Annotated in this window: 49 protein-coding genes and 1 pseudogene; 34 read left to right on the plus strand and 16 right to left on the minus strand. The window is 35.6% G+C overall.

All coding sequences use genetic code 11. The features are described 5' to 3' along the window. Positions 1-461 precede the first annotated feature (461 nt). Positions 462-696: pseudogene (locus EA412_09355) on the minus strand (putative addiction module antidote protein). Positions 697-1,096: 400 nt separating this feature from the next. Here EA412_09355 and EA412_09360 point away from each other — a divergent pair. Further along, positions 1,097-1,972: an SDR family oxidoreductase gene (locus tag EA412_09360; protein ID TVR78010.1), complete on the plus strand. Its 876-nt coding sequence runs from the start codon at positions 1,097-1,099 to the stop codon at positions 1,970-1,972. On the opposite strand, the gene EA412_09365 is transcribed toward EA412_09360, so the two are convergent. After that, complete coding sequence (locus EA412_09365; GenBank protein ID TVR78011.1) at positions 1,969-2,190, minus strand: kazal domain protein; 222 nt, start codon at positions 2,188-2,190, stop codon at positions 1,969-1,971. The genes EA412_09360 and EA412_09365 overlap by 4 nt on opposite strands. A 130-nt stretch (positions 2,191-2,320) precedes the next feature. Here EA412_09365 and EA412_09370 point away from each other — a divergent pair, with 130 nt between their 5' ends. The 11 genes from EA412_09370 (at position 2,321) to EA412_09420 (ending at position 13,879) form a co-directional block, all read left to right on the plus strand. Next, positions 2,321-4,741 carry a phenylalanine--tRNA ligase subunit beta gene (locus tag EA412_09370; GenBank protein TVR78012.1) on the plus strand — a complete coding sequence of 807 codons (2,421 nt, stop codon included), beginning with the start codon at positions 2,321-2,323 and terminating at the stop codon, positions 4,739-4,741. Between the two features lie 96 nt (positions 4,742-4,837). After that, positions 4,838-5,137 carry a hypothetical protein gene (locus EA412_09375; protein ID TVR78013.1) on the plus strand — a complete coding sequence of 100 codons (300 nt, stop codon included), beginning with the start codon at positions 4,838-4,840 and terminating at the stop codon, positions 5,135-5,137. A 6-nt stretch (positions 5,138-5,143) separates the two neighbouring features. After that, complete coding sequence (locus EA412_09380) at positions 5,144-5,437, plus strand: cell division protein ZapA (GenBank protein TVR78014.1); 294 nt, start codon at positions 5,144-5,146, stop codon at positions 5,435-5,437. Between the two features lie 77 nt (positions 5,438-5,514). Next, a complete protein-coding gene (locus EA412_09385; GenBank protein TVR78015.1) occupies positions 5,515-6,318 on the plus strand; it encodes an alpha/beta hydrolase in 804 nt (267 codons plus the stop codon). 131 nt (positions 6,319-6,449) lie between these two features. After that, positions 6,450-7,028 carry a sigma-70 family RNA polymerase sigma factor gene (locus EA412_09390; GenBank protein ID TVR78016.1) on the plus strand — a complete coding sequence of 193 codons (579 nt, stop codon included), beginning with the start codon at positions 6,450-6,452 and terminating at the stop codon, positions 7,026-7,028. Between the two features lie 281 nt (positions 7,029-7,309). Further along, positions 7,310-7,555, plus strand: coding sequence for a hypothetical protein (locus tag EA412_09395; GenBank protein ID TVR78017.1), 246 nt, complete (start codon positions 7,310-7,312; stop codon positions 7,553-7,555). 352 nt (positions 7,556-7,907) lie between these two features. After that, the gene (nth, locus tag EA412_09400; GenBank protein TVR78018.1) at positions 7,908-8,570 is read left to right on the plus strand and encodes an endonuclease III; all 663 of its coding nucleotides are present in this window, start codon (positions 7,908-7,910) and stop codon (positions 8,568-8,570) included. 68 nt (positions 8,571-8,638) lie between these two features. After that, positions 8,639-9,700, plus strand: coding sequence for a recombinase RecA (gene recA / locus EA412_09405; protein ID TVR78019.1), 1,062 nt, complete (start codon positions 8,639-8,641; stop codon positions 9,698-9,700). Between the two features lie 376 nt (positions 9,701-10,076). Next, positions 10,077-10,880, plus strand: coding sequence for a helix-turn-helix domain-containing protein (locus EA412_09410; GenBank protein TVR78020.1), 804 nt, complete (start codon positions 10,077-10,079; stop codon positions 10,878-10,880). Beyond that, positions 10,880-11,125 (plus strand): membrane protein insertion efficiency factor YidD, encoded by a 246-nt coding sequence (gene yidD / locus EA412_09415; protein ID TVR78021.1) that lies wholly within the window; start codon positions 10,880-10,882, stop codon positions 11,123-11,125. Before EA412_09410 ends, yidD begins: the two co-directional genes overlap by 1 nt. A 135-nt stretch (positions 11,126-11,260) precedes the next feature. Continuing rightward, positions 11,261-13,879, plus strand: a complete 2,619-nt coding sequence (locus EA412_09420) for a hypothetical protein (GenBank protein ID TVR78022.1) — start codon at positions 11,261-11,263, stop codon at positions 13,877-13,879. A 6-nt stretch (positions 13,880-13,885) separates the two neighbouring features. Here the strand turns inward: EA412_09420 and EA412_09425 are convergent, their stop codons facing one another. The 4 genes from EA412_09425 to EA412_09440 all read right to left on the minus strand — a co-directional run bounded on the left by EA412_09425 (position 13,886) and on the right by EA412_09440 (position 16,699). Then, the gene (locus EA412_09425) at positions 13,886-14,551 is read right to left on the minus strand and encodes a phosphatidylserine decarboxylase family protein (protein ID TVR78057.1); all 666 of its coding nucleotides are present in this window, start codon (positions 14,549-14,551) and stop codon (positions 13,886-13,888) included. 81 nt (positions 14,552-14,632) lie between these two features. Beyond that, a complete protein-coding gene (locus EA412_09430) occupies positions 14,633-15,466 on the minus strand; it encodes a phosphatidate cytidylyltransferase (protein TVR78023.1) in 834 nt (277 codons plus the stop codon). A gap of 38 nt (positions 15,467-15,504) precedes the next feature. Further along, complete coding sequence (locus EA412_09435; protein ID TVR78024.1) at positions 15,505-15,711, minus strand: hypothetical protein; 207 nt, start codon at positions 15,709-15,711, stop codon at positions 15,505-15,507. A gap of 43 nt (positions 15,712-15,754) precedes the next feature. Next, complete coding sequence (locus EA412_09440; protein TVR78025.1) at positions 15,755-16,699, minus strand: CPBP family intramembrane metalloprotease; 945 nt, start codon at positions 16,697-16,699, stop codon at positions 15,755-15,757. A 36-nt stretch (positions 16,700-16,735) separates the two neighbouring features. On the opposite strand from EA412_09440, the gene dusB reads away from it, so the two are divergent. The 9 genes from dusB to EA412_09485 all read left to right on the plus strand — a co-directional run bounded on the left by dusB (position 16,736) and on the right by EA412_09485 (position 23,337). Continuing rightward, complete coding sequence (gene dusB, locus EA412_09445) at positions 16,736-17,752, plus strand: tRNA dihydrouridine synthase DusB (GenBank protein TVR78026.1); 1,017 nt, start codon at positions 16,736-16,738, stop codon at positions 17,750-17,752. Next, the gene (locus EA412_09450; protein TVR78027.1) at positions 17,749-18,366 is read left to right on the plus strand and encodes a hypothetical protein; all 618 of its coding nucleotides are present in this window, start codon (positions 17,749-17,751) and stop codon (positions 18,364-18,366) included. The genes dusB and EA412_09450 overlap by 4 nt, the downstream gene beginning before the upstream one ends. A gap of 129 nt (positions 18,367-18,495) precedes the next feature. Next, complete coding sequence (locus tag EA412_09455; protein TVR78028.1) at positions 18,496-19,170, plus strand: zinc metallopeptidase; 675 nt, start codon at positions 18,496-18,498, stop codon at positions 19,168-19,170. 186 nt (positions 19,171-19,356) lie between these two features. Further along, positions 19,357-19,800 (plus strand): 50S ribosomal protein L13, encoded by a 444-nt coding sequence (locus EA412_09460; protein TVR78029.1) that lies wholly within the window; start codon positions 19,357-19,359, stop codon positions 19,798-19,800. A gap of 4 nt (positions 19,801-19,804) precedes the next feature. Then, complete coding sequence (locus EA412_09465) at positions 19,805-20,191, plus strand: 30S ribosomal protein S9 (GenBank protein TVR78030.1); 387 nt, start codon at positions 19,805-19,807, stop codon at positions 20,189-20,191. Positions 20,192-20,204: 13 nt separating this feature from the next. Then, on the plus strand, positions 20,205-21,068 hold the full coding sequence (gene rpsB / locus EA412_09470; protein TVR78031.1) for a 30S ribosomal protein S2: 864 nt from the start codon (positions 20,205-20,207) through the stop codon (positions 21,066-21,068). A gap of 28 nt (positions 21,069-21,096) precedes the next feature. Next, the gene (locus EA412_09475) at positions 21,097-21,921 is read left to right on the plus strand and encodes an elongation factor Ts (protein TVR78032.1); all 825 of its coding nucleotides are present in this window, start codon (positions 21,097-21,099) and stop codon (positions 21,919-21,921) included. Positions 21,922-22,033: 112 nt separating this feature from the next. Then, complete coding sequence (locus EA412_09480) at positions 22,034-22,741, plus strand: UMP kinase (protein TVR78033.1); 708 nt, start codon at positions 22,034-22,036, stop codon at positions 22,739-22,741. A 35-nt stretch (positions 22,742-22,776) separates the two neighbouring features. Next, positions 22,777-23,337, plus strand: a complete 561-nt coding sequence (locus EA412_09485) for a ribosome recycling factor (GenBank protein TVR78034.1) — start codon at positions 22,777-22,779, stop codon at positions 23,335-23,337. 11 nt (positions 23,338-23,348) lie between these two features. On the opposite strand, the gene EA412_09490 is transcribed toward EA412_09485, so the two are convergent. The 3 genes from EA412_09490 to EA412_09500 form a co-directional block, all read right to left on the minus strand. Further along, positions 23,349-23,663, minus strand: coding sequence for a DUF4286 family protein (locus EA412_09490; GenBank protein TVR78035.1), 315 nt, complete (start codon positions 23,661-23,663; stop codon positions 23,349-23,351). 11 nt (positions 23,664-23,674) lie between these two features. Next, positions 23,675-25,492 carry a hypothetical protein gene (locus EA412_09495; protein ID TVR78036.1) on the minus strand — a complete coding sequence of 606 codons (1,818 nt, stop codon included), beginning with the start codon at positions 25,490-25,492 and terminating at the stop codon, positions 23,675-23,677. Between the two features lie 121 nt (positions 25,493-25,613). After that, a complete protein-coding gene (locus EA412_09500) occupies positions 25,614-26,240 on the minus strand; it encodes a YdcF family protein (protein ID TVR78037.1) in 627 nt (208 codons plus the stop codon). Positions 26,241-26,279: 39 nt separating this feature from the next. On the opposite strand from EA412_09500, the gene EA412_09505 reads away from it, so the two are divergent. After that, positions 26,280-27,005 carry an oxidoreductase gene (locus EA412_09505; protein ID TVR78038.1) on the plus strand — a complete coding sequence of 242 codons (726 nt, stop codon included), beginning with the start codon at positions 26,280-26,282 and terminating at the stop codon, positions 27,003-27,005. On the opposite strand, the gene EA412_09510 is transcribed toward EA412_09505, so the two are convergent. Then, positions 27,002-27,781, minus strand: a complete 780-nt coding sequence (locus tag EA412_09510; GenBank protein ID TVR78039.1) for a biotin--[acetyl-CoA-carboxylase] ligase — start codon at positions 27,779-27,781, stop codon at positions 27,002-27,004. The two genes, EA412_09505 and EA412_09510, sit on opposite strands and share 4 nt — an antisense overlap. A gap of 36 nt (positions 27,782-27,817) precedes the next feature. Here EA412_09510 and rsfS point away from each other — a divergent pair, with 36 nt between their 5' ends. The 8 genes from rsfS (at position 27,818) to EA412_09550 (ending at position 35,419) form a co-directional block, all read left to right on the plus strand. Continuing rightward, entirely contained in the window at positions 27,818-28,192 is a 375-nt protein-coding gene (gene rsfS / locus EA412_09515) for a ribosome silencing factor (GenBank protein TVR78058.1), read from the plus strand. Positions 28,193-28,279: 87 nt separating this feature from the next. After that, the gene (locus EA412_09520; protein TVR78040.1) at positions 28,280-30,376 is read left to right on the plus strand and encodes an ATP-dependent metallopeptidase FtsH/Yme1/Tma family protein; all 2,097 of its coding nucleotides are present in this window, start codon (positions 28,280-28,282) and stop codon (positions 30,374-30,376) included. Positions 30,377-30,394: 18 nt separating this feature from the next. Beyond that, the gene (locus EA412_09525) at positions 30,395-31,027 is read left to right on the plus strand and encodes a hypothetical protein (GenBank protein TVR78041.1); all 633 of its coding nucleotides are present in this window, start codon (positions 30,395-30,397) and stop codon (positions 31,025-31,027) included. After that, positions 31,018-31,824 carry a UDP-2,3-diacylglucosamine diphosphatase gene (locus tag EA412_09530; protein TVR78042.1) on the plus strand — a complete coding sequence of 269 codons (807 nt, stop codon included), beginning with the start codon at positions 31,018-31,020 and terminating at the stop codon, positions 31,822-31,824. The genes EA412_09525 and EA412_09530 overlap by 10 nt, the downstream gene beginning before the upstream one ends. Then, a complete protein-coding gene (locus EA412_09535) occupies positions 31,796-32,560 on the plus strand; it encodes a hypothetical protein (protein TVR78043.1) in 765 nt (254 codons plus the stop codon). Before EA412_09530 ends, EA412_09535 begins: the two co-directional genes overlap by 29 nt. A 5-nt stretch (positions 32,561-32,565) precedes the next feature. Further along, on the plus strand, positions 32,566-33,633 hold the full coding sequence (prfA, locus tag EA412_09540; GenBank protein TVR78044.1) for a peptide chain release factor 1: 1,068 nt from the start codon (positions 32,566-32,568) through the stop codon (positions 33,631-33,633). A gap of 56 nt (positions 33,634-33,689) precedes the next feature. Beyond that, positions 33,690-34,613: a T9SS C-terminal target domain-containing protein gene (locus EA412_09545; protein TVR78045.1), complete on the plus strand. Its 924-nt coding sequence runs from the start codon at positions 33,690-33,692 to the stop codon at positions 34,611-34,613. Between the two features lie 83 nt (positions 34,614-34,696). Beyond that, positions 34,697-35,419, plus strand: a complete 723-nt coding sequence (locus EA412_09550; GenBank protein ID TVR78046.1) for a hypothetical protein — start codon at positions 34,697-34,699, stop codon at positions 35,417-35,419. Here EA412_09550 and pyk read toward each other — a convergent pair. Together pyk and EA412_09560 are read right to left on the minus strand one after the other, a co-directional pair. Next, positions 35,416-36,843, minus strand: coding sequence for a pyruvate kinase (gene pyk / locus EA412_09555; GenBank protein ID TVR78047.1), 1,428 nt, complete (start codon positions 36,841-36,843; stop codon positions 35,416-35,418). The two genes, EA412_09550 and pyk, sit on opposite strands and share 4 nt — an antisense overlap. Next, a complete protein-coding gene (locus tag EA412_09560) occupies positions 36,827-37,267 on the minus strand; it encodes an IPExxxVDY family protein (GenBank protein ID TVR78048.1) in 441 nt (146 codons plus the stop codon). Before EA412_09560 ends, pyk begins: the two co-directional genes overlap by 17 nt. A gap of 436 nt (positions 37,268-37,703) precedes the next feature. On the opposite strand from EA412_09560, the gene EA412_09565 reads away from it, so the two are divergent. From EA412_09565 to rnc, 3 genes are read left to right on the plus strand one after another with little or no spacing between them, the layout of a single operon-like run. Continuing rightward, on the plus strand, positions 37,704-37,940 hold the full coding sequence (locus EA412_09565; GenBank protein ID TVR78049.1) for an acyl carrier protein: 237 nt from the start codon (positions 37,704-37,706) through the stop codon (positions 37,938-37,940). A gap of 7 nt (positions 37,941-37,947) precedes the next feature. Continuing rightward, complete coding sequence (gene fabF / locus EA412_09570) at positions 37,948-39,207, plus strand: beta-ketoacyl-[acyl-carrier-protein] synthase II (GenBank protein TVR78050.1); 1,260 nt, start codon at positions 37,948-37,950, stop codon at positions 39,205-39,207. Continuing rightward, positions 39,198-39,920 (plus strand): ribonuclease III, encoded by a 723-nt coding sequence (gene rnc / locus EA412_09575; GenBank protein TVR78051.1) that lies wholly within the window; start codon positions 39,198-39,200, stop codon positions 39,918-39,920. Before fabF ends, rnc begins: the two co-directional genes overlap by 10 nt. Before the next feature lie 66 nt (positions 39,921-39,986). Here rnc and EA412_09580 read toward each other — a convergent pair whose 3' ends face one another. From EA412_09580 to EA412_09595, 4 genes are all read right to left on the minus strand, one after another. Further along, positions 39,987-42,308 carry a hypothetical protein gene (locus EA412_09580; protein ID TVR78052.1) on the minus strand — a complete coding sequence of 774 codons (2,322 nt, stop codon included), beginning with the start codon at positions 42,306-42,308 and terminating at the stop codon, positions 39,987-39,989. A gap of 207 nt (positions 42,309-42,515) precedes the next feature. Next, a complete protein-coding gene (locus EA412_09585) occupies positions 42,516-43,352 on the minus strand; it encodes a tetratricopeptide repeat protein (protein ID TVR78053.1) in 837 nt (278 codons plus the stop codon). Next, positions 43,345-44,562 (minus strand): FtsX-like permease family protein, encoded by a 1,218-nt coding sequence (locus tag EA412_09590; GenBank protein ID TVR78054.1) that lies wholly within the window; start codon positions 44,560-44,562, stop codon positions 43,345-43,347. The genes EA412_09585 and EA412_09590 overlap by 8 nt, the downstream gene beginning before the upstream one ends. A 14-nt stretch (positions 44,563-44,576) precedes the next feature. Continuing rightward, on the minus strand, positions 44,577-45,020 hold the full coding sequence (locus EA412_09595) for an Rrf2 family transcriptional regulator (GenBank protein ID TVR78055.1): 444 nt from the start codon (positions 45,018-45,020) through the stop codon (positions 44,577-44,579). A 167-nt stretch (positions 45,021-45,187) separates the two neighbouring features. On the opposite strand from EA412_09595, the gene EA412_09600 reads away from it, so the two are divergent. After that, positions 45,188-46,102 (plus strand): hypothetical protein, encoded by a 915-nt coding sequence (locus EA412_09600; protein ID TVR78056.1) that lies wholly within the window; start codon positions 45,188-45,190, stop codon positions 46,100-46,102. The last annotated feature ends 166 nt before the right edge of the window (positions 46,103-46,268 follow it).

Raw genomic sequence — 46,268 nt, forward strand, 5'->3', positions numbered from 1 at the left:
ATAATTTTTGTATTTAATAATTCAGTTGATTTTAGGCTTTGATAAATACTTTGCTTTTAGTAAATAAAGATTATTTTTTTCGACAACAAATATATCACAAAAATTCACATAATCAATGTTATTCAATATATGTATTTTGTTTTTTTGGTGGTTTTTATGTTGGAGGGGGAGTGAGTATACTTGAAAGCACATTAGTGCCTCTAAAGACAAGTTGTTGAAAAGCTTAAGTAAGACAGTTTTTATGAACAATTAACTAACCTTTTAAAAGAGGTATAAAAAACCCATTGGTGATGGCTCAAGGTAATTTAAATGATGGAGTGATTAATTTTTATGGATATAATGCGCCTAAAGGAACTTTTCGGCAATTTAAATAGACTTATAGTAATCAAATAAGTAATTTGCCAAAATAAGATAAAGACGCGATTAATCGCGTCTCTACCGTCTTTTGATGATGTTATCTTTTACGTAGATTTTGGGTTCACTTGAATCTTACCGCCAATTTTTTTAAATCTTCATTATTGTGGCAAATTATGGTTTTGACACGTCAGATAAGGCTTTGTATAAAATTGGCCTGCCTAAACCGGCTTCTTCTGAAATTTTTGTCATTCCGATAGCTTTTGCAATTTTTCCAATTGCATTAATAACATAGGAACTATCTCATTCTTCTAACACAGTATTAAGATTCTCGGCAATCATTTCTTGCTTTTCTAAATAATCTGCTATTTAGGAACCTGACCACTGCTTAGTAGAAAAAGCAATGAAAAATCAGTGAGTACCGGGTTGTAAATTCACGAAGGATGCCCTTAAAATCCGGCAGCCCCCGCGTGAGTGATAGAAGCGGAAAGCCCACAACGACGGAGGCGTGAGGACTTGGAGCGAATAGCACGACCCGCAGGGGCACGCCCAAAAACCTATACTTTAAGCATGCAAAATCAGCTACACTAATCCCGGCATTTTTTGTAAATAGCACCAAAAAGAACTATTTTTAAGCCCGATAAAAAAAATTGGTTTGCATAAAAACCGGAATTCAAAATTCATGTTGTTGTTTATGTAAATACTTTAGGGATGCTTCCCGCTCACTTTTAAAAAATAAACTATGTACACAAAACCCATGTTACGCGATGATGCAATGAGAGGCGAAACAATAATTGTTACAGGCGGAGGAACAGGCCTGGGAAAATCTATGAGTAAATATTTTTTGGAGTTAGGTGCCAATGTTGTGATTACAAGCCGCAAAAAAGAGGTTTTAGATAAAAGTGCAGAGGAACTTTCAAAAGCTACCGGAGGCGAAGTATTGCCCGTAGTTTGTGACGTGAGAGATTATGCACAGGTAGAAAATGTATTGGAAAAAACGGTTGAAAAATTTGGCTCTGTGCAGGGGCTTGTGAATAATGCTGCCGGGAATTTTATCAGTCCAACGGAAAGGCTTTCACCTAAAGCGTTCGATGTGATAGTGGATATTGTTTTGAAAGGCTCTTATAATTGCGCTTTGGCTATCGGAAAATACTGGATAAAAAATAAAATCAGAGGTAAAGTGCTGAGTATAGTTACGACTTACGCCTGGACAGGCTCTGCATATGTGGTACCTTCCGCTTGCGGCAAAGCCGGTGTTTTAGCCATGACTCGCTCGCTGGCTGTGGAATGGGCTAAGTATGGTATCCGCTTAAATGCCATAGCTCCCGGTCCTTTCCCGACAGAGGGTGCGTGGTCGCGACTTTTCCCGAAGGAGTTAGAAAAGCTTTTTGATGCAAATACTAAAATCCCTTTAAAAAGATATGGAAACCATCAGGAGCTGGCAAATTTGTCTGCTTATCTTATGTCTGATTTTTCATCTTATATTACCGGCGAGGTCATTACAATTGATGGTGGTGAATGGCTCAAAGGTGCCGGAGAGTTTAATGTTTTGGAGGAAGTTCCCGAAGAAATGTGGGATGAACTGGAAAAAATAGTTAGAAAGGGCAAAAGTAGTTAACAGGGGCCCTGAATCCATAATTGCACACCGTTTCTCTCAGCTTCACAGGCATTTCGGTACTGTATGTCATCGCATCCGCAAACCGGGTCAACGAAGTTTGAACAGGCGCGATGAGGGTCGTATGAGGCCGGGTCTATGCATGGCTTTGATTTTCCACAGGAGCTCAAGGCTAAGAACGCCAGGCTAATAACTAAAAAATACAGTAATTTTATTTTCATACCTATCCCAAACGATTTATAAGCCTCTTTATTGAAATTATCAGAAAATAGCTTTTATTTTTACTTTTGCAGATTATTAGCACACAATCAAGGCAAAACACTATCTGTTTTCTAATTTAAAACGAAACTAATGAAATTATCGCTCTTTCTGCTTAAAAATTATATTCAAACCCCTTTAGATGAAAATGAGATTGCCGAAATTCTTACTGATATTGGTCTTGAGGTAGAGGGAGTTGAACGATTCAGCAGTGTAAAAGGAGGATATAAAGGTTTGGTTGTGGGTGAAGTAACGCATACAGAAAAACATCCTAATGCCGATCGCCTGAAAATCACAAAAGTTCAGGTCGGAAATAATGAAGAGCTGCAGATTGTTTGTGGAGCACCTAATGTAGAGAGCGGACAAAAGGTAGTAGTAGCAAAAGTAGGGACAACAATTTATCCTGTAGAAGGAGATTCGTTTGAAATTAAAAAAACAAAAATCAGAGGGGTAGAGTCCTTCGGAATGATTTGTGCCGAAGACGAAATCGGAGCCGGCAGCAGCCATGACGGCATAATGGTTTTGCCCGTACACAGCAATCCCGGAGATGAGATAAAAGATATACTTCCTGTTTTTGAAGATGTGATATTTGAAATAGGACTTACACCCAACAGAACGGATGCCATGTCTCACCACGGAGTAGCCATCGATTTACATGCCGCTCTAAAAGCCAGAAAAAAAGAGTCCAGATTAATTTTAACGGATAGTACTAAACTGACGGATATTTCTGCTGAAAGTCCGGTGAAAATAAAAATTGAAGATGAGCAGGCTTGTCCTGTTTACAGTGGCATTTGCTTTCATAATCTAAAGGTTAAGCCTTCCCCTTCATGGCTTCAGAATCAACTGCTTTCGATTGGTGTGAAACCCATAAACAATGTCGTTGACATAACAAATCTGGTTTTAAAAGAACTGGGACAGCCCCTGCATGCTTTTGATTTAAAAAAAGTAAGTGGAGATTCCATCATAATCCGCAAGGCTAAAAAAGATGAATCCATCATTACGCTTGACAAAAAAGAAAGAAAGCTTCAAACAACGGATTTGGTGATTTGTGATAAAGAAAAACCCCTTTGTATAGCCGGTGTGATGGGAGGCTTAAATTCGGGTATTACTGAAGAAAGCAGCACTCTTTTTTTAGAAAGCGCCTATTTTTCACCGGAAGGTATCCGAAAAACTTCAATACACCACCAATTACGTTCTGACGCAGCAATGAGGTATGAAAAAGGAGCCGATCCATTCATTACCTTAAAAGCTCTTGAAAGAGCTGCTTTTCTGCTGAAAGATTTGGCAAATGCTGAGATTTCCGGTCAAGCCCTGACTGTAAAGCCCGCTCAACCTCCATTTTTCAAAGTTGAACTGAGAATGAAGCAGTTGAATAAAATAGCCGGAATGAATTTCGATAAGGCGGAGGTTAACCGTATTCTTACAGATTTACAAATACTTATAAAAGAAGAACATGCAGATACATTTAAGCTTGAAATCCCACCTGCAAAAACAGATGTGATTCGGGAAATAGATGTGATAGAAGAGATAATCAGAATTTACGGTATAAATGAAATCCCGGTTAATGATGATTTACAAATGAAATTACCCGGAAAACTAACGGATGCTGCCGACGAATTTTATGAAAAAACAGCTCAATACCTATCATCTCATGGTTTTTTTGAAATGAATAATAACTCCATCAGCCGGGGCGAGTATTATCCGGAAGATGACACTTCTGTTGTGCGAATTATTAAAAGTGCCAATGCAGAGTTGAATGTCTTACGAAAAGATCTTTATCACTGTGGCCTGGAAGCTATCCGCTTTAATAAAAATCGAAACTATCCAAACCTAAGACTCTTTGAGGCCGGAAAAATTTATCAAAAGACAAATGACAGCTACGAGGAAAAAGACAAATTCATGATTTGGATGACCGGCAGCATAAATGAAAACAGTTGGAGAGGAAAATCTGCAAAAATGGACTTGTTTATGCTAAAAAGTTTTGCAGAAAATATTCTGAAAATTGCCGGCATAGAAGATACTCTTATCACACAATTTGAAGAAGATAACTATCTGCACTCAGGCATTTCTTATGTAGCGGGAAGCAATACTGTTTTGCAGATTGGTCATGTGAATGAAAATCTCAGTGAAAAATTTGACATCAGTCAGCCGGTAATTATTGCTGAATTTAATTGGCCTATATTGGTTGAACGCTTTAAAAATCAATCAATAATTAATAAAGAAATACCGAAATATCCTTCTGTTAAAAGAGATCTGGCCATTTTAATACCTTCAGCTACTGCCTATATCGATTTAAAAAATGTAATTCTGCAAATAAATAAAAAAATCATTCAGTCAGTAGATATTTTTGATACCTATAAAGGAAAAGGCATTCCGGAGGATAAAAAATCCTATGCTTTTAGAATTAGTTTTCAGCATACCGAAAAAACTTTGACAGACAAGGAAGTTGACAAGGAAATGAAAAAAATCATCTTCCGGCTTGAGAAAGATTTTGGTGCTCAGATACGGGAATAATAAATAGCCTGAAAGCTGAGTTAAGTACTCGTTAATATGTTCTTAATTAATTCGTTATCTTTATTGCTCAAAAACATAAACTAAAGCAGGCATAAAATGCAGGATGTCAGTAATCAAATTAAAGAATTAATCTTTCAATCTTCTAAATTATTGGAAGATTACGATGTTCTTAAAGCAAAATACAATCTGCTGAAAGAAGATTACAACAATTGCAAACAGACAATTTCAGAAAAAGATCAGCATATCCAAAAGATAGAAAAAGAGTTTCATCTGCTTAAGCTTTCAAAAAAAGTTACTTCCGTTGACGACCGGGAAGATGTAGACAAACTAAAAAAACAATTGGATATGTATATCAAAGAATTAGACCGTTGTATTCAATCTATTAATGCCGAATAAAAAATTATGTCAAAAAAGATTAGTATAAATGTAGTCATTGCAGACAGGCCTTACCCAATGCTGATAGACCCTGAGGAAGAAGAGATGGTAAGAAAAGCTGCCAAGCAGATTAATGAAGACATCCGAAATTTCAAAAACAAGTATGAGGCAAAAGATAAGCAGGATTTTTTGGCCATGTGCTCATTAATTTATGCCGTAAAAAATGCACAGTCTGAAAAAAACATTCAGCTGAAAGACCAATCTGTAATGGATGAAATAAACGAGATTTTAAAAAAAATTGAGAATACCGACCGTTTATAAGATTCACTTTCCTTTGATTTCTACCTTTTAAGTTTTCAAAATTTTAACAAAAAGAATGTTTGCATGTTACTTTCTGCATGGCAGCAAAACATTTGTATTACCGAAAAATTGAAAAGTCTCCGGAACTTCCCTGGCTTGTATTTGTACATGGTGCCGGAGGAAGCAATCTGACATGGAAGCGACAGGAAGATTTTTTCAAAAATCACTTTAATCTGTTAATCCCTGATTTAAGAGACCACGGCGATACAGGCAACTTAGACAATCAGGAAAACTATACTTTTAAGCTGATAGCTTCAGATTTGATTAAAGTTTTAGATAAGGAAAAAATCCGGGAAGCCCATTTTGCCGGTGTCTCTATGGGGACTTTAGTTATTCACGCTATTTATAGGTTTTTTCCTGAAAGAATCAGCTCCATGATACTTTACGGGGGCGTGTTTAGAAATGATTTCCGCTTACGTTTTTTTACTGCAACTGCCAAAACCTTAAATTATATTTTGCCATACCACATTATGTACCGATTCTTTGCCCAAATTGTGATGCCCGGGAACAATCATAAAAAAGCAAGAAATATAATGATACAGGAATCTGCTAAATTATCGGCGGAAGCCTATAATAAGTGGGTGGGACTCTATACCGGATTTGGTCAATTTATGAAGCAAATAGTAAACAGCCCTTTTAATATACCTGCTTTAGCTTGTATGGGTTCACAGGATTTTGTGTTTCTTAACGGGGCTAAAAATTTTGCCGAAAGAAATAAATCACTTAATCTGAAAATCATTAAAAACTGTGGCCATGTATGTAATATTGAAAGACCGGGAGAAGTAAACAAGCTGAGCCTCAACTTTTTAAATGAATTAATGTTTGCTAAAAACGCTATTTAGACTTCCTGCTTTTACCAAGTAGAAATAGGCAGAAAAAATTTTTTTCTTCATAAAAAAGATTATTTTTTTATTGTTTAAACAGTTAGGCATTGTTTTTGCAATTATTCGAGTATATAAAAGAGGAGAAAAACATGTTAAAGCAAAAGTTAAGCGACAAAGAGTTAGTAAAACTATATTTGAAAGGGGATGAATATGCTTTGGAATGTCTAATTAACAGACACAGAGACAAAGTCTATACCTCAATCTATATGTTCGTTAAAGACACATATCTTGCCGAAGATATTTTTCAGGAAACATTTATTAAAGTTGTAGACACCCTGCGTTCAGGGAAATACCATGAAGAAGGGAAATTCCTTCCATGGGTGTTGAGAATTGCACACAACTTATGTATAGATTTTTTCCGCAAAACGAAAAGAAGCCCATCCGTAACTAACCCGGAAGGTTTCGATATATTCAATATTTTAGTTTTTGCAGAAGAAAATGCAGAGCAAAAAATAATTAAAAATCAAACCCATAGAAAAGTAAGACAACTTCTTGAAGAGCTCCCTCAAGAGCAAAAAGAAATTGTAATACTCAGACACTATGCAAACCTTAGCTTTAAGGAAATTGCAAACATTACCGGTGTAAGCATCAATACAGCACTTGGTCGTATGCGTTATGCATTGATCAATCTTCGTAAAATAATCGAAGAAAAAGCCATCAGCTTATAAAAGTGTATTCTTTATTGGACTTTTTAGTGTACAAACACTGTTCATTTATTTAGACGTTTAAAAAAATCCATATTTTTTTAACAAAACCAAAAATACTGTATCTTTCTGTCTGACAGATAGTTATGCGTTTTCCTTTCATTTTTGGAAAGTATTTTTTGGAATTGAATAAAATATGTGGCAATTATGTGGCGTTTCCATATCAGCAATTTTTAATTGACTTTTTAAACAAATCAAGCTAAATTGCCGTAAAAAGGAATATTATAACACACACAATCGCTAACATGGACAAAAATTTTACACTTGAAAATCAACTTATTCGTTATATTTACGGAGAAACTGATAATGCCGAAAATGCTGATATTCAATCTTTTTTATCTGAAGATTGGAGTTTAAATGAAACACACCAAGGATTTAAAGATGTGTATACTTTACTGAACAGCATACCATCCAAATCTCCCAGTAGAACTTCTGTAAATATTATTTTGGAATACAGCCGTAAAGTAAGACAACCGGAAACAACCTTTTAGACTCATCCTTTTGTTTTTCTCCCGAGCCTAAAGAAATTTCTATCTCTTTTAATTCCCGGTCTTAATTTTCCTTACTGCCTGACGTATTATTTACAGGCATTCTCTATGCCCTCACTCTTTACTGTCAAGCGTTTTAAATATTTTCCTATTTTTTTTAGCATTTCGCTAAATCTTTGAATTAAATTTCTAACTTTGTTGCAATGCGGTTCGCCCGTAATAACAAAAAGCAAGGCTGTTTCAGCGATTTTTCAAATGAAACTAAAGAAAAGCCTTTTGCTGTTCAAAAGATTCAAAAATTAAAAGGATATCTCAAAACTGTTGGTATCTAAAATTGTTTTCAGGGAAATAAGCTATGTTAAAACCGGAAAGATTTAAACACTTTATAGAATACTTCAGCAAGAATCACCCCGAGGTGGAGACTGAATTAATTTATGAAAATCCTTTTCAACTTTTAATTGCGGTTATTTTATCAGCACAATGCACTGACAAACGTGTGAATATGACCACTCCGGCTTTGTTTGAAAAATACCCGAATCCGGAAGCTATGGCTGAGGCAGAAGTTGAAGAAATCTTCCAATATATTAAAAGTATCAGCTACCCCAATAATAAAAGTAAACACTTACAAGGAACAGCCAGAATGTTGAGAGATCAATATGACAGCCAAGTTCCCGGGGATGTAACTGAACTGCAAAAATTACCCGGTGTTGGACGAAAAACGGCACACGTTATTCTGTCTTGTTTGTTTAATCAACCGACTTTAGCTGTAGACACACATGTGTTCCGGGTTTCGCGAAGAATTGGCCTTACGACAAATGCGAAAACACCGCTTCAAACTGAAAAACAATTGGTAAAGTACCTTCCGGAGGAAATTATTGCAACAGCTCATCACTGGTTAATTTTACATGGCAGATATGTTTGTCTGGCAAGAAACCCCAAGTGTGACAAGTGTGGAATTAGCTGGTTTTGTAAATTTTATGAGAAAAATCAAAAAGAAAAGCTAAAAAAAGTCACATAAGAAAAGAAAACATTGGATTATTATTTTATATTTTAAAAATATTTTTATAACTTGTTAAAAAAAGAAGTATGAGCACTCAAGATGATAAATTAAAAGCCCTTCAACTAACCGTTGATAAATTGGATAAAATTTACGGCAAAGGAACTGTAATGAAAATGGGCGATTCAAAAGTAGTTCCGGCAGAAACTATCTCAACCGGCTCTTTAGGAGTGGACTTAGCACTTGGAATAGGCGGATTTCCAAGAGGACGTGTAGTTGAAATCTACGGTCCGGAATCTTCAGGAAAAACAACCCTTGCCATACATGCAATTGCAGAGGCTCAAAAAAAGGGCGGAATAGCTGCTTTTATAGATGCAGAGCATGCTTTTGATAAAAATTACGCAGAAAACCTGGGTGTTGACATCGAAAACCTTTTAATCAGTCAACCGGATAATGGTGAGCAAGCGCTTGAAGTTGCAGAACACCTTATTCGCTCAGGAGCACTGGACATTGTTGTGATAGATTCAGTTGCCGCCCTTGTGCCTAAAGGAGAACTGGAAGGTGAAATGGGAGACTCTAAAATGGGTTTACAAGCCCGACTGATGTCTCAGGCATTGAGAAAGTTAACCGGCGCAATTAATAAAACCGGCTGTTGCTGCATCTTTATAAATCAGTTGAGAGATAAAATCGGAGTGATGTTCGGAAGCCCTGAAACAACTACCGGTGGAAATGCCCTTAAGTTTTATTCGTCTATTCGGGTAGACATTAGAAGAGCTGCGCAAATTAAAGACAAAGATGAGGTTATGGGTAACCGCGTAAAAGTAAAAATTGTGAAAAATAAAATGGCTCCCCCATTTAGAACTGCTGAATTTGATATAATGTACGGCTTGGGAATTTCCAAAGTTGGAGAAATAGTAGATCTGGGTGTTGAAACTGAAGTACTCCAAAAAAGCGGATCATGGTTTAGCTATGATAATACTAAATTAGGACAGGGCAGAGAAGCGGTTAAACAACTTCTGGAAGATAATATAGAAATGGCTGAAGAAATTGAAAATAAAATAAAAGAAAAACTTCAGATAAAAACTTCCAAAGAAGATAAAAAGAAAGCTGAAAAAGAAGCTAAGGCTGCTGCAAAAGAAGCTAAAGTATGAGTATTTAATAGTGTTGCGCTTTAAACGAACTTTAACCGGAAAGACTTAGACTATATTTTTTCTTAGATGCTAACTTTATTAGGTTTTGGGAATTTTAAAAATTCTTTTGAGGGAAAAAAGTTTCTCAAACCTTTGTTTATTCTTCTTGTGCGCAATCTCTTTTTTTTGATGTAATAATAGCAATTAACCTAAGGGTAGTGCATTAAAAGCATTTGCTAATTCATATAGGCTGTAATATTAACTGTAGTTTAGTTTTTAAAAAAAGACAGTTCCTAGTGATAAATCATTCAAGTTCTGAGTGTAGCAATTAAATATTTTCTCTCTTTTTTGCCAAATTTTTTATATATTTGATACTATTTTTAGTAAACCTGATTTTATGAACATGGTCAATAAAAATATCCGTTTTCTGAGAAATGCTGACGGACTTACTCAAGAAAAGTTTGCGGAAGAGTTCGGTATCAAACGTTCTCTTCTTGGAGCCTATGAAGAAGGTCGTTCAAACCCTAACTACAAGGTGATGATGCTCATTTGTCAGCGGTATAAAATTTCTATGGAATCTTTGCTGAAAGAAGATTTATCTTCCTCTCTAAAGCATAGAATTTCCAAACATTCAGGAAAAAATGGCAACGCCCTGATTGATAACGACAACTTTCGTTTGCTTACAATTACCGTTGACAATGAAGGCAGGGAAAATATAGAATTGGTTTCACAAAAAGCTGCCGCAGGCTACCTGAGTGGTTATGCTGATGAAGAGTTTATTAAAGAATTGCCTAAGTTTCGATTACCTTTTTTGCAAAGCGGAACCTACAGAGCCTTTGAAATCACCGGAGATTCTATGCTGCCCATACAACCCGGAAGTATACTAATTGGCCAATATGTTGAAACAGCTGAAGACCTAAAAGACGGGTCTCCCTATGTGGTCGTTTCAAAAAATGACGGCATAGTTTTTAAAAGAGTAATGAATCAGTTAAAAGATGAAGGCAAGCTGTATCTCCACAGTGATAACAAGGCCTATCCTCCATATGCTATTGGTGGCGAAGACTTGCTTGAAGCCTGGAAAGTAGAACTTTTCATTAGCCGTCCTGATAACAAACCGGGGGTCTCGATGGAGGATATGATGTCAATGGTCATTGAACTTCAACAAGAAGTAATGCGTTTAAAAGGCCATAAAAGTGCCTGATGATAAAATTCATTAAAGAAAAAGTCAAATCCATTTTATCACTAATCCTAATCGGAATTTTTAAATTTTATCAGGGAGCTATTTCCCCTTATTTAGCACCAAGTTGTCGCTACACCCCTACCTGTTCGGAATATGGAGTTCAGGCAGTAAAAAAACACGGTCCTCTAAAAGGTGGTTGGTTAGCAATAAAGCGAATTTTACGTTGTCACCCCTGGGGTGGTCATGGGCACGACCCGGTTCCTTAAAGAACAAAAAAAATAAAAAGTATCTGTAGGAATTCTCAAGCGGCTACAGTTCAAAAGCCTTCGTTGGTATATTTTATCAAAGATTATGTATTTAGTATTTTTAAATTTGCATTTTTGTAGCTTAATAAAAAATGAATGCGTCGAGTAGTAATTATAGCTTTATTAGTTCTGGGAATTTTGACTTTCTTATTTGTCTTAGTTTGGCAAATACGCTCCTTTGTTCAGTCATCTGACCCCTGGAAAGCTATGCCACACGAAACTCCGGTAATCATTCAACTCTATGACAATGAACTGATATTTGGTGAAAGCCATTTCGAATACAGGCAATTAAGTGAACAAATCCCGATTCTTCAAAATTTAATTACTCAAACAACTACTCTCAATGATTATTTCGGCATTACTCCGGATCAAGCAATCATTGGATTAGACAAAATAAGCGTTCATAAAGCAGATTTCTTTTTCCTCTCAGGAAACAAAGACATAAAGCCCGCTATTCAACATGCTGACAGTTTGTTTAAAACGGCTGGCTATTCTGTAAGAAACAGAGTTTTTAGAGATGTTCAGCTTTTTGATGTGGTTATTGAAAGCGAGAACACTTCCTTTACTTATGCTTTTACCGAAGGTATATTTATATTTTCCTTTACTCCTTTTTTAGTTGAATCCTGTATAGTACAATTAAGAACAGATGCTACGGATATTTTAACAACCGGATTTGAAAGGTCTCTGGACCTCAGAGGCAAAAATGCGCCCCTGAGTCTGCATATACAAAGCAACTATATGCATAAATTGTCTTCCATATTTTTTAAATCCGGTAGCACGGGGTTTTTAAATTCTTTTAGCTTCTTAGGTGACTTTCTGACAATTGATGTTCACTTCCAAAAAAATGCTTTGCTGGCAAATGGCTATAGTTACAGCAATCCGGGTTCAGGAAATTTCATCAATGCTTTCAGAGGCGAAGCTGCCGATATGATGAAAATCTTATCTGTAGTACCTGATAATACCGCTTTTTATAAAGCTTTCAGTACTGAAAGCTTTGACACTTACACCGAAAGTCTAAGCTTTAGCGATACGTCTGCTAACTATATGCCCTATTTCACAAACTGGGTTGGCAATGAGTGGTTATTTGGCATTTCTGAGTCTTTACGCTCAGGGCAAGATACTGAAAATAACTTTTTGGTGGTCGCCAGCAGAGATGTAGACCTGAGCTTACAGGCTCTGGAAGAATTACACTTTGTATTAAATGATGACAGAGACAACCTGCTCAGTCTGCATAGAGGAATACCTGTTTATCAACTCGCCGTTTCGTTTTTAAACGATGTTTTCGGTCCTGAAATGCCGCAAATAACAGATCCTTTTTATTTCCAACTGGGCGAACAAATTGTTTTTACCAACTCAGTTTCTCAGGCTCAGTCAATTATTGACAGGTATAATAGCGACAATACGCTGGATAAGAACTTACATTTTTATCAGTTTTCAAGACAAATATCCTCTTACAGCAACGCTACTTTTTACCTGAATTTTGAAAAGTCATTCTCTTTACTTGAAAGTCTGAGCAACAATAACTTTTCAGAATTTTTAAGAGCAAACAGAACTGAACTTTCATCTTTTTCTGATATAAGTGCGCAGTTTAATAGCTTCAGAGATCTGCACTTTTTAAACATTTATATACCTTACGACACATTGCAATCTGCCGTATTCAGCAATAAAGCCTGGCAAACCCGCCTTGATGCAAAACCGGTTTCCACACCCGAAATTGTGATTAATCATAATAACAATGAAAAAGAAATCTTCCTGAGTGATTCAGAACACAATATTTATTTGATAAACAGAGCCGGGGATATTTTATGGAAAAGAAATTTAGGCGAAAGAATAATCGGAGATGTTTATCAAATGGACATTTACAACAATGGAAGACTGCAATATTTATTCACAACTACCACCCGTATTTTTTTAATAGACCGTAACGGAAATAATGTAACAAATTTTCCAATAAGATTACCTAAGCAGGCAACTGCCGGAATAACACTTACCGATTATGAAAATGACAAAAACTATCGATTTTTTGTTCCCTGCCGGGAAGGTAGTATTTACGGATATAGCAGAGATGGCGGCGCTTTACCGGGATGGAGCCCCAATAACATCAATATTAGTGTAAATCAACCCATTATTTATAAACGCTTTAATGGCAGAGACTATCTGATTAGCGCAAACTCTGAAGGAAACATTGCTTTTTTAAATCGCAGAGGTGAGCTAAGAAGACCGGTCATTAGCCTTAACAGCTCTTTCATTTCTCCTTTTGTAGCCATAAAAAAAGACAATCAACTGTCAATGATAAGCTTAGATACGGCTTCAAACCTGATTACGGTTTCTTCTAAAGGACAAACTGACACTTTAAACTTAAGCTCTCAACTAAATGCTAAATCTTTTGCTGTAAACAATTATGAAAACCCGGTAATTGTAATTGCAGACAGCTTTTCTTTTGAAATTCATGATATTGCCGGAGGTGAAGTTATTTCAAGAGAGTTTCAAGAGAGAATTTTGCCCGAATCACTTCGCTTTTATAATAATTACATTCTTTTCAATTCAGCCGATAAGTCAATTATTTATGCTTTTGATTTGAGTGGTCAGTTGCTTAATGATTTTCCTCTTCCCGGATATGGAAATGCTGTAATAGCTAGATTTGCAGAAGGAAGTCCTTATTTTGCAGTTATCCCTGAAGAAAATGGATTTATTTCCACATACAGAATTCGGTAAAGTTGACTAAACTTCTTCTTCAAGTGTGGCTATTATTGTCTGACCACCTTTTACTTTATCGTTTAAGTCAACCTCTATATTTGCATTTAGAGGTAAGAATACATCTACTCTGGAACCAAACTTAATGAATCCAAACTCATCTCCCTGGGTAACTTTATCTTCAACCTTCAGGTAATTAACAATTCTTCTGGCCAAAACACCGGCAATTTGTCTCAGCAATATTTCATTATTGTCATTTTTAATAACCACCGTATTTCTTTCATTTTCTTCTGAAGACTTGGGGTGCCAGGCTACCAAAAACTTTCCGGAATGATACTTTATATAAGGGATCTCTCCGCTAATAGGAACTCTGTTTACATGCACATTAGCCGGCGACATAAAAATAGACACCTGGATGCGCTTATCTTTAAAATACTCGTTTTCCATGACCTCTTCAATAACAACCACAGTTCCATCTGCAGGAGCAATAACTGTTTGTTCATCTACGGTAGTAATTCTGTGGGGGTGACGAAAAAAGTACATCACAAAGCCAAGCGTAAAAACAGACAATGCAATAATGCTCGTCTGCAATTTCTGCTGAATTGGTACAAAAAACTCGATGATGATATTTATCACTAAAAACAATAGTAATAAAAATATTACCAGTTTTTTCCCTTCCTTATGTATTCTTATTAATTTCAAGTGTTCTAAAGTTGATTAAAAAAAAGCTAAACACCATTGCAAAAAAATGCTTTGGCCTGCAAAAATACTATTTCAATTCCATACAAATAACAACAAATAAAAAACAACAAATGGAATTGTAAATAAAAGAGCATCAAAACGATCTAAAAAACCTCCGTGACCCGGCATAAAATTACCGGAATCCTTTATGTTAAAATTTCGTTTCATCAGCGATTCAACTAAATCACCATAAGTGCCAAATATAAATACAATACCTGCTATTCCGAGCCAGTCATTCCAATTTAATATTCCAACTAAAAAGTAAGCTGAAACCGCTACGACTATGCACCCGAACAGTCCCCCCAAACTTCCCTCCCAGGTCTTCTTTGGAGAAATTCTTTTAAATAGCGGGGTTTTACCAAAGCGGCTGCCAACCAAATATGCCATCATGTCATTTACCCAAATCATAACAACCACTCCCATTAATAAACTGCCATCATAAATATTATTTTCATTGCTAATTAAAAATTGACTTAAAATAATAGGTAAAGCAATGTAAATAATACCTAACACATTAAAAGCAACATTTCTCAAAGGAGCTTCAGCATTTGAATATAACTCCAGAATAAAAATAAAAAACAATAGGGCTAATGGGACAGCCATCATTTGTAAGGGCCAGGCTCCGCTATTTACAAGTGTGCTGAAAATAAAACCTACAGAGGCAGTTGTAAATAAAATTGGTTTGTAAAACCTACTTACATTGTTCGGTTTGCGGACATTCTTTAAAATATTGATATATTCATTTATCAAGAGGTTCATAAGTATGAAAAACAAAAAAACATAGGAATAGTAACTCCACAGAATTCCCCCTGCCATTAAAATCACAAACACAACTGCTGAAATCGCTCTTGTCTTAAATCCTTGCATTTGCTAGATCTTTTATACTTTGTGTTAAATTTGTTTTACTATTCAATCTCATTTGTTTTAATCAAGTTTAAGGCTTTTAAAACATGTCCTTCATTTACATAGATTTCAACTTCTCCAAAACCATAAGCTGAATCCTTTTTGTTTATCAAAACTACCTTAATATTGTTTTCCTCAAGCATTCCTTTTATTATTTCTGCTTTGAACTGATTACTGATAGACATTATTTTTATCCAATCTTTATGCATCTGTTTTAGTCAATTTTTATCTTTAGACAAAGTTGAAAATTGTTTAATTATCCGTTTGGTTTAAAATAACCTTTTCTTGTTGTTTTCGTTTAAAAAAATATAAACATAAGAAAACTAACGCTAATGAAACAGCGCTAATGTAAATCGGGAAAATATCTGTCTCTTCCATGTCTGCATCAATTATGCCCGCTTCATGCAAATTAAAAAAAGCAAGCTGAGCTCCGTTATGTACAAAGTGTCCGAATATAGGAAACCATAAAGAGTTAGTGTAATAGAAAACATATCCAAAAAGCATCCCTAAGGCCAGTCTTGGAAAAAACCCGAGAAACTGCATATGCATAAAGCTAAAAATAAATGCCGTGATAAAAATTGCTATAAATGCATGTCCAATCCATTTAGTAAATAAAGGCTGCATAGCCCCACGAAATAAAACTTCTTCAGCCACAGCAGGTACAATTGCAACCATTAATAAGACTACGAAAAAATCAGCTATGCTGTTAATTGTTATAAGCGACTTCAGCATAGCTTCAGTGCCACTTTCCATTTGACGAAGCGTTTCTTCAAGACCGGACAATGAATCAGGCAAACTGATATTTTGATTGAAGTCCAGTAACCAATAAACAAATGGCCAGGAAACGATAACAGTTATAAATGTCAGAAAATACAGACTAATGTCCGTCTTGCCGGAAAGGCTCAGCCCTTTAGTAATACTTTTCCCGTCAAGCATTACAAATATAATGGCCGGCAAAATAAAAATTCCCAGACTTAAAATAATCTGCATCCACCTAAAAACATGAATAACACTTCGGTCCTCAATGTTTTCCCAATCAATATAGCGTAGAGCATCTGTTCCCAGAAATAACGCAATAAGTAAAGACCCGACAACTGAAAAAATAACAAATGCAGAAAGCCATAACGTCAGTAGTATAATTATTTTAAACCAATATGACTTACCCGATAAAAAATCCGAATTGGAACTCATGAACATTAATTTGCGTAAATTTACACACAATTTCAGAATCTCATGGTAAAGATTGGAAACTTAGCGTTTAAAAATTTCCCCTTATTACTTGCTCCGATGGAAGATGTAAGCGACCCTCCCTTTCGTGAACTATGCAAGCAACAAGGTGCAGACTTAATGTATACGGAATTCATTTCCAGTGAAGGTCTTATCCGTTATGCCGATAAGAGCATGCAAAAACTAGACATTTTTGACTATGAAAGACCTATTGGTATTCAGATTTTTGGAGCTGAACTGGACTCCATGCTCAGAGCTGTTGAAATCGTAGAAGAAGCCAATCCCGATATAATTGACATAAACTTTGGTTGTCCTGTAAAAAAAGTTGTCTGCAAAGCTGCCGGAGCAGGGATATTAAGAGATATACCCAAAATGGTTAAACTTACTGAGGAAATTGTTAAAAGAACAAATAAGCCTGTAACAGTCAAAACCCGGCTCGGCTGGGATGAAAACACTATGTTTATAGTAGAAGTAGCAGAAAGGTTGCAGGATGTGGGAATAAAAGCCATTTCTATACACGGTCGAACGAGGAAACAAATGTATAAGGGAGAAGCCGACTGGCGATTAATCGGGGAAGTGAAGAATAATCCCAGGATGACAATACCGGTTTTTGGAAATGGTGATGTAGACTCTCCCCAAAAAGCACTCGAAATGAAGAACCGTTTTGGGGTTGACGGTATTATGATAGGCCGGGCATCAATTGGTTATCCATGGATTTTCAGAGAAATAAAAGCTTTCTTACAAGACGGGACAATTCTGCCTCCTCCGGAAATTAGTGAAAGAGTTTCGGCATGTCGTCAGCATTTAATGCGTTCTATTGAATGGAAAGGCGAAAAACTTGGTATCTTTGAAATGCGTAGACATTATACAAACTATTTTAAAGGCTTTGAAGGCATTAAACCTTTTCGCCAAAAACTGGTAACATTTGAAAATAGTCAGGACATTATGGATACCTTGAATGAAATATTAGAAACTTACGGACAAATTGAAAACGTCTGCAAAAACGAAAAACAGGAACTATGATATTGTTAGTCGTGCTGTTTATATTTTTAGCTGTTGGTACAGCCTTATATTCTTATCTTAAAAACAAAAAGAAAAGGGTAGAAGAGACCTTTTTAAAGGTATTGCCTGTATTGCATAAAAAAAATCATCTTTTCACCTCTTTGGAAACCGCAATTGAGCCATACATGAATGATGAAAGCAAAATTTTACATTCGGTAATTGAAATGGAAAACGAAATCGAAAGAAAAACCACTCTGAATGATTTAATTTCTGAAGAAGCAAGGGAATATTTGAAAAAAGATACCGACAAAAATAACAAAGCCTCATTATCCCTTAATGAAATGATTTTACTGGAAAATGACCTGATTGAATATATCGGCAGAATTTTTGAAATGGCTGAAGGGGATGTAAATATTCATAGCAATACAAATTTTAGCAGTCTGGAAGAAGAATGGATTCTCTTTTCTGCAGAATTGGAGGAAGTAAAAATAGCATTTAATAAAGTAGCCACGGATTACAATGAATCTGTAAAGGCTTTTCCTACGTCACTAATAGCAAAGACATTTCGTTTTAAGCCGGTAATTACCTTAACGGGTTCAAGTTGGTATGACAGATATTTGGAACAAAAAAAATAATTTTAGCATTATCATGAAATAAATTAGACACTATTTTCGATTTAAGGAAAGTGTCTGCCAAATTTACAGCTTATCTTAGTTGGCATATAAATTGATAAATCATTTAAAAAAACAAGTAAATAAACAAGTATGGAATTTTTAATTTTAATTCTTTTAATTATGGGAGCCAGCTGGTATGTCGGCAATAAGCTCCAGAGAAAATTTGACCAGTATTCTAAAGTTCCTCTTCAATCCGGTCTGAGTGGAAAGGAAATAGCTAAAAAAATGCTGAACGAAAGCGGTATATATGATGTAGAAATTATCTCAGTACAAGGCCGTCTGACGGATCATTATAACCCTTTAAACAAAACGGTTAACCTAAGTCCTGATGTATACAACGGGCGCTCGGTTGCTGCAGCTGCAGTTGCAGCACATGAATGTGGTCACGCCATACAGCATGCTACTGCTTACAGTTTTTTAAAAATGCGCTCGGCCCTCGTTCCGGTAGTAAGCTTTGCCTCTAAATATATTCCATGGTTACTCATCGGAGGAATCTTATTATTGCAAACATTCCCTTATTTACTACTCTTTGGAATCTTTTTATTTGCAACTACAACACTTTTTAGTTTTGTAACACTTCCTGTAGAGATAGATGCCAGCAAAAGAGCTTTAAATTGGCTGAACAGTACAAAAATTACTCACGGCGAAGAACATGTGATGGCTAAAGATGCCCTAAAATGGGCAGCTAAAACTTATGTAGTAGCAGCATTAGCTTCTTTAGCAACCTTACTTTATTATGTAATGATTTACATGTCCAGAAGGTAGAAAAAATCAAATAATTATAACTAAAAAAAACGCGCTCTTTACAAAGGGTGCGTTTTTTTATGTCAATATTTAAACTGATTATCAGTCCATTGTGAGCAAATGAAAAATATTTTTAGAAAGTCTGTTGTTTATGCAAAAATTAAATCTTAACTTTGCCAACCATTTTACAAAGTAAAAGTATTAATCGTGAATAAACTTACATACAAAACTGTATCTGCAAAACCTCAGGAGGTTAAGAGAAACTGGCATATTATTGATGCTGAAAATCAAATTGTAGGCAGAATTAGTAGCAGAATTGCAACAGTTTTAAGAGGAAAGCATAAAGCTTCTTACACTCCACATGTTGACTGTGGTGACTTTGTTATTGTAATCAATGCTGCAAAAGTTCGCTTTACCGGCAACAAAATGCAGCAGAAAACATATATCCGCCATACCGGTTACCCGGGTGGACAGCGTTTTGCAACAGCTAAGCTTTTGTTGGAAAAAAAGCCAAATGCCGTTCTTGAAAACGCTATCAAAGGGATGCTGCCTAAAAATCGTTTAGGAAGAGCTATGTTTAAAAAACTATTTTTATATGAAGGAGATCAGCATCCTCATACAGCTCAAAAACCACAAACTTTAAAATTCTAATTGAATGGATGTTATAAATACATTAGGAAGAAGAAAAACTTCCGTAGCAAGAGTTTACCTGAAAAAAGGTAGCGGTAAGATTTTAGTAAACGGCAAAGATTACAAAGTTTATATACCTGTACCTCACCTTCAGGATAAACTGATGAAACCATTAGTCCTAACTGAATTAACCAATGAGTTTGACATCAAAATAAATGCTCATGGCGGTGGAATTAAAGGTCAGGCTGAAGCCATAACACTTGGTATTGCAAGAGCTCTTGTAAAATTAAATGAAGACCTTAAGCCGATTTTGAAAAAAGAAAAACTTCTTACACGTGATCCCAGAATGGTTGAGCGTAAGAAGCCGGGTCTTAGAAAAGCACGTAAGAGAGATCAATTTAGTAAACGTTAAGCAAAACATTCCAATGAGAGAACTCACACAAAAGGAATTACTTGAAGCAGGTGTACACTTTGGTCACCTGAAAAGAAAATGGAACCCTAAAATGTTACCCTACATTTTTATGGAGAAAAAAGGTATCCATATTATTGACTTGAATAAAACCAACGATAAGTTGCAGGAAGCTGCCAATGCAATCAAAAACATTGCGCAATCAGGCAGAAAAATACTTTTCGTTGCTACTAAAAAGCAAGCTCAGGAAATTGTAGAAGAATGTGCAAAAAAAGTAAATATGCCATTTGTCACTGAACGTTGGTTAGGTGGTATGCTTACGAACTATTCTACAATCAGAAAGTCAATCAAAAAAATGCAGGCAATTGACAAATTGCTGAATGACCCGACTGCTGAGAATATTACAAAAAAGGAAAGATTAGTTCTTTCAAGAGAAAAAGATAAATTAGAAAGAGTTCTGGGAGGAATTGCAAATCTTGTGAGAATCCCAACAGCTATATTTGTAGTAGATATCAGCACTGAGCATATTGCAATTTCAGAGTCTAAAAAACTTAACCTGACCACTTTTGCTATGGTTGATACCAACTCTGACCCTTCTTTGGTTGATTACCCTATTCCAGCAAATGATGATTCTACCAAATCTATCAAGCTTATCACACACTACATTACAGATGCTATACTAGAAGGTCTTAAAGAGCGTGAAGCGGATAAAAATGCAGCGGCTGCTGAAGAAGAAGCTGCTGAGGAAGAAGAAAGACAAGCTGCGGCAGCTGTGGATGAGGATGATACCGAAGAAAGCGGAGATGGCGAAACACCTGCTAAAGCCGGTTTAAGAAAAAGACGTCGTACCGGTAAAGAAGGTACATCAGAAAAAAAATAATTTTTTAAATAAAAGCTAAAATTAAGAAATGCAAATTTCAGCAACAGAAGTAAACGAGCTAAGAAAACAAACCGGTGCAGGACTGATGGATTGCAAAAAAGCGCTTACAGAGTCCGGTGGTGATTTTGATAAAGCAATTGACTTTTTAAGAAAAAAAGGGCAAAAAGTTTCTGCCCTTAGAGCAGGCAAAGATGCCAATGAAGGAGTATCTATTGCTTTAACAAATGCCGACAAAACCAAAGGCGTTGTTATTAAATTAAAGTGTGAAACTGATTTTGTAGCTAAAAATGAGGACTTTGTTAAGTCTGCCCAGGCTTTTGCTAAAGTTGCTTTAGATGCTAATGCAAAGAGCCTTGATGATTTATTGAAAATCAGTATGGATGGCACTACCGTTAAAGAAAAAGTTGACGAATTGGTAGGAACAATAAACGAAAGAATTGAACTTTCAGATTATCATATCATGGAATCAGAAGGATTGGTAGAATATATACATGCCAATAACAAAATAGCTGTTTTAGTAGCTTTAAATGTTAAAGTAAACGATGCAATTTCAGAAGCAGGTAAAGATGTGGCTATGCAAATTGCAGCTATGAATCCTGTAGCAGTCGATAAAAACGGTGTAGATGCTTCTATCGTTGAAAGAGAACTTGAAGTTGGACGTGAGCAAGCCAAAGCTGAAGGAAAACCGGATAATATCATTGATAAAATTGCTACCGGCAAACTTGAAAAGTTTTACAAGGAAAACACCTTGCTCAATCAGCCTTTTGTAAAAGACGGAAATTTAACTGTTGGTAAATTCTTACAAACGGTAGATAAAAATCTTACGGTAAAAGAATTTAAAAGAATTTCATAATTTAAAAAAAAGAGAGAATATTTATTCTCTCTTTTTTTTTATCTTTTTTATAGCAAAAACAGTTTTAAATACATTTAATTTAATCGTCCCTATTATACACAAACCTTTGTAAATGAAATATAAAAAAGTATTACTTAAGCTAAGCGGTGAAGCATTAATGGGCTCAAAAGGCTTTGGAATAGACCCTTTAGTGATAACGCAATATGCACAAGAAATCAAGTCTGTAATTAATGAAAAAGTTGAAATAGCTGTCGTAATTGGCGGAGGAAATATTTTCAGGGGATTGCAGGCTGAAGAAAACGGAATTGACCGTGTACAGGGAGATTATATGGGAATGCTTGCTACCATTATCAATGGGATGGCATTACAAAGCGGACTGGAAAAAGAAGGTTTGTATACCCGCTTAATGTCGGCCATTAAAATGGAAGAAATCTGTGAGCCGTATATTAGGAGAAGGGCTGTCAGACATCTTGAAAAAAACAGAGTAGTTATTTTTGGTGCAGGTACCGGAAACCCTTACTTCACAACAGACACCGCCGCCGTTTTGAGAGCTATTGAAATCAATGCTGATATTATACTGAAAGGTACGCGTGTAAATGGAATCTATGATAAAGATCCGGAAAAATTTGATGATGCTGTTAAATACAATAACATCACCTTCAATGAGGTTTATTCTAAAAAATTAAACATCATGGATATGACTGCGTTTACTTTGTGCAGAGAAAATCATTTACCTATTATGGTTTTTAACATGAATGAAAAAGGAAACTTAAAAAGAATTTTATCAGGTGAGGCTATAGGTACACTTGTTGAAGATTAAAATTTGTGTAAATTTGTCTTATAAAAATCAAAACAATGGAAGAGTTAGAGCTTAAAATAGAAGAGGCAAAAGAATCAATGCAAACAGCTATTGATCACCTGGAAAACGAACTTTTAAAAATAAGAGCCGGAAAAGCTTCTGCAGGAATGCTGGAAGGTATTTTTGTAGATTACTACGGAGTAAACACTCCTTTAAATCAAGTAGCGAACATCAGCACTCCGGATGCAAAGACCATAATTATTCAACCCTGGGAAAAAAACATGTTAGCTCCTATAGAAAAATCTATTCAAAAGGAAAACCTTGGACTAAACCCTATGAATGATGGAGATATCATCCGTATTTCAATTCCCCCTTTGACAGAAGAAAGACGTAAAGAGATAGTAAAGCGGGTGAAAATATTAGGTGAAAATGCGAAAGTTAGCATAAGAAACAGCCGCAGAGACATAAATGATGAAGTTAAAAAAGCAGTAAAAGACGGTTTAGCTGAAGATATAGCTAAATCAACCGAAACAGAAGTGCAAACTTTAACTGATGAGTTTACTAAAAAAGTAGACAATCACATTACTTCAAAAGAAAACGAACTTCTAACCATTTAGATTTAGTTTCTTCAAACTTCATCAAGCTCTTCCAATACGGTTCTGAAAGCGACAAACTTATCTTTATACTTTGAAGCATGTTCTTCCTGTAGTTTTGCAGCAAACTTACTTTGATAGATATGCAGGTCTTTCATTTCTTTAAAGAAATATTGTACCGCATAAGAAACACCCTCATTATCAGGTGAAGGCATAATTAACTTACAAAGTTTAAATCCCTGAAAACATTCAGTATTCATCACATCAGGAATGTGCTTTTTTTGCATCCAGGTCAACCATTCTTCTGTAATATCATGGTCGACTTTTATCGTAACGTTATATACAAACATAATAGGTATTGCTAATTAAAGTCGCCCCTTAAACTACGAAAACGTTTTCGGGCTTCTACTACATAAATGCTGCCATAGTGATTTATAATTAACTCTTCATACCACTCCAGGGCTTTTTCTCTGTTTTTAGCATAATTTTCAGCCACGTAACCGAGTTGAAAGAGCGCTTTATCAACTTTCACAAACTCAGGATAATTCATCACCACATATTCTAACTGCTGCATAGCATTGTCGTATTCTCTCTGTGATATTTTAATATCCGCAATCTTTAAGGCAATATCCGGAGCAAGCGAGTGATTCGGAAAAACTTCATTTATTAAGTTTAATTGGGCAATAGATTCCTCATTTCTATTCTGCAAATGAAGTAATTCTGCTTCTGCATACATGCGAATAGGTGTATCAGTCGTATCTAAGGCTAAATGATCTCTTATAAAGACATACAATTCAATAGCATCATTCGAAATAAAGTTTGAAGTAGCCGATTTGAGCACTTTCAGTTGTGTTTGAGCCCATTCAAAATCCCCCCGAAAATAAGACAATTTTGCATTTTTAAAGCGTGCTTCTTCAATCATTGGATTGTTGCGCATCGTCTTTTCAACCTGAGAATATAATAGCGAAGCATCCCATACATTTCCCCTCATTACATAATAATCTCCCAACTGCAATTTTATGCTGGCTTCAGTCTGCTGGTCAATTCCGGGAAGCTTCTTAACTTCCTCAAGCATGTTTACAGCCCTGTCTAAATCGTATAAATATTTGGCGTGTATTTCTGAACGCTCTAAAACTGTAGAAATCGTATTACGGTTAGTTCCAAAAGTCTGTAAATATTCAGCATAAGCTTCATCCAGCTTTTCCACATCCTCAGAAGTGTAATCTAAACTGCTAATCAATTTATCCTTCATAGCAGACAAAAGCCCCATGCGGGCACTCCGATAATGTCTGAAATCACGCCCTTTATCAATTACGTATTGAAATGCTTCAATAGCTGTTTCATAGTGTTCTTCGGCAGATGCTGCCTGAGCTAATTCCAATACTCTTTTCCCGTCTTCATTCAATCTTCTGTCTATAGCCCTTACCTGCCTGAAAGCTGCACTAAAATCCTTGTTTTGAATTAATAGCCAAACAAGCATATCTGAAAAGACTAACTGCTGGGGGTGCTGTTGAATTTTACCAAAAAGTTGCTGACGTAGCTCCCTGGATAAGTTTTCTTCTTCAAGTCTGAACTGTAAGGTGTTTTTTAACTGCTGTATCTGATTGGGATTATGGCGTAAGTGCTCTAAGTAAAAACTGATTGATTTGGAAAAATTATCTTTTCTTAAATATATACCGGCTATCTCAAAGTTAAATCGTTTATCATCATTTAATAGTTCTTTACCTTTTATATAGGTTTCAGCAGCATAGGAATACTCCCTTATACCATTAAATGAATTTGCCAGACTTCTGATTTGTCTCTCATCCGCTGTTAATGCATTCAACGCTCTGTCAAACTGACTTTTTGCCTTATCAGACTGCCCGCTTTGAATATATACATACCCTAAATCGACTATAAAATTTAATTCGTTTCTATTTCTGCGAATATTTCTTTGAGTAAGCTTTTCCGCTTTTTCATAATCCTTAAGAAGTATGTAAGAGTTAAATAAATAGCGGTATAAAAAATTAGAGCCGGGCTCTTTATCATATAAGCGCTCAAAAATTTCAGCTGCTCGCTCATAGTCTTCATTTTGATAATACTGAAGAGCCAAAGACCTTTCCTGATCCTGAGCTATTACAGGACTAATCATCATTATAGTGAAGAAAATTAAAAATATAAACTTAAATGCTTTTTTCATGTGTTGCTTTTCGCGGATGTCCAAAAAAAATCAATCGGGTGTTTTAAAACACACTATAATCAAACGTCAATATATAAAGATTAGTTTTTAAAACCTAAAAAGGATTCCGGCTATTTAATTATCAATATTTTAATCTGTAATAAAGCATTTTCAGGTATTCATTATTAACGGTAATCAATCCGGCTTCATCCTGCCACCAAATATCCGGGTTAAAAGATTCTACCGGAGCCGGAAAAATCGCATAGGGCATCTTATTTCTTCTAAACACTCTTTTAACCGTTTGATGAATTCTGCGTGTATGAAAAGACGATGAGGTAATTGCAAAATTTTCTAATTGGTTGTCTACAACATACTTTTTGATGGCATTTATTTCTTCCCAGGTGTTTTTTCCAATTTCAAGGAGCATAACTTTTCCGGAATCTATCCCCAATTCTTTCAGTCTTATAGAAGTCAACATCCCTTCATGATCAGTATAACCGGCTGCTTTCAAATTATTTGGTATAATAATTCCCGTGCAAACTATTTTGTCAATCTCATGTTGATTATATAGTTGAAAAGCAAAATTTGCCCTTTCGTAAGGATTTCCGGACAATACAAAAAGAACATCGATAGATGTTTCCGGTAATTTTTCATATACCAGAAAATTTCCTAAAGATTTTAAAATAGGTTTTCTTGCTGCAAATAAGATAAGTGGAATTAAGATTAGTAAAATCCACCATCTTTTGAGAAGAATTCGAAAAAAATTCATAAACTTGAATTTAAGCAGAAAGGTAAAAATATAATTTTTATGGCAACTAACTGGAAAAAAGCCGTTATCACTGATATAATTGATGAAACGCCTACTACAAAGAGGTTTTTTTTATCGCTGGAAGATGAAACGGTTTTTGATTTTATTCCCGGGCAATTTATAACTCTGGATTTACCCATAGCTGAAAAACCCTCCAAAAGGTGGAGGCACTATTCAATTGCCAGCAACCCTAAAGGAGACAATACTGTAGAATTGGTGATTGTTTTGGTAGAAGGCGGTTTGGGAACCAATTTTCTTTTTAAGGAAGCCTGTCTTGGAACTTCATTCCCTGTTAGAGGCCCTTTAGGAAAATTTACACTTAAACCGAATCCCGATAATGAAATATGCTTTATTTGTACGGGTACCGGTATTGCTCCATTTCGTTCCATGCTTTTAGATTTCTATGAGAATAATGCCGAACATCCTCCTGTTAAATTGATTTTCGGAACCAGGAATATTGAAAATATACTGTACTATGAAGAAATGAAGTCCTTAGAAAGAAAGATGAAAAATTTTGATTATTACCCGGTGTTATCACGAGAGTCTTCAACTGAGTGGGACGGTAGAAAAGGATATGTCCACCCGGTTTATGAAGAGCTTTTTAAAGACAAGAGGCCGGCAGATTTTTACCTGTGCGGATGGAAAAACATGATACAGGAAGCCCGGAACCGATTACAAGACATGGGATATTCCAGAAATAACATTCATGTAGAAATATATGGTTAATCTAACCATTTCAGGCGACCTAATTCATAAGATGAAGTAACACCGTCTTTCTTTAACAATAAATGTCCCCATTCATTTGTGCCGCAAATTTCTGCTAGGATTTCAAATTCATTATCCTGTAAAAATCTTTTTTTCTCTTTAAAGCCATATAATTGATTGTCAAAGTTGTCTCTGAGTAGAGTAACACCTTGTGTTTTTAGTTGGAGGTGCCGTTCTTCCAGATGAATAAATAATTTTCTTGCTAATTCAACGATATCAAATTCCTGATTCAATTCGGCACTGAGAGAGGTTGCATTTAATACCTCTTCAGGAAAAACAGTTTGATTAACATTTATTCCAATACCAACTATTGAGCTTTTTAAGTTGTTGTTCTCCAGATTGTTTTCAATTAGAATGCCGCATATTTTTTTATTATTAACATAAATATCGTTCGGCCACTTAATTTGAATAACTTCTTTTTTTAAAAAGATTGCAAAAAAATCAGCAACGGCTAAAGCTATAGACCTGCTAAGGTCAAAACCGGAATCCACTGGGATGAAATCAGGATAAAAAATCACTGATAAATAGATGTTTTCACCTTTGTTACCAAACCACTTTCTGCCGTATTGTCCTTTTCCCTTTTGTTGTTCAAATGACAGAATTGCCGTCCCATCAACTGGCTTGGTTTTTGATAACAATTTTTTAGCGTATTCATTCGTTGAATCCGTGTAAGAAAGAATATAGAAAACCTTTCCTACGAAACTGTTGTTAACAATATTGTTCAATATAATTTGTATTTTCGTATTTCAAATATAAAACAAAAGTTGAAAGGAATTCATAAGAAAGAAACAAAAAAAAACAAGCAACAACTACTATGTGATGTAATTGCAGATGCAATCTCTGAAAAAAAAGGAGAAGACATTTTACAAATTGATTTGGGAGAAGTTTTAGAGACTGTTACTGATTATTTTATAATATGTCATGCTAAATCAAATACTCAGGTAAAGGCTATCGCTGAAAACATCATTGAAAAAGTTAAGCAAGATACTGATCAAAATCCGATATATAAAGAGGGCTTAACCGCTGCTAATTGGATTCTGATTGACTACTTTGATGTGGTGGTTCATATTTTTCAAAAAGATGCCCGGGATTTTTATCAACTGGAAGACCTTTGGGGGGATCAGAATACCGTCCGTTTGAATAAATAAACCCTTAGTTAATCAAATAAATTTTATAGAAAAAGGAAGAGTTTTTATGCATAAAGTATAAAGTCTTCAGACAAAAAAATTGCAGAAATGAAAAAAGGAACCGAAAATCCTTCAAAAAAACCTAAGTTAACCGGGCCACAGAAGCCAAAGTTTAATTTTTACTGGATTTATGCATTAATAGCCGTATTGCTTATAGGGCTTCAGATATATAGTTTTCAGGGTAGTATTGAAGAAATAGATTACCGCTCTTTTGAGCAGGAAATGTTGAAAGAAGGTCATGTTGAAAAGATGATTGTTGTTAACAATGAGTTCGTGGAGGTCTTCATCAAAGAGTCTTCATTGGAGTTGGAGCAATTTGAAGATGTTGCCGAAACTGCCTGGGGATCTCAAAATCAGGGGCCGCATTTTAAATTCAGTATAGGCTCTGTTGATTACTTTCAGGAACAAATAGCTAAAGCTCAGGAAGCTACTGCTGAAAGTGAATTAGCAACGATAACTTTTGAAAGAAGAAGAAATTGGTTTACTGATGCCTTAGGTTGGATGTTGCCTATTTTCATTATAATTGCCATTTGGTTATTTATAATGCGTCGTTTAAGCGGCGGTGGGGGCGGTCCCGGGGGTCAGATTTTCAATATAGGAAAGTCTAAAGCAACCTTGTTTGATAAAGATACCAAAGTAAGTGTGAGCTTTAAAGATGTCGCAGGCCTGGATGAAGCGAAGGAAGAAGTGATGGAAATTGTAGACTTTCTGAAGTATCCCAAAAAGTATACAGAACTTGGAGGTAAAATACCGAAAGGAGTGTTGTTGGTTGGAAGCCCCGGAACAGGAAAAACTTTAATGGCAAAAGCTGTTGCAGGAGAAGCCCAGGTTCCGTTTTTTAGTATTTCAGGCTCTGATTTTGTCGAAATGTTTGTAGGAGTAGGTGCTTCCAGAGTAAGAGATTTATTTAAACAAGCCAGAGAAAAAGCTCCGTGTATTATCTTTATAGATGAGATTGATGCCATTGGACGGGCAAGAGGCAAAAACATGATGCAAGGTGGTAATGATGAAAGAGAAAATACATTGAATCAGCTTTTGGTAGAAATGGATGGTTTCAGTGGCGACTCGGGAGTTATTCTGCTTGGAGCAACTAACCGCCCGGATGTTTTGGACTCAGCACTTTTGCGTCCCGGACGTTTCGACCGCCAGATAACAATAGATAAACCGGATATGGTCGGAAGGGAGCAAATTTTTAAGGTACACCTTAAGCCTATCAAACTCTCCAAAGATGTAGATGAGAAAAAATTGGCAGCACAAACTCCCGGTTTTGCAGGAGCAGAAATAGCAAATGTTTGCAATGAAGCCGCTCTAATCGCCGCACGTAGAAATAAAAAGCAAGTTGAAATGAAGGATTTTAACGATGCGATAGACCGTGTTATAGGTGGATTGGAAAAGAAAAATAAAATTATCTCACCGGAAGAAAAACAAATTATTGCTTATCACGAAGCCGGTCATGCTATTTGCGGGTGGTTTTTTGATTTTGCTCACCCCCTTGTAAAAGTTTCTATAGTGCCCAGAGGGATGGCTGCTTTAGGTTATGCTCAATACCTACCTAAAGAGCAGTATCTTTACACTACAGAGCAACTTATGGATAGTATTTGTATGACTCTTGGTGGACGTGCCGCAGAAGAAATAATCTTTGGTAAAATCTCAACAGGAGCACAAAATGATCTGGAAAGGATTACTAAAACGGTCTACTCCATGATTACCCAATATGGAATGAACAAAAAAATCGGACATATTTCTTTTACAGATAATAGTGGCGAATATAACTTCAAGAAACCATACTCTGAAGAAACAGCTAAGCTTATCGATATTGAAGCTCGTGACCTCATTAATATTGCTTATCAGCGAACCATAGATCTTTTAAATGAAAAGAGAAGCCAGTTGGAGTTAATTGCAAAGGAGTTGTTGGATAAAGAAATTATTTTTAAGTCTGATATTGAGCGGATGATTGGTAAACGACCGATGGAAATTAAAGCAGAAGAAGCTGAAAAAATAGCATTAAACGGTACTAAAAAAGAAACTGAGACCGAAGAGAAGTCAGATGGAGAGACAACTCCCAAGGAAGAGAATGAAGATTACACAAACAGTACAGCCGATTTAAAAAGCGATAAGAAAACAGACGAGGAAAAGCTTTCTTGAATAAATTAATTTCTTTTTATGAAGGAAACCACTCCAAAAGAAAAAGTACTGAAGAGGTTGCGGTCAGCATTAATTTATAAAAACCAACCTCCGCATCTGCCTACTGAAAAACCCGTAAACAAATCATCTGAAAATGATATTTTGTTTGCAGAAAATTTTGTTTCAAACGGAGGCGGTTTCGTGTTTTCTGAATCTATGTTCCAATTAGGCGAGGATTTGTACAATCTCATTCGTCAAAATAAATGGAAAAATATCTATTTTAGTGATGACGACTTGCTTACCCTCATTGAAGATGAAATGGCTATCAATGTCATTAAAAAAGGCCGTTTTTTTGAAAATAAACCTTTGGATGCAGCTATTTGCCTGGCAGATGTGCTGATTGCTGAAAACGGAAGTGTTTTAATCAGTTCGCATAAAGACCTGGGAATAAACTTCACCAGTCTACCGGAAAATCTGATAGTAATTGCAAGCGTAGAACAAATTGTACCGGAATGGAAATCCGCCATAAAACAAATATCTGAAATTTATTCTTCCAAAAACACCGTGGGGATGCTCCATGTTTATGGTGGAAAACGGAAAAAGCTGCATTCAAAACAGCTTGCAACCGGACGCAATCTTTTTCTTCTCTTAATTGAAAACATATCCGTTTGAGTAGCCGAAAAAAATACTTTTTTGCATCAGACTTTCATCTGGGATTAAGCGCTAAAACAGTAAGTGAAGATCGGGAGCGTAAAATTATACGCTGGCTGACTTCTATTCAAAGTGAAGCAAAGTCTATCTTTTTGGTAGGTGATTTATTCGATTTTTGGTTTGAATACAAAACTACTGTACCAAAAGGTTATGTGCGATTTCTTGGAAAACTGGCAGAACTAAAAGATGCCGGTATTGATATTTTTATTTTTACAGGCAATCATGATTTATGGATGCGTGACTACTTCCCGAAAGAGTTGAATATCCCGGTATATCACAAGCCAATTATAAAAGAAATAGAAGGTAAAAAATTTATGATTGGCCATGGGGATGGCTTAGGGCCGAAAGACAAAGGCTATAAGATTTTGAAAAAAGTTTTTACTAATCCATTCTGTAAGTGGGCTTTCAGGCAAATTCATCCGGACTTTGGCATACGTTTGGCTAATTACTTTTCTAAAAAAAGTCGCTATGCACAAAAACCGGAAGAACATAAATTAAAAAATTTAGAAGACGAATGGTTGTATCTTTATGCTAGAGAAAAAGCAAAAAATACAGATATTAATTATTTTGTTTTTGGACACAGACATTTACCTTTAGATATTGAAATCAAGAAAGATTGCCGGTATTTAAACTTAGGTGATTGGTTAGATTATTTCACTTATGCAGTTTATGATGGAAAAAAAATGGAAATCAAAATATTTGAAAATGAGCATGACAGTTTTCCTGTTTATGTTCATACTCTTGCCGGTAAAAGCTGATGAATGGCATGTAAATATGTTTTTGGAAACAAATGCTGTAATCGCTAAAGTAGATGCGATTGGAAATATTTACCTCATCACCAATGAAGGAACGCTAATTAAATATAACCGGGAAGGTAAAGAAATTGCAGATTTTAGAGAGCGCAGATTTGGAAAGCCGGGAAGCTTGGATGTTACGAATCCAATGAAAATATATTTGCTATACCCTGAATATTCAAGAGTAGTAGTTTTAGACAATATGCTGAATACCAAAGGTGTTTTTGACCTAAATCAGCGTCGTTTAAATACGATTACAAATGTAGCTTTTTCAGTCGATAACAATTTTTGGGTTTATGACAAAACAGAAAGGCAAGTAAAAAAATTAAGCGATAACTTAGAAGTGTTGCACGAAAGTGATGATTTTAGAATGTTGTTCAACTTTGATTTTGATCCGGTTTTTATGATTGAACGAAATAATTTACTGCATATCTCCGATGGCAGAAACGGAATTGCACTTTTTGACTTATTCGGCAGCTTCTCCAAATTCATTCCCTTAGAATCAGTAAGTGAGTTTTCTGTAGATAAAAACTGGATTTACTATATAGAAAGCAATAGTCTGAAAGCATATAATACACGATTAATGATAGAGGAATCTTCGGAACTCCCAAATACTGAAGAATATATTTCCGCAGTATTTAAAAATAACCAATTGGTTGTATTAACCTCAAAAGGCTTAACTTTGTACCAGAAAAGATAAGTTTTATGCTGGATAAATTAAAAGCCATTAAAGAAAGATGGCAGGAAGTTAGTTTGATGCTTTCAGACCCGGAGCTCATGTCTGATATGAATCGCTACACTAAGCTGAATAAAGAATATAAAGACCTGGAAAAAATAGTCGTTAAGTATGATGAATACCGCGATGTATTAAGCAATATTAAAGCCAATAAGGAAATAATTGATAAAGAAAAAGACGAAGAATTTCGTCAAATGGCTAAAGGTGATTTGGATCAACTTAATGAAAAAAAAGAAGCACTGATTGATGAAATAGAATATATGCTTCTTCCCAAAGATCCTGAGGATGAAAAAGATGTGGTTCTGGAAATCCGTGCAGGTACAGGTGGTGACGAAGCTTCAATTTTTGCCGGAGATTTATTTAAACTTTACTCAAAGTTTATTGAAAGAAAAGGCTGGCAATTGGAAGTAATTAGCTTAACCCTTGGAACTTCCGGAGGTTATAAAGAAATCATATCTAATGTTAAAGGCGAAAATGTATATGGTATTTTAAAATTTGAATCCGGTGTACACAGAGTTCAAAGAGTTCCGGAAACTGAAACCCAGGGTAGAGTTCATACTTCTGCGGCTACCGTTGCTGTTTTACCGGAAGCAGATGAGGTGGATATTAAAATAAATACAGCAGATATCCGAAGAGACACTTTTCGCTCATCAGGGGCCGGTGGTCAGCACGTAAACAAAGTTGAATCTGCTATTCGCTTAACTCACATACCCTCAGGTGTAGTCGTGGAATGTCAGGAAGGGCGAAGCCAGTTGAAAAACTACGAAATGGCTATGCAAGTCCTGAGAACCAGATTATATGAGGAAAGTCTTAGAAAAAAACAACAGGAACTTGCCGATAAAAGAAAAACATTAGTTTCAACCGGTGACCGTTCAGCTAAAATCAGGACATATAATTATCCGCAGGGACGATTTACAGACCACCGAATAAACATGACTACTTATAATCTCGCTGAAATCATGAACGGTGAAATCGATGAGGTAATAGACCAATTAAGAATAGCAGAAAATACAGAGAAAATGAAAACCGGATCTTAATTTTTACAGCTGTTTCTCAGCTTTTCTATGGACTTTTCAAAATTGAACACTACATTATGAGATACTTATCTGTTTTATTTATTTTCTTAATCGCCTTTTCTAATCAGGTTTATTCAAATATTCCCGATAAAGATTTTGAAAACTGGACGGCATCCCCATTAGGAAACTTCGAAAAGCCCTCCAGTGGATGGTGGGTAAGCCTTAATCCATTGGCAAATCTGGGAGCAGAAGTTACCGTTGAAAAAACAACTGACTCTAATTCCGGAAACTATGCGGCTAAGCTTACTACAAAAGAATGGGGTGACTTTTTAATTCCCGGGCTTCTTATTTCCGGAAACTTTGACCTGTCAGCCGGTATAGATGCAATAGAAGAAGGACAGCCTTATGAACTAAAACCTTCCCTTTTCACCGGCTATTATAAATATTTTCCTGTTGCAGAGGATTCTGCAGCCATTTATGCGGGTATAAGCTATTTTAATACCACCACCAACGAAAGAGAAATTATTGCTGAAGCAGCAATATCTCCCGACCAAACTGCTGAGCAATATACCTACTTCGAAATTGAATTTGAATACTTTATTGAGGATATTCAACCCGACAGTATTTCAATAGTGCTGAGTTCCAGTTTCAATACAGATAACCCTTTACTAACTCCCGGGAGCATTTTGTATATTGATGACATAGATGTCTTAGTAAATGTAAGTACTCCTTCTTTTAATAAACCTAATAAATCACCACTTGTAACAGTCTATCAAAGTTTTAATAAAAAAGACATTTATCTTGGATGGAATGAGTCGCTTGAAAAAGCAGAAGTCCGTTTATATAATCTTCAGGGGAAAAAACTATACTCACAAAAAATGCCGGCAATTTCAGGCAGTAGAAGCTCCCTAAATATAAATTTTTCAGGAGCCGGAATTTATATACTTCAGGTTACAGATGGAAGTAAATTAATAGAAACACATAAAGTGCTGCTTCCCTAATTTTTCCATTTACCGTGTTTTTCATCCTTAATTTTTTATCTTCAAACAGCTATTTATTTTTGAATTAACACTTCTTTTATTAAATGCGTCTTTTAATCACCATATACTTTTTAACCCTTATTGTCTATATGGCAAAAAGTGAAAATCTTGCAGCTTTAAAAGTAGGTGTTCAAGCCGGTGGCGCTATCCCAAATCAAAATATTGAAGGTAGTTATGCAATTCCCGGTCTTTCATTTCATGCCGGCATTGAGTTGTTTAAAAAGAAAACAGAGCGCATAGAATTTAAGTCAGGGCTTAATTTACATTACAGAAACCTTACTTATGGGCAGGAAGTAAAAAAAGACACCCTTATCTCTATTGAAATTCAGGGCCAACAGGGTAAAGTTCCAAGTTACTATTACGCGGAAGCAGAAGGCGAAATGCGCTTTTTAAGTCTTGAAATCCCTTTTAACTTTTATTATATAATCAAAGAGAAATTATTCCTTCAATTTGGGGTTTGGGGTTATTACCATTTGTATAAGTACGACTCAGGAACAGTGCATATTCAGATTGGAGAAGGAGGTGTTTTAGATGATTTGGAAGAGTCTTTTGACAATGAAAATTATTTACGTCAGGCAGATTTTGGATTGAGTGGCGGTATAGGCTACCGGTTCAATCCCAAACTGAGTATGGAATTAGAAATACAAAGAGGCCTTTTTTCAGTATATAAAAGTGGATTTACCTTACCTACAGACGCTGAAAGCTCTTTTAATGCTTATAATACCTATGCCTTAATTTCTCTTCGCTACAAGCTTTTTTCTTTTTAATCTACCTTAGTTACTTTGAGCATATTGGTTCTGCCCTGTGCTTCTAAAGGCATACTGCCTGTATTTATAATTACATCGTCTTTTTTTACAAGACTTGCATTTTTTAGAATTTGTATTACATCACTAATAGTGCCATCTGTGCTGACAAACTTATCGTAATAAAAGGCCTGAACGCCCCAGCATAAACTCAATATATTCAGTAGAGCTTCATTGTCTGTAAAAATAAAAATCTTAGCTTTTGGCCGATAACTGGAAAGCATAAAAGCCGTATATCCTGAGCGGGTGTGTCCAATAATTGCTTTCCCTCCCAAACTTTCTGAAATCATACAGGCATTAAAGCAAACCGCATCAGATAAGAAAGTGGGGGAATTTTCATCCGCAGTTAGTTGCTTATTATAAATAGCCGGCTCCAATTCTACCTGCTTCATGATACTGACCATCGTTCTAATAACCTTTACAGGGTATTTGCCGACAGAGGTTTCCCCACTTAGCATCAGAGCATCTGCGCCATCAATTATTGCATTAGCGACATCGCTTACCTCTGCCCGGGTAGGCATTGGATTATTAATCATGGAATCCATTATTTGAGTTGCAATGATAACCGGTTTGTTTTTTTGAATACATTTTTTAACAATATCCTTCTGTATCATGGGCATTCTGTCAATTGGCACCTCTACTCCCAAATCTCCGCGAGCAACCATTATACCATCTGCAGCATCAATGATTTCATCTATATTTTTTATTGCTTCCGGCTTTTCAATTTTGGCAATCACTTTAACGGCATTAGGGTTATCAGCTTTTTGTTTAACCTCCTGTACGTCAGAAGCTTTTCTAACAAATGAAAGAGCAATCCAGTTTGCTTTATGCTTCAGCGCAAAATCAAGGTCCACTAAGTCTTTGGGGGTTAAAGAAGGAACAGAAATAGTCGTTTCCGGCATATTCACTCCTTTATTAGCCGTTATAACTCCACCATAAATAACTTTTGCTAAAACCAAATCTACTCTATTAGTTTCTGTCACTTCAATGATGATTTTTCCATCGTCAATAAGTAGTCGCTCGCCCGGTTTTACATCTTTAGCCAAGTTTTCATAACTTACATAAATACGGTCTTCAGTGGAAATCTGTTTTTTTGAAACGACTTCAATAATTTTGTTTTCTTCCAGATAAACAGCATCGTTTTCAACTTCACCAATTCTGATTTTCGGTCCTTGTAAATCAGCCAAAATGCCTACATTCAACTTATAGGCTCTGTTTATTTTCCGAACATTGTTAATGGTCTCAAGATGTTCTTCATGTTTGCCATGTGAAAAGTTTAACCGAAATACATTTACGCCTTCCTTAATAAGCTCCAGCAAAACTTCATAGTCGGAGCAAGCTGGTCCTACCGTTGCAATAATCTTCGTTTTATTATATGTCTTTATCATTTGTTAATAAGTTTATTCCGGAAGTCAACTCTTCCGGATGGAATGATTTAACGAATTTTAGGTCATCTAATTTTTTTAACTTTTGAATTAATTCTTTAGAATAATCCGAAAACTGAACTCCGTCAATCTTCATAAGATAATCAAACTTCCGAAGTTCGGGTAAAAGATAGTCATTGCTATCAAAATTTTTCAGCAGATAAATATCACACCATTCATAGTCTTCCCTGTAATAAAAACATTCAAAGTAGCCTATTTTTTGAGTATGAGGGATGTCTATATGCCAGTCATTAGCTTTTTTAAAGTTAAAGTTTAACTTTTTATTCAGCAGCCATGCCAATTCATGACTAAAAAGTGAGGATACGATACCAACTACTTCAAAGTCAAGAGTAATATCAAATTCCAGAATAATCTTTTTACTACTCATAAAACTTAACTTTTTGCTAAAAGTTTAAAATTATAATATACAAAAGCAATATTTATGTTATAAATTCAAAGATACAGTAGTTTCTTTAACTGATTGATTAATCCTGCTTTTATAAAAATAATTTAAAGTAAAAAACTTTAAAAAAAATCAAATTTATTTTTGTGTAAAGAGTTTGGAGTGTTAGATTGCAGAATACTATTTAGATTTTCAGTTTAAAAAGGATATTTGAAAAAAGTTAAGGTAAAAATTTCTGTTAAAAAAAGCTGAAAAGTTATTTTATACAAAAAATAAAGCATATATTTAATCGCAAAAAATTTGTTTAATTTTAAAAGGCTTTAGTAGAAATTGATTTTATCTAAAAAAATTTTTCCGATATTTGCACAGAAAATTGCAAATCACGTATTTTGCAGAATATTTTTTAATTAAATTTAATATTATGTCTGACATTTCAGCAAGAGTAAAAAAAATTATTGTGGACAAACTTGGTGTAGATGAAAACGAAGTTACTCCTGAGGCTAGCTTTACAAATGATTTAGGAGCCGATTCCCTGGATACAGTGGAATTAATCATGGAGTTTGAAAAAGAATTTAACATTTCTATTCCTGACGAACAAGCAGAGTCCATAACAACAGTTGGACAGGCAATTAAATATTTGGAAGAGAATTTAAAATAATCTTTTCATGGAACTGAAAAGAGCGGTTGTAACGGGAATTGGTGCTGTAACACCTTTGGGAAATAATGTTTCAGATTTTTGGAATGCTATTATTTCGGGTAAAAGTGGTGCAGCAAATATAAGTTTGTTTAATCCGGAAAAACACCGGACTAAATTCGCCTGCGAGGTAAAAGAGTTTGATGCGCAAAATTATCTGGATCGGAAAGAAGCCAGAAAAATGGATCGTTTTTCACATTTTGCTATTGCAGCAGCTTCACAGGCAATTGAAGAATCAGGAATTCACAATAACAAAGAAGTGAATCCTGACAGGGTAGGTGTTATTTGGGGTTCCGGAATTGGGGGTATTGGTACCTTTGATGAAGAAATCGCCAATTTCCACTTAAATGATAAAAACCCGCGCTTCAATCCTTTTTTCATTCCTAAAATGATTTTAGACATTGCACCCGGACATATTTCTATACGTTACGGGTTCAGAGGTTTAAATTACTCTACAGTTTCTGCTTGTGCCTCTTCAACTCATGCACTCATAGATGCTCTAACTTATATTCGTCTGGGTAAAGCTGATGTTATTATTGCCGGAGGTTCTGAAGCCGCTGTCACTGAAGCCGGTGTCGGTGGCTTTAATGCTATGAAAGCCCTTTCAGAAAGAAATGATTCGCCGGAGTCCGCTTCCAGACCTTTCGATAAAGAAAGAGACGGCTTCGTTCTAGGGGAAGGTGGCGGCGCATTGATTATTGAAGAGTATGAACATGCCAAGCGCAGAGGTGCTACAATATATGCTGAACTTTCCGGAGGGGGAATGACCGCTGATGCTCATCATATTACAGCCCCTCATCCCGAAGGTCTTGGTGCTAAAAACGTAATGAAACTTACATTGGAAGATGCCGGTTTATCTCCGGAAAATGTACACTATATAAATGTTCACGGCACATCTACTCCACTTGGAGATATTGCAGAAACATTAGCCATTAAGGATGTTTTTGGTGAACAGGCTTTTAATCTGAATATAAGTTCAACAAAATCTATGACCGGCCATTTATTAGGTGCTGCCGGTGTTATAGAAGCAATAGTTTCAGTTTTATCTGTTAAAAACGATATAGTTCCTCCTACCATTAATCATTTTACAGATGACCCTGATATAGATTCTCGTTTGAATCTGACCTTTAACAAGGCTCAAAAACGAACTGTAAATGCTGCCCTTAGCAATACATTTGGTTTTGGCGGTCACAATGCTTCTGTTATTTTTAAGAAAATTCAATCTGTTTGAAACGTCTTTTAAGAAGGTGGTACAATATATCTTTATCGAAAGACAAAGTGTTTGTTAGCTCAATAAGGCACTTATTAGGGTTTATACCTGTGAATGTAATTTTATTTAAAAAAGCTTTTCGTCATATTTCCAAAAGTCAAAAAGCAGAAGACAATAACGAACGCCTTGAATTGCTGGGGGATGCAATCTTAAGTGCCGTTACTATGCATACCTTATATCTCAAGTTTCCTTACAAAGAGGAAGGCTTTTTATCTGAAATGCGCTCTAAATTCGTATCCAGAGAGAGCCTGAATAGTATCGGAGAAAAAATGAATCTTCAAAGTATGATTGAAACCAACCAAAAAAGTATTTTAAAACAGAGTAGAAATATTCTTGGTAACACTTTGGAGGCTGTTATTGGTGCTATTTATATTGACAGAGGATATTCTTTTGCTTACAGTTTTATTCAAAACCAGATTTTCCAGCCTTATATTGATTGGGATAATATGGATGAATCTTTTCAAAACTACAAAAGTAAAGTTCTCGAGTTTGGTCAAAAAGAAGGCAATGAAGTTAATTTTAAAGTGATTAGTGAAACGACCAGAAGCAAGCGTAAGTTTTTTACGGTAGGTATTTTTATTAATGACAAACTGGAAGAAAAAGGCGAGGGTTTCAGTAAAAAACAGGCTGAACAACAAGCAGCTCGAAAAATTGCCGATAAATTCTCTATCTGAATTTGAGATTTTTTTCATCTTGACTATAGCCTAAACTAAGCATCAATCTAAAAGTCTAATTGATATTTACTCAATTTCTTTTCGCTTTTTACCTTCCAGTGAAAGTAGCAAAGCGGGCAGTAAGATTAAGTTACTAAACAAAGCACCCATCAGGGTTAAAGAAGTTAAAACGCCTAAAAACCAGGTTCCCTCAAAATCAGAAATTGTAAAGGTTATAAAGCCAAAGAATAATATCAATGAGGTGTAAATCATGCTAATTCCTGTCTCATGAATAGTGTGTGAAACTGTTTTTGGAACATTCCAGGAATGTCTTTTAAACTCCTGCTTATACTTGGCCAGAAAGTGTATGGTGAAATCAACTGAAATACCAAAAGCAACACTAAAAATAATAACTGTTGAGGGTTTTACAGGAACATTAAAATATCCCATTATTCCGGCAGTGACCATTAATGGAATAATATTCGGAATGAGGGAAATAAACAACATCTTTGCTGACCGAAATAAATAAGTCATGATTAGAGCAATTAAAATAAATGCAATAAGCAAGCTGTTTAATAAACCCGTAATCAAATAGTTAAACCCTGCAAAAGCCACCACAATTGTACCTGTCAGGGTAACGTCATAATCTTCAGGTGGCAGATATAAATCAATAATCCCCTGCATACTATCCATGATACCGGGCAAAACATGAGAACCTACATCCCTCATGCGATAACTAATACGCAACTTTTGGTTTGTTGTATCTACAAAATTTTGCAAAAGGCTTTCTTCAGCTTCTGAATTCCTTAAATAATTTAAAATAAAGGTTATCTCCGGCTGAATCACATTATCTCTCGGCAAACGGTAATGGTTTGGATTTCCATTAAAATATGCCTGTGTGGCAAACTTTAAGCCATTGACTACAGAAATTGGCTTAGATAAAACGTCTATATGAGCAAGACTGTCTTGTAAACTCTCTACTTTCCTCAATGTACTTAATTGTGATGCTGCACCTTTTTTCCGGGTATCGATAATAATTTCAAATGGCATTACTCCATTAAACTTATCATCTACAAACTTTAAATCTTTATACACATCCGTATGTTCCGGAACATCATCCAAAATATAGCCTTTGGGCTTTAGCTGCGCCATGCCATAGAGTGAACCCCCAACAATTACAATAGAAACTATATAAATAATGGGCCTGTTTGTGCTGGTTATAGTATCTAAAAAGCTTAAAGTTGATTTTGTCCATTTATCATCTAAATGATATGTTTGTTTTTCTTTAGGTTTTGGCAAGTAACTGAAAATAACAGGAATGCTTATCAACGAAATGAAAAAAGTTGCAGAAATCATTAAGCCTGCAACGATTCCAAATTCTTTTAAAATGCCGCTCTGAGTAAAGGCAAACACACCGAAACCAATAGCCGTTGTCAGGTTGGCGAAAAATGTTATGTATCCTATTTTTTCTATAACTCTTGTCAACGCCCGAATCTTATGTCCGTGTTTTGTAAGCTCTAAATGATATTTATTTAAAATGTAAACACAATTCGGTATTCCTATAATTAAAATCAAATTTGGCACCAAACCGGTAAGAATTGTCAGCTCATAATTTAATAACACCAAACAACCGATTGACCAAATTACACCTATAGAAATAACCAACATTGGAAAGATTACGGGGTAAAATGATCGGAAAAGAAATGTAAGTACTATCAGAACAAATAAGCTGGCAAAGAAAAGCAGCGTTCTTAGTTCTTCAGAAATAGAGGCCATTTTATAGGCCCGAATAAAGGTAAATCCGGTAGAGTGAATTTTTTCACTTGTTTGTTCTTCAAACTGAGCAGTAAACTTTTTAATTTCTTCAACATTTTCCAAGCTCAAGTCTGAAACCATTGTCTCTTCATCAAAAAAGACTATCATTAATATGGAATTCTCTTCCCTATTAATCAAAAAGCCATCGTAAAAAAGCAGTTTATCTATCTTTTCTTTAAAATCATTAAGCTCGCTATCTGTTTGCAGAGGCTTTTGCATAATTTCTTCAATTACAAAAGCTCTTTTTTCATTATCCCTCTTGATATCAAAAGCATGGGTGTAAGAAAGAATGTTTTCGACTCCTTCGAGTGCTTTAATCTTCTCTCCCATTTCAAACCAGGAGTTCACAAAGTCTTTTTCAAAAAGACGGGAACTTTGTGAAGCTAAGACAACAGCACTTCCATCTTCACCAAATTCCTCTAAAAAATTTTGATAATCAATATACTTGGGGTCCGAAGGAGGTATTAAGCTTGCAAAACCATACTTAAACTCAATTTTTGTGGCTTGATAGGCCATAAATACAGTGCTGACTGCTAAAAAAATCAACAGGGCTAATCTATACTTGATAATAAAGATGGAAAGTTTTTGCCACATTCTTCTGTATACTGCTTTTCAGGTCAACTGCACAAAGTTAATAATAATATTCACTGAATTGTCTTTAATACCACAGAGAGTTCTACAATCATTAAAATTTCAGATTTTACTTCTATAAAAAATAAAGTTACTGTTTAGCTTTTAAATTGTTATAGACAAAAGCAGATTGATTTTTAATACGACTTTAGTCTAGATTAGCGGAATGCTTTATCTACAAAAACGTTCAAATGCTTCTTCTGCTAAACTTTTATCCAGATTTTTAGCTCTTTCTAAATCGAGACATCCTTCCTCTTGCTTTTTCATACCAATTCTTAGCAAACCTCTGTTAAACAGAGCAGATGATAAGTCAGAGTTATGATAAATTGCCCGGTCAAAAGCCTGTAATGCTTGTTCATTATTCCCAAGAGCCATGTAGGACATCCCCAAATTATGGTGACCGGAAGCATGGCTTTCTATTGTGCTGACAACATACTCAAAATAAGTCGCGGCCTCCTGATATTTTCCCAGTTCATACAATGCAAGCCCGTGAGTCAGCATTACACTCAGATTTTCAGGAAAATTAAAGGACAAGATCTCTAAATCTTCTAAAGCGAGTTCAGGCTTTTCAAGCTCTATCCAAACTTTTGCTCTGTTCAAGCGGGAAATAGCACTGTCAGGGTATTCGGACACCGCTTTATCACAAAACCGAACAGCTTCATTTTTTTCGCCGGAAAGGGCTAAAGAAAGACAAATGCCACTCATGGCCGGTAAAAAAATCGGATCTTTTTTTAATGCCTCTTCAAAATACCAAACAGCATCACTGAATTTGTTTAAAGCATGCTTGCTTTTACCCATGGCTGTCAGTATTTTCACACTATCTCCTTTATGCCTTAATGCTGTTTCAAAAAACTGTAAAGCTGCGGTATAATCACTTGTTTCTTTCGCTTTCATTCCTGATTTATACCACATATCACCGTCTTTAGGTAATTGTCCGTTTACATCAAATGCACTAAGGTGTAAAAAAATAAAAATCACTAAAAAACTCTTGTATCTAAAACTATTCATATCGTAATGCGTCTATAGGGTCTAAACGGGAAGCCTTTATGGCCGGATATAAACCGGCTGTTAATCCAATAATAAAGCAAAAAATAAATCCGCCGACAATCCAGTTCCAGGGTAAAATAAAACTACCACTCAACAAAATTGACACTCCGTTACCGGCTAAAATGCCCAGCAATATTCCCAAAGCACCGCCAATTTGACAAATTACTATTGCTTCCGTTAAAAATTGCATTTTAATCATGTATGAGCTTGCGCCAATTGCCTTGCTGATACCAATTTCCCTAGTTCTTTCATTTACAGATACCAGCATTATATTCATTAGACCAATTCCGGCGCCAATTAGGGTTATTACTCCAATCAAAGTTGCAGCCATCGTAACATACTGAATTTCACTAATCACTGTTGCTGTAAGTCTTTGGCTGGTAACCACATCAAAATCATTTTCAAAGCCGGGAGGGACTTTTCTGACGACCCGCATCAAGCCGGTGGCCTCCTCAACTTCAGCTTCTAAATCTTCCGCATTGTCTACCCATACGTTAATTATGGTATTCCCGGAACTGCTAAAAGTTCTTCGGGCATTGTTCAATGGTATTAACACCTGATTCCCCGAAGAACCAAAGCTGGAACCTCTGTCCTCCAATACACCTGACACCCTGTATCTGATACTCCCAATTCTGATGTTTTGGTTCACCACACTATCTGTCCCGGGAAATAAGGTAGATGCCATTTCAGCGCTTAATATTATAACATTTGCTGCTGTTTCTGTTTCCTGTTGTGAGAAGTTCCTTCCGGATTCAAGGTTTTGAGCCATTACACGTAAATAATTTTCATCAACACCCATTACGGTGACATTCGGATTGCTTTCTCTGTAAGGGCTGCTTAAAGTAGCTACCATTGAAGCTCTTTGTGTTAATGCAACATTTGACGGATCATGCCACCTTTGTTGAAACATTTGCGCTTCACGATAGGAAATAATGGGGTATGTTCTGCTTTGCTGCCCTCTGGCACCAATTCCCGCATTACGAACTGTAAATGTATTTGCGCCCAGGGAGCTGAAACTCTGGTTTATAGATGCTTTTATACTATCTATAGCTGTCAGAATACCTACTAAAGCCATGATTCCAAAGGCTATTATCAAAAAAGTCAGTATAGTTCTGAGTTTATTCCCAAAAATTGAGCGAAAAGCCAGTTTGATATTTTCTATTACAAGCATCTTTATATGGCTTTTTATTTTTTACTTTTCAATTTCGATTCTCTGTCAAGCATGGTTTGTATAGATGATTTTTTAAGTAAATCTACGGTTATATTTCTCATTTCTAAAAAAACATCCCTGATACCACAGGTTTCTTCATCCTTACACTCTTCGCAACGTTCATAATACAGATAAGTCACACAAGGGAGCAAAGCTATAGGACCATCAAACAAACGCATTATTTCAGCTAATGTGATATTTTCCGGACGCTTCTGTAAAAAATAGCCACCCCCCTTTCCCCTCTTGCTATTCACAATTCCGGCTTTCTTCATATCAAGTAAAATTGACTCCAAAAACTTTTGCGGAATTTTTTCACTTTGGGCAATTTGACTTATTAAAACAGGCTCCTGAGACGACTTAGCTTCCTTTGATAGATATACCAAAGCATTTAAAGCGTATTTTGTTTTCTTGGAAAGCATGTTTTTAGGAGTCTTATATTTAGAAAATCTATACAAGAGTAAAAATAAGTGATTTGCCCTTAGCAGATAATGTTTCTTTAATTGAAATAATTTATTTTTGATGATTTCTAGCTTTCTTTTAGTTAAAAAAGCTATTTCAACTCAAAAATATTAATTTTGAATTCATAATGACACTCAGAAGCATACTAATTTACTTTTTAAGTTTACTAATATTTCAATTGAAAGCAAATCCGCCGGATGATGTTATTCAAACCATTTCATCTGCTGAAATTACACATACCGGATTTAGTTCAGAAAAAAACTTTTTAACCATCGGCAATGCTGAGGGCTATGTGTTTTTGTATGATGCTGCTGAGTATAAGCTCACGAGAGTACTAAAACCTTTCGAAACAGGATTGACTTCTGTTTTTTATAATGAGCGGGAAAAAACACTGGTTTCAATTTCAAATGAAAACAATATTTTTATTCGAAAAGATGATGGTACGCAACATACCATTGAAGCTGAAAATGATTTTAAAGCCGGAATGAAAATGGTTTTTTTCAAGAATAAGCTTTATTTTTTCAGCAATAATAGACTTCACAGACTTGATGTCGAAGGCGACCTTAGCATTATTGAATTTGAAAAAGAAATTATCTCCGTGAAGCCTTTTAACCGAAATTTATTAGCTGTTTTTTCAAAAAACGGAGCCTTTCTTTATAATCCTGAGAAAAATGAAACCTCTGATTTTAAATCTTTTGATGAAATTGAAAATGGTTTTCAGGTTTTTCAAATCAGAAACAGGCGTTATTTTGTGGTGGATGAAAATGGAAAAATCTATCGTGTTCGATGTAGAAACTTCCGGGAAAGGGAAGAGTTTCAGTCAGGAGTTTTATCATGGCCGGTCAATAACGGCAAAAAATGGGTAAGTGTATTTTCTTCCGGAGAAGTAAAAGTCTTATCCGGCGATGAAGAAACGATATGGTTTAATATGTTTCATTCGGGAGAAAGAAGCCTGAAGCTGCATTTTGAAAACAATATTATGATGGGCGGAACCCAAAACGGCAGGGTATTCATTTGGAATATCCATAACTTAGAATTATAGCTTTCTCATTTTCCATCATAATTTTCCCATTAAAAACCCCTTTCTAACCCTTTTTTTTAGAAAAAAAGGGTTAACAAAAAAATCGCGGCTGAATTCCTCCTTGACCCGCTGTGCTTTCACTTGCTAAAAATTTTAAACTCCTTGCGTCGAACAGTAAAATTTTTCA

Source organism: Chitinophagaceae bacterium, assembly GCA_007695095.1.
Classification (GTDB): Bacteria; Bacteroidota; Bacteroidia; order Chitinophagales; family REEL01; genus REEL01.

Bases quoted from the DNA above. Each gene is read 5' to 3' on its own strand.
- EA412_09360 (TVR78010.1), top strand. From the start codon at position 1,097: ATGTACACAAAACCCATGTTACGCGATGATGCAATGAGAGGCGAAACA.
- EA412_09365 (TVR78011.1), bottom strand. From the start codon at position 2,190: ATGAAAATAAAATTACTGTATTTTTTAGTTATTAGCCTGGCGTTCTTA.
- EA412_09370 (TVR78012.1), top strand. From the start codon at position 2,321: ATGAAATTATCGCTCTTTCTGCTTAAAAATTATATTCAAACCCCTTTA.
- EA412_09375 (TVR78013.1), top strand. From the start codon at position 4,838: ATGCAGGATGTCAGTAATCAAATTAAAGAATTAATCTTTCAATCTTCT.
- EA412_09380 (TVR78014.1), top strand. From the start codon at position 5,144: ATGTCAAAAAAGATTAGTATAAATGTAGTCATTGCAGACAGGCCTTAC.
- EA412_09385 (TVR78015.1), top strand. From the start codon at position 5,515: ATGGCAGCAAAACATTTGTATTACCGAAAAATTGAAAAGTCTCCGGAA.
- EA412_09390 (TVR78016.1), top strand. From the start codon at position 6,450: ATGTTAAAGCAAAAGTTAAGCGACAAAGAGTTAGTAAAACTATATTTG.
- EA412_09395 (TVR78017.1), top strand. From the start codon at position 7,310: ATGGACAAAAATTTTACACTTGAAAATCAACTTATTCGTTATATTTAC.
- nth (TVR78018.1), top strand. From the start codon at position 7,908: ATGTTAAAACCGGAAAGATTTAAACACTTTATAGAATACTTCAGCAAG.
- recA (TVR78019.1), top strand. From the start codon at position 8,639: ATGAGCACTCAAGATGATAAATTAAAAGCCCTTCAACTAACCGTTGAT.
- EA412_09410 (TVR78020.1), top strand. From the start codon at position 10,077: ATGAACATGGTCAATAAAAATATCCGTTTTCTGAGAAATGCTGACGGA.
- yidD (TVR78021.1), top strand. From the start codon at position 10,880: ATGATAAAATTCATTAAAGAAAAAGTCAAATCCATTTTATCACTAATC.
- EA412_09420 (TVR78022.1), top strand. From the start codon at position 11,261: ATGCGTCGAGTAGTAATTATAGCTTTATTAGTTCTGGGAATTTTGACT.
- EA412_09430 (TVR78023.1), bottom strand. From the start codon at position 15,466: ATGCAAGGATTTAAGACAAGAGCGATTTCAGCAGTTGTGTTTGTGATT.
- EA412_09435 (TVR78024.1), bottom strand. From the start codon at position 15,711: ATGCATAAAGATTGGATAAAAATAATGTCTATCAGTAATCAGTTCAAA.
- EA412_09440 (TVR78025.1), bottom strand. From the start codon at position 16,699: ATGTTCATGAGTTCCAATTCGGATTTTTTATCGGGTAAGTCATATTGG.
- dusB (TVR78026.1), top strand. From the start codon at position 16,736: ATGGTAAAGATTGGAAACTTAGCGTTTAAAAATTTCCCCTTATTACTT.
- EA412_09450 (TVR78027.1), top strand. From the start codon at position 17,749: ATGATATTGTTAGTCGTGCTGTTTATATTTTTAGCTGTTGGTACAGCC.
- EA412_09455 (TVR78028.1), top strand. From the start codon at position 18,496: ATGGAATTTTTAATTTTAATTCTTTTAATTATGGGAGCCAGCTGGTAT.
- EA412_09465 (TVR78030.1), top strand. From the start codon at position 19,805: ATGGATGTTATAAATACATTAGGAAGAAGAAAAACTTCCGTAGCAAGA.
- rpsB (TVR78031.1), top strand. From the start codon at position 20,205: ATGAGAGAACTCACACAAAAGGAATTACTTGAAGCAGGTGTACACTTT.
- EA412_09475 (TVR78032.1), top strand. From the start codon at position 21,097: ATGCAAATTTCAGCAACAGAAGTAAACGAGCTAAGAAAACAAACCGGT.
- EA412_09480 (TVR78033.1), top strand. From the start codon at position 22,034: ATGAAATATAAAAAAGTATTACTTAAGCTAAGCGGTGAAGCATTAATG.
- EA412_09485 (TVR78034.1), top strand. From the start codon at position 22,777: ATGGAAGAGTTAGAGCTTAAAATAGAAGAGGCAAAAGAATCAATGCAA.
- EA412_09490 (TVR78035.1), bottom strand. From the start codon at position 23,663: ATGTTTGTATATAACGTTACGATAAAAGTCGACCATGATATTACAGAA.
- EA412_09495 (TVR78036.1), bottom strand. From the start codon at position 25,492: ATGAAAAAAGCATTTAAGTTTATATTTTTAATTTTCTTCACTATAATG.
- EA412_09500 (TVR78037.1), bottom strand. From the start codon at position 26,240: ATGAATTTTTTTCGAATTCTTCTCAAAAGATGGTGGATTTTACTAATC.
- EA412_09505 (TVR78038.1), top strand. From the start codon at position 26,280: ATGGCAACTAACTGGAAAAAAGCCGTTATCACTGATATAATTGATGAA.
- EA412_09520 (TVR78040.1), top strand. From the start codon at position 28,280: ATGAAAAAAGGAACCGAAAATCCTTCAAAAAAACCTAAGTTAACCGGG.
- EA412_09525 (TVR78041.1), top strand. From the start codon at position 30,395: ATGAAGGAAACCACTCCAAAAGAAAAAGTACTGAAGAGGTTGCGGTCA.
- EA412_09535 (TVR78043.1), top strand. From the start codon at position 31,796: ATGTTCATACTCTTGCCGGTAAAAGCTGATGAATGGCATGTAAATATG.
- prfA (TVR78044.1), top strand. From the start codon at position 32,566: ATGCTGGATAAATTAAAAGCCATTAAAGAAAGATGGCAGGAAGTTAGT.
- EA412_09545 (TVR78045.1), top strand. From the start codon at position 33,690: ATGAGATACTTATCTGTTTTATTTATTTTCTTAATCGCCTTTTCTAAT.
- EA412_09550 (TVR78046.1), top strand. From the start codon at position 34,697: ATGCGTCTTTTAATCACCATATACTTTTTAACCCTTATTGTCTATATG.
- pyk (TVR78047.1), bottom strand. From the start codon at position 36,843: ATGATAAAGACATATAATAAAACGAAGATTATTGCAACGGTAGGACCA.
- EA412_09560 (TVR78048.1), bottom strand. From the start codon at position 37,267: ATGAGTAGTAAAAAGATTATTCTGGAATTTGATATTACTCTTGACTTT.
- EA412_09565 (TVR78049.1), top strand. From the start codon at position 37,704: ATGTCTGACATTTCAGCAAGAGTAAAAAAAATTATTGTGGACAAACTT.
- fabF (TVR78050.1), top strand. From the start codon at position 37,948: ATGGAACTGAAAAGAGCGGTTGTAACGGGAATTGGTGCTGTAACACCT.
- EA412_09580 (TVR78052.1), bottom strand. From the start codon at position 42,308: ATGTGGCAAAAACTTTCCATCTTTATTATCAAGTATAGATTAGCCCTG.
- EA412_09585 (TVR78053.1), bottom strand. From the start codon at position 43,352: ATGAATAGTTTTAGATACAAGAGTTTTTTAGTGATTTTTATTTTTTTA.
- EA412_09590 (TVR78054.1), bottom strand. From the start codon at position 44,562: ATGCTTGTAATAGAAAATATCAAACTGGCTTTTCGCTCAATTTTTGGG.
- EA412_09595 (TVR78055.1), bottom strand. From the start codon at position 45,020: ATGCTTTCCAAGAAAACAAAATACGCTTTAAATGCTTTGGTATATCTA.
- EA412_09600 (TVR78056.1), top strand. From the start codon at position 45,188: ATGACACTCAGAAGCATACTAATTTACTTTTTAAGTTTACTAATATTT.